The sequence below is a fragment of the Pseudomonas sp. RL_5y_Pfl2_73 genome (assembly GCF_963970515.1).
Taxonomy (GTDB): domain Bacteria; phylum Pseudomonadota; class Gammaproteobacteria; order Pseudomonadales; family Pseudomonadaceae; genus Aquipseudomonas.
Map to the genome: position 1 here is coordinate 56,599 of NZ_CAXAPD010000020.1, position 57,671 is coordinate 114,269.

53 protein-coding genes (2 of these 53 only partly in view) are annotated in these 57,671 nt (G+C 59.9%); 25 read left to right on the plus strand and 28 right to left on the minus strand.

Features of this window, described 5'->3' with window-relative positions; all coding sequences use genetic code 11:
- From clpB to rluD, 3 genes are all read right to left on the minus strand, one after another.
- A protein-coding gene (clpB, locus tag AACY42_RS19310; RefSeq protein ID WP_339481655.1) for an ATP-dependent chaperone ClpB crosses the window boundary here: on the minus strand, positions 1-2,390 show its 5' portion. 175 nt of this gene lie to the left of the window's left edge; the window shows 2,390 of its 2,565 coding nt (coding positions 1-2,390); the start codon lies at positions 2,388-2,390; its stop codon lies beyond the left edge, outside the window.
- 130 nt (positions 2,391-2,520) lie between these two features.
- Complete coding sequence (gene pgeF / locus AACY42_RS19315) at positions 2,521-3,246, minus strand: peptidoglycan editing factor PgeF (RefSeq protein ID WP_339481657.1); 726 nt, start codon at positions 3,244-3,246, stop codon at positions 2,521-2,523.
- Entirely contained in the window at positions 3,243-4,205 is a 963-nt protein-coding gene (gene rluD, locus AACY42_RS19320) for a 23S rRNA pseudouridine(1911/1915/1917) synthase RluD (RefSeq protein WP_339481658.1), read from the minus strand. The genes pgeF and rluD overlap by 4 nt, the downstream gene beginning before the upstream one ends.
- 150 nt (positions 4,206-4,355) lie before the next feature.
- Between rluD and AACY42_RS19325 the strand changes: the two genes are divergently transcribed.
- The 4 genes from AACY42_RS19325 to AACY42_RS19340 all read left to right on the plus strand — a co-directional run bounded on the left by AACY42_RS19325 (position 4,356) and on the right by AACY42_RS19340 (position 8,656).
- The gene (locus AACY42_RS19325) at positions 4,356-5,372 is read left to right on the plus strand and encodes an outer membrane protein assembly factor BamD (protein ID WP_339481660.1); all 1,017 of its coding nucleotides are present in this window, start codon (positions 4,356-4,358) and stop codon (positions 5,370-5,372) included.
- A gap of 125 nt (positions 5,373-5,497) precedes the next feature.
- Positions 5,498-5,734 (plus strand): PP0621 family protein, encoded by a 237-nt coding sequence (locus AACY42_RS19330; protein ID WP_339481661.1) that lies wholly within the window; start codon positions 5,498-5,500, stop codon positions 5,732-5,734.
- A complete protein-coding gene (locus AACY42_RS19335; protein WP_339481662.1) occupies positions 5,724-7,313 on the plus strand; it encodes a two-component system sensor histidine kinase NtrB in 1,590 nt (529 codons plus the stop codon). Before AACY42_RS19330 ends, AACY42_RS19335 begins: the two co-directional genes overlap by 11 nt.
- A complete protein-coding gene (locus AACY42_RS19340; protein WP_339481664.1) occupies positions 7,310-8,656 on the plus strand; it encodes a sigma-54-dependent transcriptional regulator in 1,347 nt (448 codons plus the stop codon). Before AACY42_RS19335 ends, AACY42_RS19340 begins: the two co-directional genes overlap by 4 nt.
- 81 nt (positions 8,657-8,737) lie before the next feature.
- Here the strand turns inward: AACY42_RS19340 and AACY42_RS19345 are convergent, their stop codons facing one another.
- A complete protein-coding gene (locus AACY42_RS19345; protein WP_039014157.1) occupies positions 8,738-9,103 on the minus strand; it encodes a DUF6124 family protein in 366 nt (121 codons plus the stop codon).
- Positions 9,104-9,571: 468 nt separating this feature from the next.
- Here AACY42_RS19345 and AACY42_RS19350 point away from each other — a divergent pair, with 468 nt between their 5' ends.
- Positions 9,572-9,736, plus strand: coding sequence for a hypothetical protein (locus AACY42_RS19350; RefSeq protein ID WP_339481728.1), 165 nt, complete (start codon positions 9,572-9,574; stop codon positions 9,734-9,736).
- Positions 9,737-10,120: 384 nt separating this feature from the next.
- Here the strand turns inward: AACY42_RS19350 and AACY42_RS19355 are convergent, their stop codons facing one another.
- From AACY42_RS19355 to AACY42_RS19390, 8 genes are all read right to left on the minus strand, one after another.
- On the minus strand, positions 10,121-10,285 hold the full coding sequence (locus AACY42_RS19355; protein WP_185047044.1) for a hypothetical protein: 165 nt from the start codon (positions 10,283-10,285) through the stop codon (positions 10,121-10,123).
- A gap of 182 nt (positions 10,286-10,467) precedes the next feature.
- Entirely contained in the window at positions 10,468-11,568 is a 1,101-nt protein-coding gene (gene thiO / locus AACY42_RS19360) for a glycine oxidase ThiO (protein ID WP_339481665.1), read from the minus strand.
- A gap of 57 nt (positions 11,569-11,625) precedes the next feature.
- A complete protein-coding gene (locus AACY42_RS19365) occupies positions 11,626-12,027 on the minus strand; it encodes a type IV pilin protein (protein WP_339481666.1) in 402 nt (133 codons plus the stop codon).
- An 11-nt stretch (positions 12,028-12,038) separates the two neighbouring features.
- Positions 12,039-15,143, minus strand: a complete 3,105-nt coding sequence (locus AACY42_RS19370; protein ID WP_339481667.1) for a pilus assembly protein — start codon at positions 15,141-15,143, stop codon at positions 12,039-12,041.
- Positions 15,130-15,600 (minus strand): pilus assembly PilX family protein, encoded by a 471-nt coding sequence (locus AACY42_RS19375; RefSeq protein ID WP_339481669.1) that lies wholly within the window; start codon positions 15,598-15,600, stop codon positions 15,130-15,132. The genes AACY42_RS19370 and AACY42_RS19375 overlap by 14 nt, the downstream gene beginning before the upstream one ends.
- A gap of 11 nt (positions 15,601-15,611) precedes the next feature.
- Positions 15,612-16,328: a PilW family protein gene (locus tag AACY42_RS19380; RefSeq protein WP_339481671.1), complete on the minus strand. Its 717-nt coding sequence runs from the start codon at positions 16,326-16,328 to the stop codon at positions 15,612-15,614.
- Positions 16,325-16,786: a type IV pilus modification protein PilV gene (gene pilV / locus AACY42_RS19385; RefSeq protein WP_339481673.1), complete on the minus strand. Its 462-nt coding sequence runs from the start codon at positions 16,784-16,786 to the stop codon at positions 16,325-16,327. The genes AACY42_RS19380 and pilV overlap by 4 nt, the downstream gene beginning before the upstream one ends.
- Entirely contained in the window at positions 16,783-17,256 is a 474-nt protein-coding gene (locus tag AACY42_RS19390; RefSeq protein WP_339481675.1) for a GspH/FimT family pseudopilin, read from the minus strand. Before AACY42_RS19390 ends, pilV begins: the two co-directional genes overlap by 4 nt.
- 120 nt (positions 17,257-17,376) lie before the next feature.
- Between AACY42_RS19390 and AACY42_RS19395 the strand changes: the two genes are divergently transcribed.
- Positions 17,377-17,916, plus strand: coding sequence for a GspH/FimT family pseudopilin (locus AACY42_RS19395; protein ID WP_339481677.1), 540 nt, complete (start codon positions 17,377-17,379; stop codon positions 17,914-17,916).
- Here the strand turns inward: AACY42_RS19395 and ispH are convergent.
- The 6 genes from ispH to murJ form a co-directional block, all read right to left on the minus strand.
- Positions 17,870-18,817 (minus strand): 4-hydroxy-3-methylbut-2-enyl diphosphate reductase, encoded by a 948-nt coding sequence (gene ispH / locus AACY42_RS19400; RefSeq protein ID WP_339481678.1) that lies wholly within the window; start codon positions 18,815-18,817, stop codon positions 17,870-17,872. The genes AACY42_RS19395 and ispH overlap by 47 nt on opposite strands.
- A gap of 135 nt (positions 18,818-18,952) precedes the next feature.
- Positions 18,953-19,390 (minus strand): FKBP-type peptidyl-prolyl cis-trans isomerase, encoded by a 438-nt coding sequence (gene fkpB, locus AACY42_RS19405; RefSeq protein WP_339481679.1) that lies wholly within the window; start codon positions 19,388-19,390, stop codon positions 18,953-18,955.
- Positions 19,383-19,895 (minus strand): signal peptidase II, encoded by a 513-nt coding sequence (gene lspA, locus AACY42_RS19410; protein WP_339481680.1) that lies wholly within the window; start codon positions 19,893-19,895, stop codon positions 19,383-19,385. Before lspA ends, fkpB begins: the two co-directional genes overlap by 8 nt.
- Entirely contained in the window at positions 19,888-22,719 is a 2,832-nt protein-coding gene (gene ileS / locus AACY42_RS19415) for an isoleucine--tRNA ligase (protein ID WP_339481681.1), read from the minus strand. The genes lspA and ileS overlap by 8 nt, the downstream gene beginning before the upstream one ends.
- A gap of 13 nt (positions 22,720-22,732) precedes the next feature.
- Positions 22,733-23,671, minus strand: coding sequence for a bifunctional riboflavin kinase/FAD synthetase (gene ribF, locus AACY42_RS19420; protein ID WP_339481683.1), 939 nt, complete (start codon positions 23,669-23,671; stop codon positions 22,733-22,735).
- Positions 23,672-23,800: 129 nt separating this feature from the next.
- The gene (gene murJ, locus AACY42_RS19425; RefSeq protein ID WP_339481685.1) at positions 23,801-25,339 is read right to left on the minus strand and encodes a murein biosynthesis integral membrane protein MurJ; all 1,539 of its coding nucleotides are present in this window, start codon (positions 25,337-25,339) and stop codon (positions 23,801-23,803) included.
- Positions 25,340-25,593: 254 nt separating this feature from the next.
- Between murJ and rpsT the strand changes: the two genes are divergently transcribed.
- Complete coding sequence (gene rpsT / locus AACY42_RS19430; protein ID WP_003185593.1) at positions 25,594-25,872, plus strand: 30S ribosomal protein S20; 279 nt, start codon at positions 25,594-25,596, stop codon at positions 25,870-25,872.
- Between the two features lie 580 nt (positions 25,873-26,452).
- On the opposite strand, the gene AACY42_RS19435 is transcribed toward rpsT, so the two are convergent.
- The 5 genes from AACY42_RS19435 to rplU form a co-directional block, all read right to left on the minus strand.
- Positions 26,453-26,908, minus strand: coding sequence for a CreA family protein (locus AACY42_RS19435; protein ID WP_339481687.1), 456 nt, complete (start codon positions 26,906-26,908; stop codon positions 26,453-26,455).
- A 9-nt stretch (positions 26,909-26,917) separates the two neighbouring features.
- Complete coding sequence (gene proB / locus AACY42_RS19440) at positions 26,918-28,036, minus strand: glutamate 5-kinase (RefSeq protein WP_339481724.1); 1,119 nt, start codon at positions 28,034-28,036, stop codon at positions 26,918-26,920.
- Between the two features lie 325 nt (positions 28,037-28,361).
- Positions 28,362-29,585 (minus strand): Obg family GTPase CgtA, encoded by a 1,224-nt coding sequence (gene cgtA, locus AACY42_RS19445; protein ID WP_339481689.1) that lies wholly within the window; start codon positions 29,583-29,585, stop codon positions 28,362-28,364.
- Positions 29,586-29,775: 190 nt separating this feature from the next.
- Complete coding sequence (rpmA, locus tag AACY42_RS19450) at positions 29,776-30,033, minus strand: 50S ribosomal protein L27 (RefSeq protein ID WP_003176049.1); 258 nt, start codon at positions 30,031-30,033, stop codon at positions 29,776-29,778.
- A 35-nt stretch (positions 30,034-30,068) separates the two neighbouring features.
- Complete coding sequence (rplU, locus tag AACY42_RS19455) at positions 30,069-30,383, minus strand: 50S ribosomal protein L21 (protein ID WP_003176051.1); 315 nt, start codon at positions 30,381-30,383, stop codon at positions 30,069-30,071.
- A gap of 239 nt (positions 30,384-30,622) precedes the next feature.
- Here rplU and AACY42_RS19460 point away from each other — a divergent pair, with 239 nt between their 5' ends.
- The 3 genes from AACY42_RS19460 to AACY42_RS19470 all read left to right on the plus strand — a co-directional run bounded on the left by AACY42_RS19460 (position 30,623) and on the right by AACY42_RS19470 (position 32,605).
- Complete coding sequence (locus tag AACY42_RS19460) at positions 30,623-31,591, plus strand: polyprenyl synthetase family protein (protein ID WP_339481691.1); 969 nt, start codon at positions 30,623-30,625, stop codon at positions 31,589-31,591.
- Between the two features lie 205 nt (positions 31,592-31,796).
- Positions 31,797-32,141, plus strand: a complete 345-nt coding sequence (locus AACY42_RS19465) for a zinc ribbon domain-containing protein YjdM (RefSeq protein ID WP_339481693.1) — start codon at positions 31,797-31,799, stop codon at positions 32,139-32,141.
- Positions 32,142-32,347: 206 nt separating this feature from the next.
- Positions 32,348-32,605: a PA4570 family protein gene (locus AACY42_RS19470; RefSeq protein ID WP_339481694.1), complete on the plus strand. Its 258-nt coding sequence runs from the start codon at positions 32,348-32,350 to the stop codon at positions 32,603-32,605.
- Between the two features lie 133 nt (positions 32,606-32,738).
- On the opposite strand, the gene AACY42_RS19475 is transcribed toward AACY42_RS19470, so the two are convergent.
- The 4 genes from AACY42_RS19475 to AACY42_RS19490 all read right to left on the minus strand — a co-directional run bounded on the left by AACY42_RS19475 (position 32,739) and on the right by AACY42_RS19490 (position 37,319).
- Entirely contained in the window at positions 32,739-33,356 is a 618-nt protein-coding gene (locus tag AACY42_RS19475) for an FKBP-type peptidyl-prolyl cis-trans isomerase (RefSeq protein WP_003205746.1), read from the minus strand.
- A 203-nt stretch (positions 33,357-33,559) separates the two neighbouring features.
- The gene (locus AACY42_RS19480; protein WP_339481696.1) at positions 33,560-34,048 is read right to left on the minus strand and encodes a TIGR00645 family protein; all 489 of its coding nucleotides are present in this window, start codon (positions 34,046-34,048) and stop codon (positions 33,560-33,562) included.
- 132 nt (positions 34,049-34,180) lie between these two features.
- On the minus strand, positions 34,181-34,522 hold the full coding sequence (locus AACY42_RS19485) for a PA4575 family protein (protein WP_339481697.1): 342 nt from the start codon (positions 34,520-34,522) through the stop codon (positions 34,181-34,183).
- A 358-nt stretch (positions 34,523-34,880) separates the two neighbouring features.
- Positions 34,881-37,319, minus strand: coding sequence for a Lon protease family protein (locus AACY42_RS19490; RefSeq protein ID WP_339481699.1), 2,439 nt, complete (start codon positions 37,317-37,319; stop codon positions 34,881-34,883).
- A gap of 273 nt (positions 37,320-37,592) precedes the next feature.
- Between AACY42_RS19490 and AACY42_RS19495 the strand changes: the two genes are divergently transcribed.
- The 9 genes from AACY42_RS19495 (at position 37,593) to lanM (ending at position 46,834) form a co-directional block, all read left to right on the plus strand.
- Positions 37,593-38,081 (plus strand): DUF3015 domain-containing protein, encoded by a 489-nt coding sequence (locus AACY42_RS19495; protein WP_003185616.1) that lies wholly within the window; start codon positions 37,593-37,595, stop codon positions 38,079-38,081.
- Positions 38,082-38,169: 88 nt separating this feature from the next.
- Entirely contained in the window at positions 38,170-40,023 is a 1,854-nt protein-coding gene (locus AACY42_RS19500) for an Lnb N-terminal periplasmic domain-containing protein (RefSeq protein ID WP_339481700.1), read from the plus strand.
- A gap of 132 nt (positions 40,024-40,155) precedes the next feature.
- Positions 40,156-41,418, plus strand: a complete 1,263-nt coding sequence (locus AACY42_RS19505; RefSeq protein ID WP_339481701.1) for an AAA family ATPase — start codon at positions 40,156-40,158, stop codon at positions 41,416-41,418.
- On the plus strand, positions 41,415-41,984 hold the full coding sequence (locus tag AACY42_RS19510) for a hypothetical protein (RefSeq protein ID WP_339481703.1): 570 nt from the start codon (positions 41,415-41,417) through the stop codon (positions 41,982-41,984). The genes AACY42_RS19505 and AACY42_RS19510 overlap by 4 nt, the downstream gene beginning before the upstream one ends.
- Before the next feature lie 115 nt (positions 41,985-42,099).
- Positions 42,100-42,456 (plus strand): hypothetical protein, encoded by a 357-nt coding sequence (locus AACY42_RS19515; RefSeq protein ID WP_339481704.1) that lies wholly within the window; start codon positions 42,100-42,102, stop codon positions 42,454-42,456.
- A gap of 68 nt (positions 42,457-42,524) precedes the next feature.
- On the plus strand, positions 42,525-43,016 hold the full coding sequence (locus AACY42_RS19520) for a GreA/GreB family elongation factor (protein ID WP_339481705.1): 492 nt from the start codon (positions 42,525-42,527) through the stop codon (positions 43,014-43,016).
- A gap of 203 nt (positions 43,017-43,219) precedes the next feature.
- Complete coding sequence (locus tag AACY42_RS19525) at positions 43,220-43,363, plus strand: hypothetical protein (RefSeq protein WP_339481706.1); 144 nt, start codon at positions 43,220-43,222, stop codon at positions 43,361-43,363.
- 146 nt (positions 43,364-43,509) lie between these two features.
- Positions 43,510-43,665, plus strand: coding sequence for a hypothetical protein (locus AACY42_RS19530; protein WP_339481708.1), 156 nt, complete (start codon positions 43,510-43,512; stop codon positions 43,663-43,665).
- An 85-nt stretch (positions 43,666-43,750) separates the two neighbouring features.
- On the plus strand, positions 43,751-46,834 hold the full coding sequence (lanM, locus tag AACY42_RS19535; RefSeq protein WP_339481709.1) for a type 2 lanthipeptide synthetase LanM: 3,084 nt from the start codon (positions 43,751-43,753) through the stop codon (positions 46,832-46,834).
- Positions 46,835-46,921: 87 nt separating this feature from the next.
- Here lanM and ettA read toward each other — a convergent pair whose 3' ends face one another.
- The gene (gene ettA, locus AACY42_RS19540; protein ID WP_339481710.1) at positions 46,922-48,586 is read right to left on the minus strand and encodes an energy-dependent translational throttle protein EttA; all 1,665 of its coding nucleotides are present in this window, start codon (positions 48,584-48,586) and stop codon (positions 46,922-46,924) included.
- Between the two features lie 271 nt (positions 48,587-48,857).
- Here ettA and AACY42_RS19545 point away from each other — a divergent pair, with 271 nt between their 5' ends.
- The 6 genes from AACY42_RS19545 to AACY42_RS19570 form a co-directional block, all read left to right on the plus strand.
- On the plus strand, positions 48,858-52,706 hold the full coding sequence (locus AACY42_RS19545) for a sensor domain-containing protein (protein WP_339481712.1): 3,849 nt from the start codon (positions 48,858-48,860) through the stop codon (positions 52,704-52,706).
- Between the two features lie 193 nt (positions 52,707-52,899).
- The gene (gene glyA, locus AACY42_RS19550; protein ID WP_072347783.1) at positions 52,900-54,153 is read left to right on the plus strand and encodes a serine hydroxymethyltransferase; all 1,254 of its coding nucleotides are present in this window, start codon (positions 52,900-52,902) and stop codon (positions 54,151-54,153) included.
- 208 nt (positions 54,154-54,361) lie between these two features.
- A complete protein-coding gene (locus AACY42_RS19555; protein ID WP_339481713.1) occupies positions 54,362-54,892 on the plus strand; it encodes a hypothetical protein in 531 nt (176 codons plus the stop codon).
- A 478-nt stretch (positions 54,893-55,370) separates the two neighbouring features.
- Entirely contained in the window at positions 55,371-56,684 is a 1,314-nt protein-coding gene (locus tag AACY42_RS19560) for a C4-dicarboxylate transporter DctA (protein ID WP_339481714.1), read from the plus strand.
- A gap of 59 nt (positions 56,685-56,743) precedes the next feature.
- Positions 56,744-57,448: a FadR/GntR family transcriptional regulator gene (locus tag AACY42_RS19565; protein WP_339481715.1), complete on the plus strand. Its 705-nt coding sequence runs from the start codon at positions 56,744-56,746 to the stop codon at positions 57,446-57,448.
- A 22-nt stretch (positions 57,449-57,470) separates the two neighbouring features.
- A protein-coding gene (locus tag AACY42_RS19570) for a GntR family transcriptional regulator (RefSeq protein WP_339481716.1) crosses the window boundary here: on the plus strand, positions 57,471-57,671 show its beginning. The gene runs 513 nt beyond the window's last position; the window shows 201 of its 714 coding nt (coding positions 1-201); its start codon is at positions 57,471-57,473; its stop codon lies beyond the right edge, outside the window.

Here is a 57,671-nt window from a genome sequence, read left to right on the forward strand (position 1 = left end):
GCCTCGTCGCTCAATTGCAGTTTCAGCTCACGCTCGGTGAGGCGACTGCGCAGGCGACCCAACTGGATCTCGGTAATGCCGGCAATCTGATCACGGGCCAACGGCTCGAAGATCACCACTTCGTCGACCCGGTTGATGAACTCCGGCCGGAAGTGCGTAGAGATCGCGTCCATCACCGCCGCGCGCTGCGCCTCGCGGTCGCCCACCAGTTCCTGGATCTGCGTCGAACCGAGGTTGGAGGTCATCACGATCACCGTGTTGCGGAAGTCCACCGTGCGCCCGTGGCTGTCGGTCAGGCGACCATCCTCCAGCACTTGCAGCAGAATATTGAACACGTCCGGGTGCGCCTTCTCGACCTCATCGAGCAGGATCACCGAGTACGGCTTGCGACGCACAGCCTCGGTCAGGTAACCGCCCTCTTCATAACCGACATAACCCGGTGGCGCACCGATGAGCCGTGCCACGGAATGTTTCTCCATGAACTCGGACATGTCGATGCGCACCATGGCCTCTTCGGTGTCGAAGAGGAACTCGGCCAGCGCCTTGCACAGCTCGGTTTTACCGACCCCGGTCGGGCCGAGGAACATGAACGAACCGCTCGGCCGATTAGGGTCCGACAGCCCGGCACGGGAGCGGCGCACGGCATTGGACACCGCCACCACCGCCTCTTCCTGACCGATCACGCGCTGGTGCAGCAGGCTTTCCATCTTCAGCAGCTTGTCACGCTCGCCTTCGAGCATCTTCGACACCGGAATGCCGGTCCACTTGGAGACCACTTCGGCGATTTCTTCCTCGGTGACCTTGCTGCGCAGCAACTGGTTTTCGCTCTTGCCATGCTGGTCGACCATTTGCAGGCTGCGCTCCAGGTCCGGGATCACCCCGTATTGCAGCTCGGCCATGCGGTTGAGGTCGCCTTTACGGCGGGCCGCTTCCAGTTCCTGACGGGACTGTTCGATCTTCTGCTGGATCTGCGCCGAGCCCTGGACTTCGGCTTTCTCCGAGTTCCAGATTTCCTCGAGGTCGGAATACTCACGCTCGTGACGAACGATCTCTTCCTGCAACCTTTCCAGACGCTTCTTCGCCGCGTCGTCGCTTTCTTTCTTCAGAGCCTGAGACTCGACCTTGAGTTGAATCAGGCGCCGCTCCAACCGATCCAGCACTTCGGGCTTGGAGTCGATTTCCATGCGGATGCGACTGGCCGCCTCGTCGATCAGGTCGATGGCCTTGTCCGGCAACTGACGGTCGGTGATGTAGCGGTGGCTGAGCTTGGCCGCCGCGATAATCGCGCCATCGGTGATCGCCACCTTGTGGTGAACTTCGTAGCGTTCTTTAAGGCCGCGCAAGATGGCGATGGTGTCTTCCTCGCTCGGTTCTTCCACCAGCACTTTCTGGAAGCGCCGCTCGAGGGCTGCGTCCTTCTCTATATATTGGCGGTACTCGTTGAGGGTGGTCGCGCCGACGCAGTGCAACTCGCCACGGGCCAACGCAGGCTTGAGCATGTTGCCCGCGTCCATCGAGCCTTCGCCCTTACCCGCACCGACCATGGTGTGCAGTTCGTCGATGAACAGGATGATCTGCCCTTCCTGCTTGGACAGCTCATTGAGCAGGGACTTGAGGCGCTCTTCGAACTCGCCACGGTATTTGGCACCGGCGATCAAGGCCCCCATGTCCAGGGACAACAGGCGCTTGCCCTTGAGGCCGTCCGGCACTTCGCCGTTGATGATGCGCTGGGCCAGGCCCTCGGCGATGGCGGTTTTACCGACGCCAGGCTCACCGATCAGTACCGGGTTGTTCTTGGTACGGCGTTGCAGCACCTGGATCGTGCGGCGGATTTCATCGTCGCGACCGATCACCGGGTCGAGCTTGCCTTCCTCGGCGCGCTTGGTCAGGTCGACGGTGTATTTGTCCAGCGCCTGGCGCGACTCTTCGTGATTGGCGTCGTTGACCGCTTCGCCGCCACGCAGGTTGTTGATGGCATTTTCCAGGGCTTTCTTGCTCACGCCTTGGCCTAGCAACAATTTTCCGAGTTTGCTGTTCTCGTCCATGGCGGCGAGCAGCACCAGCTCGCTGGATATGAACTGATCGCCCTTCTGCTGAGCCAGGCGATCGGCCTGATTGAGCAGCCGCGCCAGGTCCTGGGACATGTTCACGTCACCGGTGGGGTTCTGGATCTTGGGTAACTGGTCGAGTTCCTTAGCCAGCTCTTTGCGCAGGCTGTTGACGTCAAAGCCGACCTGCATCAGCAAGGGCTTGATGGAACCGCCCTGCTGTTCGAGCATGGCCTGCATCAAATGCGCCGGTTCGATACCGGGATGGTCCAGGCCGACGGCCAGGGACTGGGCATCGGACAGGGCCAACTGTAATTTGCTGGTTAAACGATCAATACGCATGGATCACCTTCCTAATGAGCAGGCCGGACCTTGGAAACATCCTGAATGAAGAAACCTGCCAGATACCGTTATAGATGCGGTCGATTCTGGAAGATTCAAGCCGGGCGCCCTTGATACAGATCAGAGAAGTCTAGCGTTCGATCCAGATCAGCGAAGCAAAGCGACCGGTGCGCGGGTTGCGGCGGAAGGAAAAGAAACGAGGGTCAGTCACGGTGCAGAGACCGCCACCGTAGACGGCCGTGACACCGCGTGCGGCCAGGCGCAGCCGTGCCAACGCGTAAATATCGGCCAAGAACTTGCCGGTGTTGCGGCTCGCGGCAAAGGCTTGTGCCGCCTGGGGCAGTTGCACGATGAAGGCTTCACGGACTTCCGGCCCGACTTCAAACGCCTGCGGACCGATGGCCGGGCCGAGCCAGGCAAGGATTTCATCCGCGGGCACGGCAAAGCTGTCGAGGGTGGCTTCCAGCACGCCGTTCGCCAGCCCGCGCCAGCCGGCATGGGCCGCCGCGACACGGGTGCCGGCACGGTTGCAAAACAGCACAGGCAGGCAGTCCGCCGTCATCGCCGTGCAGGCGATACCCGGCGTGTCGGTCCAACTGGCATCGGCGGTCGCCACCTGGCTCGGATCAGCCTCGACCACGGCAATGCCATGGACTTGCTGCAACCAGGCCGGGGTGATGGCGAATTGATCAGTGAGGCGACGACGGTTTTCGGCGACGGCCGTAGGGTCGTCGCCCACATGGTCACCCAGGTTGAGGCTGTCGAACGGCGCCAGGCTGACCCCACCCGCACGGGTCGTGACGCAGGCCTTGACCCGGGCCGACGCAGGCCAGTCGGGTATCAGCCAGTCATTCATCCGATGAACGCCTCGCGGTCCTGCTTGAGCAACGTCAGCAGCCAGACGAAGTCATCCGGCAACGGCGACTCCCAGCTCATGCGCTTACCGGTCGTCGGGTGATCCAGCTCCAGGAAACGTGCATGCAGCGCCTGGCGCGGGAAATTCTTCAGCGATTCGACCATGGTCTGGCTGGCAGCCGGCGGAATGCGGAAACGACCGCCGTAGGCCGGGTCGCCCACCAACGGGAAGTTGATGTGGGCCATGTGCACACGAATCTGGTGGGTCCGGCCGGTTTCCAGCTTGACCCGTACATGGGTGTGGGAACGGAAACGCTCCAGCACGCGATAATGGCTGACCGCCTGCTTGCCGCCCTCCATCACCGCCATGCGCTGGCGCTGCTGGCCGTGACGACCGATGGGGGCGTTGATCTTGCCACCCGCGGTGACGACCCCGATCACGATGCATTCATAGATGCGGCTGACGCTGCGGCTTTGCAGCTGTGTGACCAACTGTGTCTGCGCCTGGATGGTCTTGGCCACCACCATCAGACCGGTGGTGTCCTTGTCCAGGCGATGGACGATGCCGGCACGCGGCACATTGACAATGTCCGGTACGTGGTGCAGCAAGGCATTGAGCAGGGTGCCGTCGGCGTGGCCGGCGGCCGGGTGGACCACCAGGCCCGCAGGCTTGTTGATCACCAGGATGTCATCGTCTTCGTAGACGATGTCCAGGGCAATGTCCTGGGCGACCCATTCTCCCTGGGCCTCCTGTTCGGCAGTCAGTTCAAGAATGGCGCCGCCGTGGACGATGTCGCGCGGGCGGATCACCACCCCATCCACAGTCAGGCGGCCGTCCTTGATCCAGGCGGAAAGGCGCGAGCGAGAGTGCTCGGCAAAGAGTTGTGCGGCGACTTGATCGAGGCGTTGGCCGCCCAATTCGGACGGCACCTCTGCGCGAAGTTCTATTTTATCGGACATGCTCGGACTGGGCGTCGGCACAGCCTTTGGTTTCGGCTGCGCGCTTGTGGTTAAATACGGCGTCTTTTGCCCCGAGGCTTTCAACGGGGCGCTCATCATAACAGGACGGCCCCGCCCAAGACAGCGGCCGTCATAGGGACGCAAGCCGCCATGCAAGTGAAACACCTGCTGCTGATCGCCATCCTCGCATTGACTGCTGCTTGCTCGTCGAAGGAAGTCGTAGACGAAAACCTGAGCGAAGTCGAACTGTACCAACAGGCGCAGAACGACCTGGATAACAACAGTTATACCAGCGCCACCGCCAAACTGAAGGCGCTGGAGTCGCGGTATCCGTTCGGTCGGTACGCCGATCAGGCCCAATTGGAGTTGATCTACGCCAACTACAAGAACGCCGAACCGGAAGCCGCCAAGTCCGCCGCCGAGCGTTTCATTCGCCTGCATCCGCAGCACCCGAACGTCGATTACGCCTATTACCTCAAGGGCCTGACCTCCTTCGACCAGGACGTCGGCCTGCTGGCACGCTTCCTGCCGCTGGACATGACCAAGCGTGACCCGGGCGCCGCGCGCGACTCCTACAATGAGTTCGCCCAGTTGACCAGCCGCTTCCCCAACAGCCGCTACTCGCCGGACGCCAAGCAGCGCATGATCTACCTGCGCAACCTGTTGGCCTCCTACGAAATCCACGTGGCCGACTACTACCTGACTCGCCAGGCCTTCGTCGCCGCCGCCAACCGCGGCCGCTATGTAGTGGAAAACTTCCAGGAAACCCCTTCGGTGGGTGACGGCCTGGCGGTGATGACCGAAGCCTACCAGCGCCTGCACCTGGACGAACTGGCGGCCACCAGCCTGGAAACCCTCAAGCTGAACTACCCGGATCACCCCTCTCTGGTCGATGGCCAGTTCACCCCAAAGGTCGACGAAGCGGACAACCGTTCGTGGCTGAGCAAGGCGACCCTGGGCCTGATCGAGTCCCGCCCACCCCTGCCGCCAGGAGAGACACGCGCCAACCAGGACGTACAGCGCCAGTTCCAGGATGCCAAGGAAGCCATCCCGAACGAACTCAAGCCCAAGGATGAAAATGGCGACGTGATCGAGGAAGAAGAGCCTGAAAGCGAGTCCAGCGACCGCTCCTGGTTCAGCCACCTGACCTTTGGCCTGTTCGACTAAGACCAAGGTATTCACAAAAGGGAGACCCGATGGTCTCCCTTTTTTTATGCCTGGGTTTTATTGCGCTGTGCGCCGTTCCTGTCCTTGGCTAAACTGCCTGATCTCTAGTCAAAAAGCCGCCCATCATGCTTCGTTTATTGATCTTGTTCGCCGTCGTCGCCTCAGCTATCTGGATCTTTCGCGGGGTGAAGAAGACCAGCGCCCGCGCGTCCCGTCCACCCCAGGAACAGGACGCACCGCCCATGGTCCGTTGCGCCCATTGCGGCGTACACCTGCCCCGTGACCGGGCGCTGGCCCTCGAACAACAGTGGTATTGCAGCCAGGCTCACCTCGAGCAAGGCCCAGGCAGTCGTGAGCGCTGAGGCCTCAAACCCGCGCGAAAAACAGGCACAGCGCCTGCTGCGCCTCTATCACCTGTATCGCCTGAGCATCGGCATCACCCTGGTGCTGCTGATTTCCAGCAAACTGGACAACCGCCTGCTGGAGTTCGCCAATGACGACCTGCTGCGCAGTGGCAGTTGGTTGTATCTGGTGCTGAATATCCTGCTGGTGGTGTTCCTTGAGAACACCCGCCGCCCTGCCCGGCTGTTCGGCCTGGCAGTCACCGACGTGCTGCTGCTCTCGTGGCTGTTCTTCGCCGCGGGCGGTGTGCCCAGTGCCATCGGCAACCTGCTCATTGTCTCGGTGGCCATCGGCAATACGCTGTTGCGAAGCCGGGTCGGCCTGTTGATCGCCGCTGTCGCCACGATCGGTATCGTCGGGTCGACTTTTTTCCTTGGCCTGAGCGACTCAAACCGTCCCAGCAGTTATCTGCAAGCCGGCACCCTGGGGGCATTGTGCTTTGCCGCCGCCCTGCTGGTACAGGGCCTGACCCGGCGACTGGAAGCCAGTGAAACCCTGGCCGAGCAACGGGCCAGCGAGGTGATCGGCCTCGAAGCGCTCAACGCACTGATCCTGCAACGCATGCGCACCGGCATCCTGGTGCTCGACCGCGAGCGGCGCGTGCAATTAGCCAACGAAAGCGCCTTGAACCTGCTGGGCATGCACGACCTGGTCGGCCAGCGGATCGATGACTATTGCACCGCCCTGGTCGAACGCCTGCAATTGTGGCTGAACAACCCCAGCCTGCGCCCCCCCAGCCTGACCGTGACCGGCACAGGCCTGACCCTGCAACCGAGCTTCATCGCCTTGGGGCATTACGACCAGCAGCAGTTCCTGGTATTCCTTGAGGACCTGGCCCAGGTTGCCCAGCAGGCCCAGCAACTGAAACTCGCCTCCCTCGGGCGCCTCACTGCTGGCATTGCCCATGAAATCCGCAACCCCTTGGGCGCCATCAGCCACGCAGCGCAATTACTGCGCGAATCCGAGGAACTGAACGACGCGGATCGGCGTCTGACGCAGATTATTCAAGATCACTCCCAACGAATGAATCGCGTCATTGAAAACGTCCTGCAGCTGTCTCGCCGCCAGCAAACCACCCCTCAACGCCTCGACCTGCGGACCTGGCTCGACCCATTCGTCCGGCAGGCCCGCGAAAGCATGGCCGAGCACCAGCACTTGCACCTGAGCATCGACCCGGGCGACTACACCACGCTGATGGACCCCGACCAGTTGACCCAGGTAGTTGATAACCTGCTGCGCAACGCCTGGCGCCACAGCGCAATGGCCCACGAACAGGCCCAGGCCTGGCTGAAACTGTTCATCGACCCCCACAGCCAGCTGTCCACATTGGACATCATCGACAACGGCCCCGGTGTAACACCCGAGCAGCAGGCGCATTTGTTCGAACCCTTCTTTACCACCAGCAGCCAGGGCACCGGCCTTGGGCTCTATCTGTCCCGTGAGCTGTGCGAAAGCAACCAGGCCCGCCTAGACTTCAAACCACGCCAAGGCGGCGGCTGCTTTCGCATCACCTTTGCTCACGGACGGAAACAGATTTGAACAATCGCTCACGGCAACGAATCCTGATCGTCGATGACGAACCGGACATCCGCGAACTCCTGGACATCACCCTGGGCCGGATGAAACTCGACACCCGCAGCGCCAAGAACCTTGCCGAGGCCCAAGCCCTACTGGCGGGGGATGCCTTCGACCTCTGCCTGACCGACATGCGCCTGCCCGATGGCACCGGCCTGGAACTGGTGCAGCACATCCAGCAACGTTACCCCCAACTGCCCGTGGCGATGATCACCGCCTATGGCAGCCTGGAAACCGCCATCGACGCCCTCAAGGCTGGCGCCTTCGACTTCCTGACCAAACCGGTCGACCTGGGTCGGCTGCGGGAGCTGGTCACCAGTGCCCTGCGCCTGCCGCCGGTTACCACGCCGGGCACCACCCTCGAGCGCAGCCTGCTGGGCAACTCGCCCCCCATGCTCAGCGTGCGCAAGCAGATCGAAAAACTCGCCCGCAGCCAGGCTCCGGTGTACATCAGCGGGGAATCGGGCTGCGGCAAGGAACTGGTCGCCCGGCTGATCCACGAACAAGGCCCTCGTGCCAACCTGGGCTTTGTACCGGTCAACTGTGGGGCGATTCCCACGGAGCTGATGGAAAGCGAGTTTTTCGGCCATCGAAAAGGCAGTTTCAGCGGCGCCATCGAAGACAAGCCGGGGCTGTTCCAGGCCGCCCATGGCGGGACCTTGTTCCTCGATGAAGTGGCCGACCTACCCTTGGCGATGCAGGTCAAGCTGCTGCGAGCCATCCAGGAAAAGGCCGTGCGCGCCGTTGGCGGCCAACAGGAAGAAGTGGTGGATGTACGCATACTCTGTGCGACCCACAAAGACCTAGACGCCGAAGTCGCCGCCGGGCGCTTTCGCCAGGATTTGTATTACCGGCTGAACGTCATCGAACTGCGCGTCCCGCCGTTGCGTGAACGCCGTGAAGACATCGAGCTGCTGGCCAACCACATGCTTCAGCGCCTGGCAGCCAACACCGGTAGTCCACCGGCCAAGTTGCATCCCCAGGCGTTGGACGCTCTCAGGAGTTACCGCTTCCCGGGCAACGTGCGGGAACTGGAGAACATGCTCGAACGGGCCTACACCCTTTGCGAACAGCAGCAGATCGAAGCGGATGACCTGCGCCTGGCGGAGGGCAATAGCGCCAGCGAGGCGGGCACTCCCGATTTGATGAAGGTCGACAATCTGGAGGATTACCTGGAAGACGTCGAGCGTAAGCTCATCCTCCAGGCATTGGAGGAAACCCGCTGGAACCGCACGGCGGCGGCGCAACGGTTGAAGTTGTCGTTTCGGTCGATGCGGTATCGGTTGAAGAAGCTTGGGCTGGATTGAGCCACGGTTTTGAAGCTCACGCTTACCCCTGTGGCGAGGGAGCTTGCTCCCTTGCCACGGGTTTCATGTTTGCCGCCGCGACTATCTTCCGTCCGCAGGCGCCTGCTCGTCCAGAACACGATTGGCCAGTAATTCACTCAGCTCAATCAACTGCAGTACCCCCAAGGCAATATGCCGTCTCGAACCGTCAAGCTCGAAAGCCAGATCGCTGATTGTTGCGTTGGCGGAGGCCAGGGTTTCGCTGAGGTTGGTGAGGAGGCATTCGGTGTCGATGCCGGCCACGACAGTGAATAACTGGTTTGAGGCGGGTTTCTTTTTGGTTTCGGGCTTTGGGCCGAGGTAATAGTCGAGGGCGCGTTTGGCGGCTTCATCGAGCTTTTGGTGATCAGGATCGACGTGGGTTGACGAGGAACCTGTTTCTGGGGGGTTGGGTGTATCTTTAATCATTGTGCATCTCCAAGTTTTTGGAGCTGTCACCGATCGCCGCGACGCGATTGGAGGTGGCAGCTGTACGCAGGTTCGCGGACCGAACTTGGAGCTTCGGCATACCCGAAGGTATCCCACGCACAGCCAACCATGACACAACAACAAATACCGAAGCACCGTCGTCGGCTGGAATTATGCACCAAGTTAACGGGCCGCGACGCCCGGACGCTGAATTGGCAGCGACGGGAAAAGGTTAGCCAGAGTTCTTCCCACCCGGCAACCGCCAGAACTCGTCGGAAAATTCGGCTCGAATCAGAATCTTGTCCGACCATTCCCACAAAGCTTGGTCGGCTGTGAGGGCGGTGTGTATATCCGTTTCTGCGGTAACGGCTACTTAGGGTTCCGCCCTGACGGCGGGTCACTTTCGAAAAGCGCGAAAGTAACCAAAGCGCTTTTGCCCCACCACTTGGCACCTCGCCTAGGCTCGGTGTGCCCTCACTCCGGCATTGCTCCGTGGGCCGCCGCGAAGGGCCATCCATGGCCCAGCGCGGCTATCCCGGCATCCATGCCGGGATGCCCACTCCACAATGCCTGCGTTCGGCCAGCGTGGTTAACGGGGCGCCCGAGATCAACGTCCACCGCGAGGCGGCCTAACAGCCGACCTGATTTAGGGTGATCGCGTTTCTCCTGTGGGAGCGGGCTTGCTCGCGAAGGGGCCGGAGCATTCAACATATTCATCGCCTGTGCCGCCGTCTTCGCGAGCGAGCTCGCTCCCACACTGGGTCGGCGACGATCTACAGATTTTTGGCCACTGCAAATCCCTGTGGGAGCGAGCTTGCTCGCGATAGCAGTGGATCAGCTTGCATCAGCCTTGGATGTACCGCCGTCTTCGCGAGCAGGCTCGCTCCCACAATGGGATCGGAGTACGACCGGGAGAACCAGGCCGGCTGTCAGGCCGCCTCGCGAGCAAGCTTTGCTCCCACAGGTCCTGCTCAAACAGATTTGACGGGTGTACGACCGGGAGAGCCAGGTCGGCTACTAGGCCGCCTCGGGGCGGACGTTGATCTCGGGCGCCCCGTTAACCACGATGGCCGAACGCAGGCATTGATCCGTGGGCATCCCGGCATGGATGCCGGGATAGCCGCGCTGGGCCATGGATGGCCCTTCGCGGCGGCCCACGGAGCAATGCCGGAGTGAGGGCATGCCGAGCCTAGGCGAGGCACCGAGTGGTGGGGCAAAGCGCTTTTGCTTACTTTTGGCGCTCTTCCAAAAGTGAGCCGCCGTAAGGGCGGAACCCTAGGCAGCCGTTACCGCAGCAAGGGATATGTACTCGATCAACACACCGCCATCGCAAGCAAACTCGCTCCCACAGGAAAAACCGAACCTTACAACCGCCCCGCCGGCGCATACGGCGCAGGATCAATCACCGGCTCACGCCCCAACATCAAATCCGTAAACAACTGACACGACGCCGGCGCCAACACCAGCCCATTGCGATAATGCCCGCAATTCAACCACAGCCCCGCAACCCCCGGCACCTCGCCGATATAAGGAATGCCTTCAGGCGACCCAGGCCGCAACCCAGCCCAATGCCCGACCACCTCGGCACCGCCCAACGCTGGAATCAACTGCTGTGCCGAAGCCTTCAGGCTCTCCAGCGCCGTATCCGTCGGGGTCTTATCAAAGCCTTCACGCTCCAGCGTACTGCCAACCAGAATATGCCCATCACGACGCGGAATCGCATAACGCCCCTTGGCCAGGACCATGCTCGACAGAAAATCCGACGCGCACTTGTACAGAATCATCTGGCCCTTGACCGGCTCAACCGGCAACTTCAAGCCCAAGGTCTTGAGCAACTCGCCACTCCAGGCACCGGCGGCCAGCACCACCTCATCGCCACGAATTTCGCCAGCAGAACTGTGCACGCCCACTACACGCCCACCGTCGCGAATGAACCCACTGACTTCGCACTGCTCATGAAGCGTGACGTTCGGCAGCGCCAGCAAGGCAGCCTTGAGGGACTTCACCAACCGGGGATTGCGCACGTTGGCCACGTCGGCCATGTAGATCGCCCGGGAAAAACCCGCGCCCAGCACCGGCACGGCGTCGTGGACAGCCGTAATATCCACAGCCCGCATCGGGCGCCCTTGCCGCTCGGCCCAGGCCAGCGCTTCGTCCTGATCGTCCAGGTCCAGCCAATACAGACCGGTGACATGCACTTGCGGATCGATCCCGGTAGTGGCGAACAAGCGCTCGCCCAGCTGTGGATAAAAATCCTGCGACCAATGGGCCAGCGCCGTGACCGCCGGGCTGTAGCGCCAGGGGTACAACGGCGACACGATACCGCCGCCGGCCCAGGACGATTCCTGACCGACACTGGAACGGTCCAGCAGCAGCACACGCTGCCCTTCGGACGCCAGATTGAACGCCGTCAGCAGGCCGATGACTCCGCCGCCGACAATCACCACTTGCTGTTGCCTGGTCATGTTCTGATTCGACTCACTAAAACAAAGAGCGCAAAAACGCGCCCGGATAAAAGAAACTCAGCGGCCCCAACAATCCTTGGGGGTCACCCCGGCGGCAGCATTTTCGATGCTTCGTACCCCGGTATTGGTGATCTTGAAGTCACCGCATTTGTCCGTCGCCATGGACGAGCCGCTCTTGCGCACAGCCGTCAGAATGAAGCTCTGGTCCGTTGGTACCAGGTTAATGGTGTAGAAATCGTTGCCGCGGCTCAGGCCAGTCGCTTCGGTGTAGCGGTTGTTCTTCGAGTAGTAGCGCTCGAGAATCTGCGCCTGCTCTGATAACAGCCCGGCAATTTCGGTGCGCCGGCCCTTCTTCATGTATTCGGTCAGGCTCGGATAGCCAATGGTGATCACGATACCGATGATCGCAATCACGATCATGATTTCGATCAAGGTGAAACCCCGGTTGGATCTGCGCATGCCTTGCCTCTTCATTGTATTTGCCGCCACATGATGCGACGACTGCCGCCCACGGATTTTTCCAGCAGCTCGGTGATATTGCCGCTGGAGTCGTTGACGATCATGTTGGTGGCCCCGCTGGCGCTGACCACAGCGCTCAAGGTCGGGATACCACCCGTGAACACCACCCCGCTGGAAATCGTGTCGGAGCTGTTGAGTGTGCCATCACCGTTGGTATCGAGCACCGCATAGTTGAGCATCTTACCGTTGAACGCATCCAATTCGATCAGTTTGCCGGTACCGAAGCTGGCGCACGGGTCGGTGGTGTCCACGGCGGCCGTGGTAAAGACCACGCGCCCTAGCACCAGGTTGGCCGGGTTGATTACCCGCTCCCCGGTCAGCGCATTGTTGTACACCAACGGCAGGTACCAACCCTTTTTCGTCGGATAAGCCACGTCGGTCTGGCTGGTGGTCACGAACTGCCCCGTGTTGCCTGAGAACACACCCGTGATCGACTGGGCCTGCAGGCTCGACACGGTGATTTGCCCGGCACCGCCGGTGGCGTCCCATATCGAGTAGAACCCTTGCAGGTCCTTGTTGAGTTTATCAGCCGTTTCGTTGAACTTGCCGGTGCCGAAAAACACCTGGGTACCGCCCTGCGGGTTGTCCGCCAGCAGCGGTTGAACGGTGATCGGCTGGGTCGAGCCCCCGGGGGCGGTGAACAACGGCTGGCCGGAAAATGCCACGCCCCAGGTGGTCGGAGAGGTGCCGCTGAGGTCGAACTTCCACATCCGCCCTTTCAGGTCGCCACCGTATGCCGCCTGCACCACATTCTGGGAGTTGACCCGCAGCTTGACCGACGACAAGCCATTACCGGTCTCGTTGCTGTTAACAACAATTTTCCTGATCAACGAGCCGTCACGGATATCCACCACGTACAATGCCGCGACACCGCTGTTGCTGCCGTAGCCGTTGGAGATGAACGCCGCCCAGCGCCCATCCGCCAGGCGGGCGACTTCGGGGCGGGCGTAGGCGTAACCCAGGTCATTGAAGGCGTTGGTCGTGTTGGCAACGGCTGGCGCGCTGATTTCCCACAATGCCCGCAACACATTGCCCGCCGTCGCATCGAACAGCTGGACCGCGAAGAATGTCTTGCCCCCGGCACCGGTGCCACCCAAGGCCACCGTCTTCCAGGCACTCCCCGATTGCGTATCGAATACGCCGATCTGTCCGTCCACTAAAAACTTGTGGCTCACACCATTGACGTAGGTAGTGTCGGCAATGCTCTGCAACGATGGCAGCACGCTCGACGGCATATAAGCATAGCGCCGCGTACCGTTTGCACTGTTGATGACGCTGAAAAAACCGTCGTTGGCGTTCACCACCAGGCTGGTGTTCATGTTCGCCGCCTTGGTCGTCAGGTACGTGCTGTAGCTGGTGTCGTTGAGCAAATCCGCAGCGGTCTGTTCATTGGGTGATGCCAGTACCAGCGGCGAATTGATGATGTCCCCCAGCAAGACACTGCGCACCTTCAAACCGGTTTTGTTGACGCCCTTGCTCCACTCCACTAGGTCGTTACCGGTGACCCCCGTCGGTAGGCTCTGGCTGAGGCTGGTTTGCTGAGCCGTCGAAAAGTTGCTGTAGGCCAGGGTCACGGGCACGTTGGTCGCCGTGTTCCAGGATTGGTAAATCGGTGCCGTGGCGCCGGGCACGATGGCGGTGTCGGTGGTCCACTGCACCGCGGCCCTGTTGACCGTACCTGTCGCGGTGAAGCCGAACGCCCGGAGCGTACCGCGCCAGTCCTTGGGGTTATAGGTGGTCTGGTAGTAACTGGAGGTACTGGACAACGTGGCGGCGTTGGTCGTACCAGCGCCCCCGGAACCGGCCTTGGAAGTGATATCGCTCAGGGCGGAGGCCAATGCTGAGTTCAGGCCTTCGCTGTCGCTCGCTTGGTAATACTTGCCTGCGCCATAGCGAGCGGCGTCGGACAACATCGGGTTGCTGGCGGTAAACCCCACGGTGTAGGTATTGAGGTACTGCCGGGGAAAATCCGTGGCATTCCAGCTCTGGCCGGTGGCGTCGGTGCCGGTGGAACGCATATCGATGTCGAAGGCAAACTTGGCGATGTCATCCAGGTAAAGCGTGTCACCCTCGCCATCACCATTGAGATCGGCGCCATCGTTGTTGATGCCATCCCAATTCGGCAGCCGAGCCAAGCCCAGCGGGTCGTTGGTGGGGAACGTCCGATCAAAGGTGGGTAGACCGTCAGTGATCACCACGCCGAAATTTTTCTGGCAACGGTACTGGATCGGGCTGGTGTAGGTGCTCGGCGTGCCGTTGAAGTAAGGCGCCATGCCCCTGAAGTAGCGGGTGACTTCGTAATAGCTCTCGGCCAGCGGCGTATTCGCCACGGCACCCAAACCGTTGATCGCATTGATCAGGGCACTGTAGTTGCTGTTGGCCTGGGCCTGGGTCACGCTGCCGCTGACCGGCGACAGGTCGCTGATGGCACGGGCAATGTAGCCCCCAGGGCCGGAGTTGCTGAAGCTGGGTGGGTTGAAGGTGGCGAGGCCGATGCGTAGGGCGCGGTTATTGGCGACCAGATCGTTGGACACGCTCTGTGCCACGTTGATTCGGTAGTCATCAGGTATTGAGCCGCTGGTGAAGTCCCGGTTCGACCCATTGGACAAGGTCAGCAAATAAGACAGGTATTTGGCTGTGTAACGCGTATTCCCGTTACCCACCGGGTCGGGGAGTCTCAGGCAGACATCTCCAAGATCGCTTCGATAAAAGCCATACCAGTTGCCCGCCTTGGAACAACCGCCTCGGGACAGGCTCGCCAGCAAAACATTGCCATCGTCCATATCCAGTCTGGCAATGCTGTTGCAGTGATTATTCGACTCGCATGTATAAACAGTCGGCCGGGACACATTCGGATCAAACCCCGCCGCCCAGATAATGTTGTTCATGCTCCCCGAATCATCGATCAGCAGCATCACGTTGGGCGTAACGGCGGCCGCACTCAACAAGGGCGAATCCGAAGGCGTGAACGCATAGACCGGGGCCGCCAGGTAAAGGCCCAGCAACGCCCCCCACAACGCCTGCCACCTGCCGCGAAGCACCTTAGTATTTCGCATAGATGCTCTCCACCACGCTGCGCTGGTTATTGCCCACCACCGCCACCGCCGTGATCCGGTACAGCGTCGCTGAGGTATTGACCGGGACGTTGACCGCCGCAAGCGTAGTGCCGATGTTCTGCACACCATAAAACCCGCCGGCAGCGGCAACCCAGGTCACCCCCGAGGATGAATAATGCCCTGCCGCCTTAACGGTCGCCGACTCGGGCGGCGGCGCACATTGGATCGTGGTGGTACAGACGGGCAAGGAATAGGTCTCGACCTGCACCGCACTCTCACCCACCCTCAACGCAGCCTCGGCGATCTGGAAGGACTGGTTGCGTTGCATGACGCTGCTGGTCATTTTTTCCTGAAGCGTGGCGCTCTGCATCGACGACAGGCCAATCAGCGTCAGCAACAACAGGAAAACCAGGCTGACCAGCAGTGCCATGCCCCGCTGGCGATGCTTGAGACTCATCGATCGCCCCCTCATAGAAGCCGGTTGCGCAAAGCGGCAACCACATTGAAGGTCTGCTCGCGCACGGTGTTTCTCGGATCAAAGAGCGTCAGGCTCAGGCGCACGCTGCGGATCAGTGCCGGGTCTGCCGGGTTGCCGGTGTAGCTCGACGCTGCGATGTCCGTGGCGCTGCCGGCCACGCCAAACATCACGTCGAACGCCCGTACGTTGTCCACCAGCACCGACAGGGTCGGCGGATTGCCGGTGCCGCTGCCCAGCAGCAATTGGTTGTTGTTGAAGCTGTAGACCAGTCGGCGGATCGGGAAGGCCAACTGCCCCGCCGCTGGCACCCGTGCTTTCGAGTAGGCCGTCGCCGAGGTACGGCAATCGGAGGCGACGGTCCAGGTCGGCACGCTGCCGCCACTCCCGATGTCCGCTGTTACCAGGGTCAATCTCCGGTTGGTGTTATCCCAGCGGATTGGAGTGGTCTGGCTGGCAGCGAAACTGTTATCCGTTGAAGCGTCGATGATGGTCGCCAGGCAACCGAACATGCCCACCATGCGAATCTCCTGGACCATTTTGCTCAAGGCAAATCGCGCGTCCTCCTGCATCACCGCGGCGGCACTCTGGCTGACATAGGTATTTTTGGCGGCAATGAAAATCTGCACGACACCCAGCACGACGATCAGGCTGAGCACCAGCGCGATCATCAGCTCGATCAGGCCAAAACCACGACTGTGCCTGTTCATGGCTTCGTTCCTAGCGGATCGACAGCGACGCGGCTGGTCAGCACGAAGCTGCGCCGTGCCTCGGCCGCGTTGGTGGTGTTGGCGGCCCGGTCGTCGTCCCAGGAAATGGTGATGGTATAGACCCGCTGGTTCAGCGCAATGGTGCCAGTGGCCGTGGCGCCGCCGAAGGCAATGATATTGGTCTTGAAATCGTACAGGTCCTGGTCCCGGGCCACGTTGAGGTTCGGCGAGCTGGGCGGTGTGAGGGTGTAGTCGGCACCGGAGTTGGCGCGAATGCGGTCCAGCAGGTCGTAGGCAATGAAGCTGGCCTGGCTGGTCATGCGCGAACTGTCGGTGTACTTGAGCGCATTGAGCTGGATCATCGCCGCCCCCAGCAAACCGACGCCGAGAATCAGCACCGCCACCAGCACTTCGATCAAGGTCATGCCGGCCTGTGCCCTCTTACTGCAACCCCTCATCCGCAACTTCCACCCAATACGATTCTTCCATTGAGACAAACACTCAGCGTCCTGCTCTGCGCCCCGCGTACATAATTGAAACTCACCGGCGTGGCCGGTGCCGACAACCCGCCGAGGTTGTTGAAATCAATATTGTTCACCTCTGAGGTTAGCGTCAGAGTCGCGCCGCTGCTCATTGCTGGAACAACCCGCAATACAATGGCCTGCGTTCCCGTACTGTCATACACCGTCAGTTCGCCGCTCCAGACACTGTCCTGGGCCGTGGGACGAATGCGTGTAGTGACACCACGGTCGATCGCCTCCATCCGGGCAAAGTTCAACGCCCGGCGCAAGTCGCCGATCTCGGTATCAGCCTTGGTGCTCTGCAGCGAGCCGGTGAATGACGGCACCGCCATGGTGATCAGGATCAGCAACACGCCAAGGGCCACCAGCACCTCGATCAGCGTGAAACCTTTTGTACGAAGATCCATCGATGCCCTCCGTTGCCGTCGGCTATACCTGCTTCTACACGCTAGAACAAACCACCGCCGTATGTGCGGTTGTTTCGGTTTACCGCGCTCGTCGTTTTCGTACTCCAGGGAGGAGACGTCATGTATCAACAGGGCTTCAGCCTGATCGAACTGCTCATGGGACTGGCAATCGCCGCAATTGTTCTGCCGTGGGCCGGCGCGAGCTACAAAGAGCTGATCGAATCCATCGAACGCGAGGACACCGCGCAATTGCTGATCAGCGGGTTACGCATTGCCCGCAGCGAAGCCATCACGCGTAACCATCGAGTTTTGATCCAAGGAATAGATAATGACTGGGGCAAGGGCTGGCGAATCATGCTGGACAACAAGGAGAAAACCTTGCTGATGGAACGCACCGCAAACGCCCGTGTGATCGGCAACCAGCCGATGAGACGCAGGGTGTGGTTCGGCAACCAGGGAGCAGCCCTGTACCCCAGCGGCGCATTCCTGGCCGGCAGGCTGCATGTCTGCGCCAAGCGCGGACCGGTCAGCCACCATCAAGTGATACTGGCGCCCTCCGGCCGCGTCCACCTGGAAAGCGTCGAAGCCGAACAGGCGCTGTGCGAGAAAGGACTTAAAGCAAGGAGCGCACGCGCAGCTCTTTCGGCATCGAGAACGTGATGTTCTCCTCGCGACCGGCCAGTTCATCGGCACCCGTTGCGCCCCAGGCCTGCAACTGCTGAATCACGCCGCGCACCAGGACTTCCGGCGCGGAAGCGCCGGCGGTGATGCCAATGCGCTCGACCCCGTCGAACCAGTTGCGTTGCATGTCCTCGGCACCGTCGATCAGGTAGGCCGGTGTGGCCATGCGCTCGGCCAGCTCACGCAAGCGGTTGGAGTTGGAACTGTTAGGGCTGCCGACGACCAACACCACATCGCATTCGTTAGCCAGTTGCTTGACCGCATCCTGGCGGTTCTGGGTGGCGTAGCAGATATCATCCTTGCGCGGCCCGCCGATGGCCGGAAAGCGCGAGCGCAGGGCATCGATCACACGGCTGGTGTCGTCCATGGACAGGGTCGTCTGGGTAACAAAAGCCAGGCTCTCAGGGTTACGAACCTGCAAGGCCGCCACGTCTTCCTCGTCTTCGACCAGGTAGATCGCACCGCCGTTGCTGGCATCGTACTGGCCCATGGTGCCTTCGACTTCCGGATGGCCTTCATGGCCGATCAGGATGCATTCGCGACCGTCACGGCTGTAGCGCGCCACTTCGATGTGCACCTTGGTCACCAATGGGCACGTCGCGTCGAAGACCTTCAGGCCACGACCGGCGGCTTCGGTGCGTACCGCCTGGGAAACTCCGTGGGCGCTGAAGATCACGATGACGTCGTCCGGCACCTGGTCCAGTTCCTCGACGAAAATGGCGCCGCGGCTGCGTAGGTCTTCAACGACGAATTTGTTGTGGACCACTTCGTGGCGCACGTAGATCGGCGGCCCGAAAACTTCCAGGGCGCGGTTGACGATTTCGATCGCCCGGTCCACACCGGCGCAGAAGCCACGGGGGTTGGCGAGTTTGATTTGCATGCTGTGCCTCGTGTCTGTGGGAGCGAGCCTGCTCGCGATGCGGTGGGTCAGTCAACTCGACGGTGGCTGTAACTCAGCCTTCGCGAGCAGGCTCGCTCCCACAGGTATTGTGGGAGCGCTAATTGCCGTTAACTCTTAAACCGCCTTGACCTCAAGGATTTCAACTTCGAAGGTCAAGGATTTGCCCGCCAGCGGATGGTTGAAGTCCACGGTCACCTGAGCGTCGTCGAAAGCCTTCACTACACCCGGCAGCTCGGTATTGGCCGCGTCGTTGAAGATCACCAGCAAGCCCTGGGACAGTTCCATGTCCTGAAACTGGGAGCGTGGCATGGTCTGCACGTTTTGCGGGTTGGGCTGACCAAAGGCGTTTTCTGGCGGTACGACCACGGTGCGCTTGTCGCCAGCCTTGAAGCCGAAGATCGCCGCTTCGAAGCCTGGCAGCAGGTTGCCATCACCGACCTTGAACACCGCCGGGGCCTTGTCGAAGGTGCTGTCGACGGTGTCACCGTTTTCCAGATGCAGGGCGAAGTGAAGCTTCACTTCAGTGTTTTGAGCGATACGCTGCTCAGTCATGGATGGCTTCTCCGGTTTTCTTGCTCTTGAACATGTCCAGGGCGAGCATCACGGCACCCACGCTGATGGCGCTGTCGGCAAAGTTGAACGCCGGGAAATACCAGCGGTTCTGCCAATGCACCAGAATGAAATCGATGACGTGGCCCAGGGCGATGCGGTCATAGAGATTGCCCAAGGCGCCACCGAGCACCAAGGCCAGCGCCACCGCCAGCCAGGTCTCATTGCGCCCCAAACGTTTGAGCCAGACCACCAGCACGGCGCTGACCACGACGGCAATCAAGGCGAAGAGCCAGCGCTGCCAGCCCGAACTGTCGGCCAGGAAGCTGAATGCCGCCCCGGTGTTGTAGGCCAAGGTCCAGCTGAAGTAGTCGGGAATGATCACGATCTGCTGGTACATGGTCAGCGAGCTCTCGAAGTAGTGTTTGCTGGCCTGGTCGATGACCAGTACCAGCACACTCAACCAGAGCCAGCCCAGCCGCCCGAAGCGGCCCGCCGCGTTAGGCATAATGACGAACCTCACCGGTGCCGCTGATGTTGTCGACGCAACGACCGCAGATTTCTGGATGCTCCGGGTTCACGCCAACGTCTTCGCGGCAGTGCCAGCAACGGGCGCACTTGGTGTGGTTCGACTTGACGATCTTCAGTTTCAGGCCGCTGACTTCAGTGGTCACTGCATCGGCCGGCGCCTGCACGAAAGGTGCAACGCTGGCGGTGGAGGTGATCAGCACGAAGCGCAGCTCGTTGCTCAGCTTGGCCAGATCGGCACTCAGGGCGTCTTCGGCGTAGAGGGTCACTTCGGCCTGCAGGTTGCCACCGACGGCCTTGGCCGCGCGCTGGATTTCCATCTCCTTGTTGACCGCCGCCTTGACCGCCATCACGCGATCCCAATACGCGCGGTCCAGCTCGAAGCCTTGCGGCAGTTCGGTCAGGCCTTCGTACCAGGTGTTGAGCATCACCGATTCGTTACGCTTGCCCGGCAGATACTGCCACAGCTCGTCGGCGGTGAACGCCAGGATCGGTGCGATCCAGCGCACCAGCGCCTCGCTGATGTGGAACAGCGCGGTCTGGCACGAACGACGGGCCTTGCTGTTGGCGCCAGTGGTGTACTGGCGGTCCTTGATGATGTCGAGGTAGAAACCACCGAGCTCCTGCACGCAGAAGTTGTGGATTTTGGAGTAGACGTTCCAGAAACGGTACTCGCCGTAGTGCTCCTGCAACTCGCGTTGCAGCAACAGGGTACGGTCCACGGCCCAACGGTCCAGCGCAAGCATTTCTTCGGCCGGCAGCAGGTCGGTGGCCGGGTTGAAACCGGTCAGGTTGGAAAGCAGGAAGCGCGCGGTGTTACGGATGCGCCGGTAGGCGTCCGCGCTGCGCTGCAGGATCTGCTCGGAAACGGCCATCTCGCCGGAATAATCGGTGGACGCAACCCACAGGCGCATGATGTCGGCGCCGAGGGTGTCGTTGACCTTCTGCGGTGCGATCACGTTGCCCAGGGACTTGGACATCTTGCGGCCGGACTCGTCGACCGTGAAACCGTGGGTCAGCAACTCGCGATACGGCGCGTGGTTGTCGATGGCGCAACCGGTCAGCAGCGACGAGTGGAACCAGCCGCGGTGCTGGTCCGAGCCTTCCAGGTACAGGTCGGCACGCGGGCCGGTCTCGTGGCCCATTGGGTGCGAACCGCGCAGCACGTGCCAATGGGTGGTGCCAGAGTCGAACCAGACGTCCAGGGTGTCGCTGATCTTGTCGTACAGCGGCGCTTCGTCACCCAGCAACTCGGCGGCATCCATCTTGAACCAGGCGTCGATGCCTTCGGCTTCGACGCGCTTGGCCACGATCTCCATCAGTTCGACGGTGCGCGGGTGCAACTCGCCGCTTTCCTTGTTCAGGAAGAACGGGATCGGCACGCCCCAATTGCGCTGGCGGGAGATGCACCAGTCCGGACGGTTGGCGATCATCGAGTGCAGGCGCGCCTGGCCCCAGGCCGGCACGAACTGGGTTTCTTCGATGGCCTTGAGCGAACGCTGGCGCAGGGTATCGCCGCTGGTGGGCTGCTTGTCCATGCCGATGAACCACTGCGCGGTGGCGCGGTAGATCAGCGGGGTCTTGTGCCGCCAGCAGTGCATGTAGCTGTGTTCAATGACGGTGGTGTGCAGCAGCGCGCCAACTTCGGTCAGCTTGTCGACGATGGCCGGATTGGCTTTCCAGATGAACTGGCCGCCAAAGAACTCCAGCGACGGTGCGTACACGCCATTGCTCTGCACCGGGTTGAGGATGTCGTCGTTGACCATGCCGTATTTCTTGCAAGTCACGAAGTCGTCGACGCCATAGGCCGGCGCGGAGTGAACCACGCCAGTGCCCGCGCCCAGTTCCACGTAGTCGGCCAGGTACACCGGCGACAGGCGGTCATAGAACGGATGACGGAAATTGATCAGCTCCAGCGCCGAACCTGGCGCGGTGGCAACCACCGATCCTTCGAGGTTGTAGCGCGCCAGGCAGGATTCGACCAACTCTTCGGCCAGCACCAACAGCTTGTCGCCGACGTCGACCAGGGCGTAGTTGAATTCCGGGTGGACGTTCAGCGCCTGGTTGGCCGGGATGGTCCACGGGGTGGTGGTCCAGATGACGATCGACGCCGGCTTGGCCAGCTTGCCCAGGCCGAAGGCCGCGGCCAGCTTGTCTTCATCAGCGATCGGGAACGCGACGTCGATGGTCGAGGACTTCTTGTTCTCGTACTCGACTTCCGCCTCGGCCAGGGCCGAACCGCAATCGAAGCACCAGTTCACCGGCTTGAGGCCCTTGAACACGAAGCCACCCTCGACGATTTTCGCCAGGGCACGGATTTCGCCGGCTTCGTTCTTGAAGTCCATGGTTTTGTACGGGTTGGCGAAGTCGCCCAGCACGCCGAGACGGATGAATTCGGACTTCTGCCCTTCGATCTGCTCGGTGGCGTAAGCACGGCACAGTTCGCGGGTCTTGTCCGCGCCCAGGTTCTTGCCGTGAGTCACTTCGACCTTGTGCTCGATCGGCAGGCCGTGGCAGTCCCAGCCTGGGACATACGGCGCATCAAAACCCGACAGGGTCTTGGAGCGGATGATCATGTCCTTGAGAATCTTGTTCAGCGCGTGACCGATGTGGATAGTGCCGTTGGCGTACGGAGGGCCGTCGTGCAGGACGAACTTCGGACGATCCTTGCCAATTTCGCGCAACTTTCCGTACAGGCCAATGCTGTCCCAACGCTGCAGAATCTGTGGTTCGCGCTGAGGCAGGCCGGCCTTCATTGGGAAGGCGGTGTCCGGAAGGTTTAGCGTGGCTTTATAGTCGGTCATTTAAGGCTCTTCATTAGCGATTGGCGCTGGTTGCGGCAAGGGCACGGGCGGCGGCGATATCTGCATGGATCGCCGTCTTGAGCGCCTCCAGAGAGGCAAAACGCTGCTCTTCACGCAGCTTATGGTGGAAAACCACCGTCAAACGCCGGTCATACAGATCGCCGGCAAAATCCAGAACATGTACTTCAAGGTGGGCCTTACCATCGCCCTGGACCGTGGGTCGCACGCCGATGTTGGCGACGCCGGGCCAGGTCTTGCCGTCGATCTCGACACTCACCAGGAACACCCCGGTCAGCGGCACACGACGACGCTTGAGTTGCACGTTGGCCGTCGGCGTGCCCAATTGGCGCGCCAGTTTCTGCCCGTGCAGGATCCGCCCGGCAATCCGGTACGGCCGGCCAAGCAAGCGCTCGGCCAATTCGAAGTCGCCAGCCGCCAGGGCATTGCGGACCTGGGTGCTGCTGACACGCAAGCCATCGATCTCGACCGTCTGCGCCGCTTCGACAGTGAAGCCCTGGGTCATACCGGCCTGTTGCAGGTAATCGAAATCCCCGGAGCGGTCGCAGCCAAAGCGGAAATCATCGCCGACTTCCAGATGCTTCACATCAAGACCGCCCACCAGGATGGTATCGACGAATTCGGCGGCACTGAGCTTGCTCAGGCGCTGGTTGAAGGCCAGGCACAGGACCCGGTCGACGCCTTCGGCGGCCAGCAGTTGCAGCTTGTCCCGCAACCGGGCCAGACGGGCCGGGGCGGTTTCCGGGGCGAAAAACTCCCGCGGCTGCGGCTCGAAGATTACCACGCAGCTCGGCACGCCCAATTCCAGCGCACGCTCGCGCAGCCGCGCCAGGATAGCCTGGTGACCACGGTGAACACCGTCAAAGTTGCCAATAGTGGCGACACAGCCCCGATGTTGGGGGCGCAGGTTGTGGAGGCCTCGAACCAGCTGCATAACGCGCTTCTTGCTCATAAAGTGGCCGATTATAACCACACCCGGCGGTCGACGACAGGCAACACCGCACCCCAAAGTGATCGAACCGACAAAACCACTGCCCGACCCGGGATTATCGAGGGCCGCTCCTCAGCTCAAGGCCTTGCGGTTGAAGTCGCGCAGACGGAACCCCATCAGCAGCAACATGCCGAAATACGCCACCACGCCGGCAACCACCAGAGCCCCCAGGCGCAGGAAACGCTCGAGCATCTGCCCTTCGCCCCAAGCCGGCATGAAATGCATCGCCCCCAGCAAAACCGCCGACATCACCGCCACGGCGACCAGCAGCTTGAGGCCGAACTTGCCCCAGCCCGGCTGCGGTTGATACATCTTCTGCTTGCGCAACTGGTAAAACAGCAACCCGGCGTTGAGACACGCGCCGGCGCTGATCGCCAGGGCCAGGCCGGCGTGGGCCAACGGGCCGATAAGCAACAGGTTGAACAATTGGGTCATCGCCAGGGTGAAAATGGCGATTTTCACTGGTGTGCGAATGTTCTGCTGGGCATAGAACCCCGGCGCCAGCACCTTGATCACGATGATCCCGAGCAAGCCCACCGAGTATGCGATCAACGCACGCTGGGTCATCAAGGCGTCGAACGCATTGAATTGACCATATTGGAACAGCGAAACCGTCAGCGGCTCAGCCAGGATTCCCAGGGCCAGGGAACAGGGCAAGACCAGCACGAAACACAGGCGCAGGCCCCAGTCGAGGATGCGCGAGTATTCCTGGCGGTCCTGACTGGCGTAGGTCTTGGCCAGGGTTGGCAGCAGGATCGTACCCAGGGCCACACCCAGCACGCCGGACGGCAACTCCATCAAACGGTCGGCGTAATACATCCACGACACCGAGCCGGCCACCAGGAAGGAGGCAAAGATGGTGTTGATGATCAGGGAAATCTGGCTCACCGACACCCCGAGGATCGCCGGCAACATCTGCTTCATCACCCGCCACACGCCGCTGTCGCGCAGGTTCAGCCGTGGCAGCACCAACATGCCGATCTTTTTCAGGTGCGGCAGTTGATAGAGTAATTGCGCCAGGCCGCCCACCAGCACTGCCCAGCCCAGGGCCATCACCGGAGGATCGAAATACGGCGTCAGGAATACTGCGAACACGATCATGCTGACATTGAGCAAGGTCGGCACGAAGGCCGGTACGGAAAAGCGGTTCCAGGTATTGAGGATCGCCCCCGCCAGGGACGACAGGGAAATCAGCAATATATAAGGAAAGGTCACCCGCAGCAGGTCCGAGGTGAGCTGGAACTTTTCCGGGGTGTCAGTGAAACCCGGGGCCGTGGCCCAGATCACCCAGGGCGCGGCGAGCATACCGGCAGCCGTGACCAGCGCCAGCACCAACGTCAGCAGACCGGTGACGTAGGCAATGAATGTGCGGGTCGCTTCGTCGCCCTTTTGGCTTTTATATTCCGCCAGGATCGGCACGAAGGCCTGGGAGAACGCCCCCTCAGCGAAGATCCGCCGCAGCAGGTTGGGCAATTTGAAGGCGATGAAGAAGGCGTCGGTGGCCATCCCGGCACCAAATATCCGCGCAATCAACGTATCGCGAACGAACCCCAGGACGCGGGAAAGCATCGTGATAGAGCTGACGGCAGCCAACGATTTGAGCAGATTCATGAAAAGAGTTTTTGCCTGTCGATAAACAGCAGGCGAACAACGCGCCCACTTGTGCGATACTCCGCGCCGCTAAACAGTGCAGAGCCAAAGCCCGCGAGTTTACAGGTCGCACGCCGGAAAGAAATCCTTCGGTGCGCAGCACCTGCCATTCAGCGGAACGCGTCACCCGCCCTTGACAAGACTTCAACTCATCGGCATGATTCGCGGCCTATTTTGTTTGCTATTTCCCAAAAAGTCTTTCGAGGAGCTCGACGGTGGCCAACACACCTTCCGCCAAAAAACGTGCAAAACAGGCTGAGAAGCGTCGCAGCCACAACGCCAGCCTGCGTTCCATGGTCCGTACCTACATCAAGAACGTAGTTAAGGCCATCGACGCAAAAGACGCTGAAAAAGCTCAAGCTGCTTACGTTCTGGCTGTGCCAGTTATCGACCGTATGGCCGATAAAGGCATCATCCACAAGAACAAGGCTGCTCGTCATAAGAGCCGCCTGAATGGCCACGTAAAGGCCCTGAACGTTGCCGCTGCTGCCTAAGCGACACGCTCATTAAAAAACCGACCTCAGGGTCGGTTTTTTATTGCCTGCGGTTTAATACCCCTCCTTGCGGGAGCGATGGATCCGCTTGTCCCAATACTGAGCGCACAGGCTCACCCCTACATTGGTTCTCGGACGCTGTATATCCACTGCTCACCACAGGCCCCTTATGGGAGCGAGCCCGCTCGCGATGGCGCCAGTGAAAACAGACACCTGCACTAACGCCCCGCACTACCCCCCAAAACTGAAAACCACCGGCTTGGGCGAAGGACTGAACCGGTCACCAATCTGGACACCCGTTACAATTTCCCTCGCCCCGAGGCGGCACGCACTCATAAGTCAGCGCGAACCAGCGCCCTTCGCACCACTGGAAAGTCTTTTTTGCAGGTGTCGCGCCAAGGACCCTCTGGCGACTACCCCACCGAAGCCGGAACGCCGCCAACGCCGAAGCCCCGACAAAAACCGAACACCCCAATGCAAACAACAACAAAAACACACGCACACGAATCCCTTCGCGCCAAAAGCACAACAAATCCATGAAAAAAAAAGCGAGCCGATCGGCTCGCCCGCTATTCGCGACTTAACGCCAAGGCAAGATCGGAATAGCCGTCACCGCGTTCTGCGGGCTGCCCTCGATCACGCGATCACTGTAGACCAGGTACACCAGCGTATTGCGCTTCTTGTCGAGGAATCGCACCACTTGCATGGTTTTGAACACCAGCGAAGTGCGCTCGCGGAATACCTCTTCGCCATCCTTGAGCTCACCCTTGAAGCTGATAGGCCCCACCTGACGGCAGGCGATGGACGCCTCGGCGCGATCCTCGGCCAGGCCCAGACCGCCTTTCACGCCGCCGGTCTTGGCCCGCGACAGGTAACAGGTCACGCCGTCCACCTTGGGATCGTCGAACGCCTCGACCACGATCCGATCGTTCGGCCCGACAAACTTGAACACCGTCGACACCCGACCAATTTCTTCGGCCGAAGCCAGCAGCGGTACTGCCAACAGCAAGCCGATCAACCCTTTTGCCAAACTCATGATTTTTCCTTAGACGAGGATCAAGTTGTCACGGTGAACCAGCTCGGGCTCCGCCATGTAACCCAACAGACCGACAATCGCATCAGACGACTGACCGATGATTTTCTGCGCTTCCAGCGCGCTGTAGTTGGCCAGGCCCCGAGCGATCTCGCGACCGTCCGGGGCCACACACACCACCATTTCGCCCCGACGGAAACTGCCCTGGACCAGCTTCACACCGACCGGCAACAGGCTTTTGTTGCCCTGGGACAGAGCCGACACCGCGCCAGCGTCCAGCACCAAGGTGCCACGGGTCTGCAGATGCCCAGCCAGCCACTGCTTGCGTGCCGCCAACATGCCGCGCTCCGGGGAGAGTAAGGTGCCGATGCGCTCGCCGGCTTTCAGACGATCCAGCACCCGCTCCAAGCGTCCACCAACAATGATGGTGTGAGCCCCGGACCGCGCCGCCAGACGCGCAGCGCGCAGCTTGGTCTGCATGCCGCCACGGCCCAGCGCACCACCAGTGCTGCCCGCCACCGCGTCCAGCGCCGGATCGTCGGCACGGGCTTCGTAGATCAGTTTGGCATCGGGATTGTTGCGCGGATCGGCGTCGAACATGCCGTCGCGATCCGTGAGAATCACCAGCAGGTCCGCTTCCACCAGGTTCGCCACCAGCGCGGCCAGGGTGTCGTTATCGCCGAAACGGATCTCGTCGGTAACCACCGTGTCGTTCTCGTTGATCACCGGGATGACTTTCAGCTCCACCAGCGCCCGCAAGGTACTGCGGGCATTGAGGTAGCGCTTGCGGTCGGACAGGTCGTCGTGGGTCAGCAGGATCTGCGCCGTATGGCGACCGTGCTCGGCGAAACTTGATTCCCAAGCCTGCACCAAGCCCATCTGGCCAATGGCGGCGGCAGCCTGCAGCTCATGCATCGCGCTGGGTCGCGACGCCCAGCCCAAACGACTCATACCGGCTGCCACAGCCCCCGAAGAGACCAATACCAGCTCGACGCCAGCCTCATGCAAGGCCACCATCTGCTCGACCCACACCGTCATCGCCTGACGATCCAAGCCCTTGCCATCCGCTGTCAGCAGTGCGCTGCCGATCTTCACGACCCAGCGCCGCGCCCCCGTCACCTTGCTCCGCATCATCTTCAACCTTTGCCAGCGAACGGCGCGACCCAGCGCCGCCCATAGGATTATTCGTATTTGCGTCTTACAGACACCAAAACGCCGCTCGAATGAGCGGCGCCTTGGAAACCGGCTGGTTGCGATGATAACACCGCACCGAAACACTTGAACCTGCCCCCGAGAATCCTTGGAGGGATGAGCCTGCAGGAGCAAAACCTTCTCGCGATGACGTCATCACACCCAACATCTTTGCCGGCCGTAAAATCGCTATCGCGAGCAAGCTTTGCTCCCACAGGTTCGCCCACATGGGCCTTAGCCCCAACTGGGCGGCATCAGCACAAGATCAGTCACGAACGTAGATGATTTCCGGACCGTCTTCGTCATCCACATCTTCTTCGTCCCAATCGTCGTCACCAATGTCATGGACCGACTTGACGCCACTGCGACGCAGGGCACGCTGGTCGTCCAGCGCCTGCAACTGGGCACGAGCCTCATCTTCGATGCGCTGATCGAGTTCGGCCAGCTCTTCCTTGTAGGCCGGATCGTTGGCCAGGCGGTCAGCGCGATCTTCCAGGTAACGCATGATGTCGTGGCACAGGCGCTCGGTGCCCTCTTTGGCGATGGCCGAGATCACGTAGACCGGACCTTCCCACTCTAAGCGATCAACGATTTCCTTGACCCGCGCCTCATGCTCTTCTTCAAGGATCTGGTCGCACTTGTTCAACACCAACCAACGGTCGCGCTCGGCCAGGGCCGGGCTGAACTTGGTCAGTTCGTTGACGATGACCTCGGCAGCATCGGCGGCATTGGTCTCATCCAACGGCGCCATGTCCACGAGGTGCAGCAACAGACGGGTACGGGACAAATGCTTGAGGAAACGAATCCCCAGGCCCGCGCCCTCGGAAGCGCCTTCGATCAACCCCGGGATGTCCGCGACCACGAAACTCTTCCAGCGATCGACGCTGACCACGCCCAGGTTCGGCACCAGAGTGGTGAACGGGTAATCGGCCACTTTCGGCTTGGCCGCCGACACCGAGCGAATGAAGGTACTTTTACCGGCGTTCGGCAGACCCAGCAGACCCACGTCGGCCAACACTTTCATTTCCAGTTTCAGGTCACGCTGCTCGCCCGGCTTGCCCGGCGTGGTCTGGCGTGGCGCACGGTTGGTACTGGATTTGAAGCGGGTATTGCCCAGGCCGTGCCAGCCGCCATGGACGACCAGCAAACGCTGGCCTGCCTTGGTCAGATCGCCAATCACTTCCTGGGTCGCGGAATCGATCACCGTGGTGCCGACCGGCACGCGCAGGACCAGGTCTTCGCCCTTCTTGCCGGTGCAGTCGGTGCTGCCGCCGTTGGAGCCACGCTCAGCATCGAAGTGCCGGGTGTAACGATAGTCAACCAGGGTGTTGAGGTTTTCGTCGGCGAGCATGTAGATCGAGCCGCCGTCACCTCCGTCACCACCGTTAGGACCACCGTTTTCAATGAATTTTTCCCGACGGAAACTCATGCAACCATTGCCGCCGTCGCCAGCCTTTACTCGAATCGATACTTCATCAACAAACTTCATGACACACGCCTCTCGCCATACGGACGAGCCAAAAAAACAAGACATAAGACTCTTGCAAAAATGAGCGCAGCGACCTGATAACACGCCCCAACCGCAGCGCCGACAGCCCATACAAACAGTTTTGCAAGAGACTCACCCCACAAACGAAAAAGCCCCGTCGCAAGACAGGGCTTTTCCAGCGATCTCGCAATTAAGCTGCGACAACGCTCACGTAACGGCGGTTGAACGCGCCCTTTACTTCAAACTTGATCACGCCTTCGATTTTCGCGAAGAGGGTGTGATCTTTACCCATGCCAACACCGTAACCGGCGTGGAATTGGGTGCCGCGCTGACGCACGATGATGTTGCCCGGAATGATTTTCTGGCCACCATACATCTTCACGCCAAGGCGTTTGGCTTCTGAGTCGCGACCGTTACGGGTACTACCACCAGCTTTTTTGTGTGCCATGAGTTCAATTCTCCTAGTGAGGAATTAGGCTGAAATTAAGCCTGAATACCGGTGATTTTGATCTCGGTGTACCACTGGCGGTGGCCCATACGCTTCATGTGGTGCTTACGGCGACGGAACTTGATGATGCGGACTTTATCGTGACGACCCTGGGAGATCACTTCAGCCACAACGGTAGCGCCAGCAACGACTGGAGCGCCGATATTCACGTCATCGCCATTGGCGACCAACAGAACGCGATCAAAAGTCACGGATTCGCCGGTAGCGATTTCCAGTTTTTCGATCTTCAGGTATTCACCTGGGGCGACCTTGTATTGCTTGCCACCAGTAACAATTACTGCGTACGACATGGTATTTCTCCGATAATCCTGCTCACCCAGCGCTTTATAAGAAGAGGTATTGGCTGGCATGGCTGCATGGGCTGGAAGGCCCTAATGCAATTGCGTAAGGCAGGTGCTGCCCAGGAAGTTCAGGGTGCGCGATTGTACGCAAGGCGCAACAGCCTTGCAAGTAGCCGTCCATCGCGCCTTGACAGGCCTGGGTGGGGGTCCTAGCATGCCGCGCAACCCTTCTGGAGCACCTGTCGCTGATGCAACCCCAAGCTTTCTACCGCACGGTGGCGGACGATTTTAGCGCCGTCGACGGCATCATCAAGAAGCAGCTGACTTCCCGAGTGCCGCTGGTATCGAAAATCGGCGACTACATCACATCGGCCGGCGGTAAACGCCTGCGGCCTTTATTGGTGTTGTTGTGCGGCAAGGCCCTGGGTCGCGAAGGCGACGACATGCGCCTGCTGGCCGCCACCATCGAATTCCTGCACACCGCGACCCTGCTGCACGATGACGTGGTCGACATGTCCGGCATGCGGCGCGGCCGTTCGACCGCCAACGCCATGTGGGGCAATGCTCCCAGCGTGCTGGTGGGCGACTTCCTGTATTCGCGCTCGTTCGAAATGATGGTCGAACTGGGCTCGATGCCGGTGATGAAAATCCTGTCCCAGGCCACACGCATCATCGCCGAAGGCGAAGTGCTGCAATTGTCCAAGGTGCGCGATGCCAGCACCACGGAAGAAACCTACATGGAAGTCATCCGCGGCAAGACCGCGATGCTCTTCGAAGCCTCGACCCACAGCGCCGCCGCCCTGGCCGGTGCCAGCGCCGAGCAGAGCGAAGCACTGCGCACCTTCGGCGACCACTTGGGCGTGGCCTTCCAGTTGGTGGACGACCTGCTCGACTACAAGGGCGATGCCGAGACCCTGGGCAAGAACGTCGGTGACGACCTGGCCGAAGGCAAGCCGACCCTACCGCTGATCTACACCATGCGCGAAGGCACACCAGAACAGGCCGCTCTGGTCCGCCAGGCGATCCAGAAAGGCGGGATCGAAGACCTGGAAAGCATCCGTGTCGCAGTTGAAGCGTCCGGCTCGCTGGACTACACCGCCAAACTGGCCCGGGACTACATTGCCCGCGCGATCAAATGCCTCGACGCCCTGCCGGCCAGCGAATACCGCGATGCGCTGGTGGAACTGAGCGAGTTTGCGGTGGCGCGTACCCACTGATCCACAAGGGGCTTTTCGTGGGCGCAAGGCTTGCCCGCGATGGCGACGATGCGGTCCTTCAGACACCGAGTCGCCTGTATCGCGGGCAGCCTTGCTCCCACAAGTCCCCTCGCCACAGGGCTTCGAACGCAGCACCGCCCCTCCTCTGCAACAAAACCCTATATAATGTGCGCCCTTTTGCCCTCCTGATACCCAAGGAACCTTAGTGAGCACGTTGCCTCCCTGCCCGAAATGCAATTCCGAATACACCTACGAAGACGGTACTCAACTGGTCTGCCCGGAGTGTGCCCACGAATGGTCCGCCAGCGGCGAAGCTGAAACAGTGTCCGACGATACCGTGATGAAGAAAGATTCGGTCGGCAACGTCCTGCAGGACGGCGATACCATCACCGTGATCAAGGACCTCAAGGTCAAGGGCACGTCGCTGGTGGTCAAGGTCGGCACCAAGGTCAAGAACATCCGCCTGTGCGATGGCGACCATGACATCGACTGCAAGATCGACGGCATCGGCCCGATGAAACTCAAATCCGAGTTCGTCAGAAAAGTCTGATCCTGCTGTATTCCATCCCACACCCCACATGTGGGATGGAACTTCGCCCTCTCCGCTTCGACCCCATTTCTCGGGCGCTATCCAAGCGCCAGCCGTTCTGAGCCGCCATAACCCATCGTCAGAAAAACAATCGCAACGCCAATAGAGACTTGCTATTTAGCGAATAAGAATTATTCTCATCGAACCCCATCAAGGAGATGAGAACCATGACTTATTTGATCGATGCCTGGCTGGACCGCCCACACCCCTACCTCAGGATCCTGCATCGGGAAACCGGGGAAGTCTGTGCGGTGCTTGAAGAAGAAGCCTTGAACGAGCTGCAGGACCAGGGGGATCTGGACCTCAACAGTCTCAACTCCAGTGAGCCGATGGTGCTCAAGGAACTGGTGCGCAACCTGTTCCTGTTCTGCTACGCCCGGGCGTTGCGCCCCACGGGTGATTTCAGCGGCAGGTTCCACGGATGAGCACAAAGAACCTGTGGGAGCGAGCTTGCTCGCGATGGCGGTCGGTCAGTCGACATTTTCGTTACTGACACACCGCCATCGCGAGCAAGCTCGCTCCCACAGTTTTTATCCGGCGGTAAAACCGGACAGGGCCTTACAGTACGTCCAACAGCTCGACGTCAAACACCAGCACGCTGTGCGGTGGAATGCTGCCAACGCCTTGAGCGCCGTAAGCCAGTTCGCTTGGCACGTACAGGCGCCATTTGCTGCCAGCATTCATCAGTTGCAGTGCTTCGGTCCAGCCTGGGATCACGCCGCCTACCGGGAATTCGGCTGGCTGGCCACGATCGTAGGAACTGTCGAACACAGTGCCGTCGATCAGGGTGCCGTGGTAATGGGTACGCACCTGGTCTTCACGGGTCGGCTTGGCGCCTTCACCCTGGGTCAGCACTTCGAATTGCAGGCCGGAAGCCAGAGTGGTGATGCCTTCACGCTTGGCGTTTTCGGCCAGGAACGCACGGCCTTCGCCAGCGGCGGCTTCAGCCTTCGCAGCGGCTTCGGCTTGCATGATTTCACGAATGACCTTGAAGCTGGCGGACATCTCGTCCTGGCCCACGCGGCTTGGCTTGCCGGCGAACGCGTCGGTCAGGCCGGCCAGGATCGCATCCAGGCTCACGCCCGGTGGCGGGTTGTCGCGCAGTTGGTCGCCCAACTGACGGCCAATGCCGTAGCTGACGCGGGTTTCGTCGGTGGACAGGTTAACTTCGGACATGATGCTGCTCCGCTGTGCGGACGGCTCGAGAGTTGCCGTGTGCCACGGCGTCTCCCGGAGCGCCCGGAACCAAAAGGGCGAGCAGACTAGCACAGATGCCACTGCTGGTGACGAGCCCCCCGGCGTCAAAGCGACCTGCCAGAAACGACAACGCCCGCCTGCAATTTGCCAGGCGGGCGTTGCGCCAGCGCGGTGAACGGGCCTCAGTGCTTGGTCAGTTTGTCCAGGTACCCCATGGCAAATGCCGAGACCACGAAAGTCATGTGGATGATCACGTACCACATCAGGTGCTCGGGATCGACGTTCTTGGCGTCCATGAAAATGCGCAGCAGGTGGATGGAGGAAATAGCCACGATCGAGGCGGCGACTTTCATCTTCAGCGATGAAGAGTCCATGGTGCCCAGCCAGTTGAGCTTTTCCTTGTCCTCGGCGATGTCCAGTTGCGAGACGAAGTTCTCGTAGCCGGAAATCATCACCATCACCAGTAGGCCACCCACCAGTGCCATGTCGATCAGCGACAGCAGCACCAGGATCAGGTCGGACTCAGCCATGGAAAACACGTTGGGGATGACGTGAAAGACCTCCTGGAAGAATTTCAGCGCCAAGGCTAGCAAGCCCAGGGACAGCCCGAAGTAGATCGGCGCTAGCAGCCAACGGGAGGTGTACATTGCGTTTTCGATAAAGCGTTCCATTGAATCTCACACCTGGGCTGAAAAATCGCGGCGAGTATATCAGCCACGATCGGCCCCACAAACGTCGGGACCCTCCCTGATCCCTGCCCTTGTGTCAAAATTTTACTGCCGGTGCCCGTGCAGTGCTGGCCTTTAATGCAGCGGACGAAACTCGAAGCCACCGACGTTGCGACAACGGCCTCCATTGATTTCACGCAGCTGGGCTTGCATGTGCAGGGACCATATCTGCGGGTCGTCGGCCAGCTCGTAGCCGTGCAATGTCAGGTTCTGCACAATGGTGTCGAGGATGGATTCGGCGGCAGTCGGGCCGGGGAATGGCCCTTGGGCCTTGATGGCGGAGGGTTGTTCGCCAGCCATTCCGGCGGCGAAGAGCAAGGTCCACATCCCGGTATCCCCCGCCAGGGGGCGAATGGCGCATTCGATACGGGTGACAAGGCCCAGGCATTGACGAGTGAGGCAAAGGTTGCGCGACATGGCGGCGCCCCTCGGTAGATCCGGTATTCAGCCCCAGGAGGAGGCTGTTTCGATCCGATCGATGACTCTCGTTATCCTTGAGCTGAGGATAGAAGAAAAGTTCTGGTCGCAAGGACTTTCGAGACCAGAATGCGCCGAGCGGTCACAGTGTGAATATTGACGCCAAAGTGGTGGCGTTTTAGAGGGAATCCACCAAACAGAGCGAGCGCTTGTGGGAGCAAAGCTTGCTCGCGATGGGGTGGTCACATGCAACACTTCTGTTGACTGGACAAACGCTATCGCGAGCAAGCTTTGCTCCCACAGGCTGTTCTCCCACACGCTCGCTCCCACAGGGGGTCTTGCTGCGGTCAGGAAAGCCTCAAGCCGGCTTGGCCTCCGTCAATGCCTGCTGTGCCAGTTCCTTTTCCGCTTCCTTGATGTCGTCTTCGCTGATCATCTCCGCGATCACCCGCAGCCGTTCCACCACGCGGGCGTTGACGCTGCCCTCCGGGAATTCACCGTTTTCATCCGGCTCGCCAGCAGGCTCGCCCACCAACAGGCTCAGGGCTTCGTCGGCCTGACGCACGGCATAAACGTGGAATTGCCCGGCGCGCACGGCGGCCAGTACTTTCTCATCGAGCATCAGGGTCGCGACGTTGGCCTGGGGAATGATCGCCCCCTGCTCACCGGTCAACCCGCGGGCTTCGCAGAGGCGGAAGAAGCCTTCGATCTTTTCATTGACCCCGCCCACCGCCTGCACTTCGCCGAACTGGTTGATCGAACCGGTGATGGCGAAGCACTGCTTCAGCGGCGTCTTCGACAAAGCTGAAATCAGCGTGCAAGCCTCGCCCAGGGACGCGCTGTCGCCGTCCACGTAACCGTAAGACTGCTCCAGTGCGATGCTGGCCGAGATCGCCAGCGGGAATTCCTGGGCATAACGGCTACCCAGGTAACCGGTAAGGATCATCACACCCTTGGAGTGGATCGGCTGGCCAAGGTTGACCTCCCGCTCGATGTCGACAATGCCGCTGCCGCCCGGGTACACCGTGGCGGAAATCCGCGCCGGCACACCAAACGCAGAGTCGCCGACCTCAAGCACTGTCAGCCCGTTGCATTTGCCCACAGCCGCGCCAGCGGTGTCGATCAGGATGATCCCGGCCAGCATGTCGTCGAGGATCCGTGCCGAGACGCGCCCGGTGCGGGTGGCCTTGGCCTTGAGGGCACGTTCGATGTGGCCGGCGTCAGTCATCTCGTCACCGGCCAGTTGGCGAATGAAATCCGCCTCGCTGACCAGTTGGAACAGGTCCCCGATGCGCGCCGACAAGCGTCCCTGGTGTTCGGCCAGGCGCGCACTGTAGGTCGCCAGGCGCGCCACCGCATCGGCAGTCAGCGGCGCCATGCCCTCTTCCGAAGTGCGGGTCTTGAGCAACTGGGCAAACTGCTCCAGGCTCTCGTCGCCCATCGGGATGTCTTCGTCGAAATCCACCAGCACGCGAAACATTTCCTGGAAGTCCGGGTCCAGGTCCTGCAAGGCGTAGTAGAGCTGGCGAGCGCCAATGATCACGACCTTGACCTGCAACGGGATGTGCTGTGGCGTCAGGGTCACCGTGGCCAGCCGGCCCAGCTCACCCAGCGGCGACTCCATCTTCAGCTTGCGCGATTGCAGGGCGCGCTTGAGCGCATCCCACACAAACGGTTCGCTGAGCATTTTTTCCGCTTCCAGAATCAGGAAACCGCCGTTGGCCCGGTGCAAGGCGCCCGGGCGCAACTGCCGGTACGTGGTGTAGAGCGCACCCTGGTCGGTGCTGTATTCGATCCGACCGAACAGGTTGTCGTAGGTCGGGTGCGGCTCGAACACCACTGGCGCACCACCGCTGAACGGATGCCCGACCACCAGGCTCGGCGCGTACTGCTCCTCCAGCAGTTTGCGGGCGATGGCGTCGGTCTTGCTGTCGTCCACCAATTGCTCGACCACGGTCTTGAGCAGATAGACCTGCATGGCCTGCAAGTAGCCGCAGACCGCAGCGTTCTCCGCGTACGTTTCCGACAGCGGTGCCAGCAACGGTTGCAGGGCCAGGGTGATGGTTTCTTCGTTGAGGTGGCGCAATTGGTTGCTGGACTCGCGCTTCCATTGCGGCAAGCTGGCGAGTTCTTCGTTCAAGCGCTCTTCCAGGCCCGAGATGTCCTCATGGAAACGCTCGCGCTCGGCTTCCGGCAACTGGGCGAATTCCGCTTCATCCAGGGCCTTGCCTTCGCTCATTGGCGTGAAGGCGATGTTGCTGCTGTCACGGTACAGCGCGACATCCTTCTCCAGCGCCAGGCGTTCGATCACATCCAGGGCCCGGTCGTAGCGCTGGTTGAAGGCGCGGTCAATGGCGCTTTTCTTCTGCTGGTAGGACGGGTGCTCGAACACCGCCGGGAAAGTCGCCAGCAGGTTGTCGATCAGGCCGTTGATGTCGGCGATGAAAGCACCGGCCGTGCCCGACGGCAGTTCCAGGGCACGGGGTTCGCGGGGCTCATCGAAATTGTTGACGTAGACCCAGTCCGCCGGGGTCTGCAGGCGCTTGCCTTCGGCCTTGAGGTAGCGTTTGACAAACGAAAACCGGCCAGTGCCGGGCTCGCCCATGACGAATACGTTGTAACCGGGGCGCGGCATGGCCACGCCGAACTGCAAGGCTTCGACCGCACGTTCCTGGCCAAGCACACCGCGGAAGGGCTCCAGATCATTGGTGGTAGAGAAGCTGAACTGTTCAGCGGAAAACGGACGGGTCAGCGCTTCGGGCGCTAGACGCAAGCTGGCAGCAACAGGATCAGGCATCGGGCTTCCTTACATCAGGCGGGGCAGATAGCGGCATTCTGGCGCCGCCTGTACCTGACTGGCAAGGAGCGCCTCAGCCCAAAGCATAGTCAACGGGAAAACCTCGGGCGGGGCCCGGTAGGCAGGTGATCCCCCGTAATGTTTTTGCAAAATGCCACGGAACCCCAGGATCGTGCCTAAACTCCAAACTGCGCGGCTGGAACAATAACCGGCCCACTGGCTGCTGTAGGGCCAAACCCTGTCCATCGGTATGCACATAAAGAGAACATAGCTATGAAACGGATTCTTCTCGGTACTCTCTTCACCGCTGTATCCATCAACGCCATGGCTCAGGCGCCAGGCGGTCCGGATTGCGGCTGGGGCAACATGCTGTTCGAAGGTCAGCGTGGCACTCCGGCACACTTCCTCGCATCCACCACCAACGGCACTTCCGGTAACGCTACCTTCGGCATGACATCCGGCACCAACGGTTGCTCGACCAATGCGGCACTGACCTATGGTGGCAAGTCCTGGCTGGCCATGAATGGCATGATGAACGAGCTGTCCGAGGACATGGCCAAAGGTCAAGGCGAAGCGCTGACCACCTATGCCGTGGTACTGGGCGTAGCGCCGGAAGACCGCGCACATTTCTCTGCCGTCACCCACGAGCACTTCCAACAGATCTTCAGCAAAGCTGACGTGACCGCCGAAGACGTGCATACCAACACTCTGGCCGTGCTGAAAAGCGATCCTCGCCTGGCCAAATACGCCACTCAAGCTTAAGCTCGACACCACTCGCTCCTCTCGGGGAGCGGGTTTTCTTTTTGGGGCCCCTTCGGTCTTTATTTTTCGCCTTTCCAAGTAGCCGACTATGCTCAAACGTCTTGCCTGGCTGGCGCTCTGTGTGTGCGCCCCGCTGTCCGCCGCGCCTCATGTCGACCCTCAACGTTTGCAGCAACTGGCCAATGACCGCTTCTGGATTTCCCTGGGCCACTACGAAACCGCCAAGCTCGGCGGTTGGCGTAGCTATATCAACGACAAGAAGTTTTTCCTCGCGCCCGATGGCAACGAACATCCCGACCGTGAACTGACCGCCACGCTAAAAGCCCTGTACGGCCCGGCCAGCGCCGGCCAGCAGCATGCCCAGTGCGTGTACCCGGCGCGAACGCGCTGGCTCAAGGCCCAGCTCAACCTGACGGACCTGCCGACCGTCAACTGCAACGAGTTCACTCAGTGGTTCAAGGACGTCTCGCCCCACAGCGCGGTGTTGATTTTCCCCGCTGCGTACCTGAACAGCCCGTCCTCGATGTTCGGCCACACCCTGCTACGCATCGACCAGGCCGATGTACAAAGCGACAAGACCGCCCTGCTCAGCTATGCGATCAATTTCGGCGCCTACATCGAAGGCTCGGACAACAGCATTCTCTATGCCTGGAAGGGCCTGATGGGCGGCTATCCTGGCCTGTTCGCGCTGGTGCCGTACCAGGAAAAACTCTCCGAGTATCGTAGCCTGGAGAACCGCGACCTGTGGGAATACCGCCTGAACCTGAGCCAGGCGGAAACAGAACGCATGGTCGAGCACGTCTGGGAACTCAAGCAGATTCAGTTCGACTATTTTTTCTTCGACGAAAATTGTTCTTATCGCCTGCTCGAATTGCTGCAAGTGGCCCGGCCCAGTCTGCGCCTGACCGAACAATTCCCGCTGACGGCAATTCCCACCGACACCGTCAAGGCAGTAAAAGCAGCTGGCCTGGTGGAAAGCATCCAGTATCGACCGTCCCGTGAACGGGAACTGCTCAGCCGCGCCGAACCGCTCAGCGATGACGAACAGCAATGGGTACTGAACGTCAGCGCCGACCAGCAGCAACTGCAAGCCCCCGGTTTCAAGGTGTTGCCGCGCGAACGCCAGGCGCTGATCATCGATGCGGCCTATCGCCTGGAGCGCTATCGCGCCAACGGCCAGGAACGCGATCCACAACGCGCCCAGCGTAGTTTCGAACTGTTGCGGGCGATCAACCAGAACCCCGCGCCGGAACTCGATATCCCGCAACCAGGCCTGCCCGAGGACGGTCACCCATCGCGCACCTGGCAGGTCGGCCTCGGCACGCGGGGCGGTCGGGCGTTCGGCGAGTATGGCTTGCGCATGGCCTATCACGACCTCAACGACAACGCCGAAAGTTTCCCGTTGGGGGCACAGATCGAAATCCTGCAATTGAAACTGCGCCAGTACGAAGGCAATGACTGGCAGGTGCAACAACTGGACCTGGCGACCATTCGCTCCCTGACCCCACGCAACGAGCTGCTGCAACCGCTGTCCTGGCAGGTCACCGGCGGCCTGGAGCGGGTGCCAGGCAAGCACGACGATGAAACCCTGGTCAGCCACATCAACGGCGGCGCCGGCGGCACCTGGGCGCTGGGGGAAGAGCTGCTGGGCTTTGCCCTGGGCACGGTGCGGGTCGAGCACAACAACGACTTCGCCCAATTCATCGCCCCGGCCGCCGGCTTCAATAGCGGTGTGCTGTGGAAAAACCCACTGGGCAACCTGAGCCTGGAAGCCAAGGGTGATTATTTCGTCAACGGCGAAGTGCGTCGCAGCCTGAGCCTCAATCAGCAATGGGAATTGTCCCGCAACCTGGGCCTGCGCCTGAGTGCCCAGCGGGAGTTCAGCCAATTGGCCTCGCCGGAGAACGAGGTGATGCTCGAGGTGAAGTGGTACCACTATTGAATCTGAGCGAGAGAACGGGGAAACGAAGCACAACCTCAAGTCGAATCAGGCGAGGGTCCGGGCTCATTTCGAAGTCAGCCAAAATCAAGTAGATTGGCTTGGATAAACCTTTAGTCGGAATTGAATGCTGCGATGCTTGATTATCTGCACATGAAAAACGTGGGGCCTGCTCCTGAGCTCGAAGTTAACTGGGCGCCACGAATCAATCTGATTACGGGCGACAATGGCCTGGGGAAAAGCTTTTTGCTGGACTTGGCCTGGTGGGCGTTGACGCGCACTTGGGCCAATACGCCAGCGCTTCCCGTAAACCCCGGCAAGTCGTCAATTGAATACGTTGTAAAAGGTAAATCCGGCGTCGCTCAGCCTGTCGTATCGACCTATAAACGCGAAGACAGCTCCTGGCCCTTGAAACAAAGCCGTCCCACCATGCCCGGCATCGTGGTTTACGTACGCATCGACGGCGGCTTTTCCGTATGGGATCCGGCCCGCAATTACTGGCGCTCCGATAAGGATCGGCCCGCCGCGTATCACTTCTCCGCCGACGCTGTGTGGGATGGCCTCGATGTCAACGGGCAAAGAGTCTGTGAAGGGTTGGAGCGTGACTGGGTCAACTGGCAAAACGGCCGCAAACCCCAATTCAAAGCGCTGGAAAACGCCTTGCGCGACCTCTCCCCCGCCACTGAACCGCTATGCGTCGGAGCGCCCAGACGCGTCTACCTGGGTGAGGGTCGAGAACGACCGACACTCACCATCGGCAATCAGAACGTGCCTGTCACGCTGGCCTCGGCAGGCGTAAGACGAATATTGGGACTGGCTTACTTTCTTGTGTGGGCCTGGTATGAACACCAGGCAGCTGCCGAGCTGCTCGACAAAAAACCCGAGCGTCGGTTTGTCATCCTGTTCGACGAGCCCGAGACTCATTTACATCCAAGGTGGCAACGCACGCTGATGCCCAGCCTCTTGCAAGCTATCAAGACCTTGCGCGGGAGCCACGGCGCCGCGCCCCCCCAACTCCTGGTTGCTACGCACTCGCCGCTTGTCGCCGCCTCCCTTGAGCCGGTATTCGATGAAGAGCAGGACGATCAGATTCAATTGTCGATCCAGGACCATAAAGTCACGCTGACACAAGGCCACTGGGCGGCCCAGGGTGACGCCAGCAGTTGGTTGGTCTCTGACACGTTTGGACTGGAACAGGCGCGCTCCCTGGAGGCAGAAAAAGCCATCGAGGCGGCCGAAGCGTTCATGCGTGGCGAGAAGCAACTACCTGAAGGACTCAAGACCCGTGCGTCCATCCACAGGGCGCTACAAAAACTGCTTCCTGCCCACGATGAGTTCTGGCCACGCTGGCTGATCGAGAGCGGCCTCCTGAAGTTCAATGGCGAGGGTAATCAATGATCCCGGTGACCCGACCAAAGGAACCCGTCGATTTTGATAAAAATGTCAGGACACCCGGAACACAATGGCTCAAGGATAATCCGGGCGCTCCTCGTCCCTCACCGCTCTGGAACAAATGCTCGCAAGTACTGGCCGATCATTACGCCAACCTATGTGCCTATGCGGCCATGCTTGACCCTACTGGCGGAACGGTCGACCACTACCTCAGTTACAAAAATCATCCGGGACTGACCTATGAGTGGAACAATTACCGCTTCGCCTCCAGCACTCTGAATTCGAGCAAGAAGACGGCTGATGACACGGTGCTTGACCCTTATGAGGTCGGTAAAGACTGGTTCGAAATCATCTTGCCATCACTTCAAATGCGCACCACAGATGCGATTCCTCCGGCTTACCGTGAAAAAGCCGAGTACACGCTCAAGCGACTTAAATTGCGCGACGGTGAGCGCGTCATTCGCTGGCGCCAGAGTTGGTACAACATGTACAAACAAAACAAGCTGACCCTCGAAGGACTCCGTGAAGTTGCGCCGTTGATTGCGGATGCCGTCGAAAAAGCGGCCCTATGAAGACAGGCTCATTGGCCTACAACAACAGACTTTTTTGATCGTTTTTTCACCACTCGCCAACAACTTCACCTCTAGACTCTCCTTGTAAGGCCGCCAATGCGGCAGGGAGACAGGCATGTGGCGCGCGGTAACGATATTGAGTGTGATGTTGCTGGTCAGCGGCTGTGAAACCACCCACGAAGACCTGATCGCCCGGGGTTATCCACCGGCGTTCGCCGACGGCTACGACGACGGTTGCAGCAGTGGCCGGCAAGCGGCCGGGGTGATCACCGGCCAATTCAGGAAAGACGTGCCGCGTTACCTCAAGGACCCTCGCTATGCCGAGGGCTGGAGCGATGGTTTGCGCCAGTGCCAGGCCATGCGCGAGAGCGAAGAGCGCAATGCCTATCGCGAGCGCCATTGGGACGAACGCGAACGGGCCTGGCAGCAACAGAAAGACCAGGACGCCGCCCGGGCTTATCGTTCGCCGTAAGTCGCGTGCAGACATCCGTCGAAACTAAAACCCTGCGACTATCAAACTCCAATAGAGGAGCAAATGCCATGAGTCGCGCCTTCGTCAACGAAGACAACGCCGCAGCCCAGGCCGACCAGCCGGTCGAACGCCAAGTCAGTGCGCAACCCAATTACGTCACGCCCACCGGGCTTACCCAGCTACAGGCCCGGGTCGCCGAGTTGCAGGCGTTGCATGGCCAGCAGGCGACAAGAGGGGAGCTGGCGGACAAGCAACGGATCGCCGACCTTGAACGGGATCTGCGCTATTTCACGCAGCGCCTGCAAAGCGCCCAGGTTGTTGCACCGACTTCGTCCGATCAAGTGCGGATCGGACACTGGGTGACCTTTGTCGATGAGCATGATCATGAGCAGCGGGTGCAATTGGTCGGGGAAGACCAGGCCGATGCGGCCAATGGGCTGATCAACTGGGGCTCGCCGCTGGGGCGGGCGTTGCTGGGGGCCAAGCCAGGGGATGAGGTGACTTGGGAGCGGCCAGCCGGGAATCTCATCATTGAAGTCATTGCTATCGGCCTTGAGTGATCCTGGACGACAGAGTTTTGTCGGTGCGGTGACAAGAACGCGCACCAGCTCCGTCGAACTGCAACTAGAGAACACTGACTTACACACCTGCAGCAACATGTAACCGCAACATAAAGTTATAACGACAAATTTGTGTTAAACCAACAGCGTGCTACTGTTTTCCCGCACTTCAACCCGTGCACAACAAAAAAGGGAAACACATAATGAGCGAACGAATATTGGCAATGCCTGGTGACTTCGACAGCGACCTAAAGTCCTACCAACAGGTGAACAACCTCGGTATCGAATCAGCGGCGCTGACCATTATCAAATGCGGCACCATAGAGTGCACCGCGATTTTTTGTTAAACCCTGTAATAACCTGCAGCGCAGGTATTTGATACCTCCTAATCCCCCTAAACAACTTCATTACATCCTACAGCTCGGGGGCTTTCCGGCACCTGATTGACCGCTGGTCACTGTATTAGATTGTATAACCTGATGAGGAACTACCTATGAGCGAAAAAATCCTGAACATGTCCGGTGACTTCGACTTCGAATTCAACGCCTATCAAGCGCCCGCCAACACTGGCGAGATCCTGGCAACGACGATGGAATGCAACACCTTCGGAACCTGCACCAACATTGGGTGTTCGACACTTGGGTGTTAATAACGCCTGACTGACCATCGAAACTTGCAACAAACGTTAATATAGAGCAGGCAGCGCCTGCTCTATCCATGTCAGGAGCTACGGCATGCTTGTCAATGCTTTAAAGTTGAATCAGCGAGGGAAGTACGGATTTTCTTCCGAAGGTTGCGTTGCCCTTTTTGAAAACAACCTGAACCGTCTACATACTGATGATCAGGCCTTGCTGGATCACTTTGGAGTGGGCAGGGAACAACTGTTTTCTCATATCAATGCCCCCGCCAACAACGAGCACCTGCCTGTCGACGGTGAAACCGTCCTGAACACCCTGAAGGGAAAGCTTGCTCGGCTTGACAGTATTAATATACATACAACAACAAGCTCGAGCGACAAAGATAATTTCTATTGGTTTAGCTATCGTTTTTTTCTTTATTTCATCGATACTTTCCAAGCGGACGGGCGCTATCCCCATGCGTCAACACACATTAACGAGCACGCTTTTTTTACAAGCCTGGAAGCCTATGTCCTGGCTCGGGTTGGCCGCACGTCAGAACAAAGCCTGGTCCATTATTTGAACACGCGAATCGCCCGCGGCGATGACATTGACTTGAGCACGTTCCATGAACAGCTGCGCACATTGCCGCTGCTGAAGTTCTTCGAAGCCTACCCGGTGCTGGCGACGTTGTTGTTTGATCTGCTGGAAGACACCCTCAACTATCTTTATGCGGTCATTCTCGACTTCGCTGCCGATATCGAGTCGCTGGAAGCTGAGTTTTCTGTTCCGTCTCGACAAATCGACGCTATTGAACTCGGCCTGGGGGACCCCCACGGCCGTGGTGAAACGGTCTGTCAGGTTAAAATCTGCGCGATTTCATTGGTCTACAAACCGAGGGCAAGCCGAGAGGCGCTTTTCTTCAACCGCCTTCTCGGCCAACTGCATGAATGGACAGAAGCGGATTGTTTTTCCATCCGCGCACCAAGGATTCTCAGCCGTGAGCGGCGTAGCTGGGTGGAAAAAATCGACAACGTGCCCTGCGACAACGCAGCGGACGTTGAACTGTTCTATAAGAAAATGGGCGCGCAGATAGCTGTCATTCATGCATTGAACGGCATCGACTTTCACTACGAGAATATTATTGCGTGCGGCAGCAGTCCGGTCATGATTGACCTTGAGTGCTTATTCACCGCTTCCACCAGCGACCTGCTGAGCGACCTGCCCGCTGACAGTGCATTGTCCAACAGCTTTAAATCGGTCCAGCAGTCAGTATGCTCCAGCGGCTTTCTCCCCTTTTCACAGCACCCCAATAACGACCAGAGCGGGCTGAGTCGGCAAGAGCTATTCATCGCCACCCGCCATTCGCTGGTTTTCGAGGATGGCTTTTATCATTTGCGTAAAACCTCATTCGAGCATCAGCTGATACAAAAACACCTGCCGCTTTTGCAGGGTGAGCGCAAGGGACTGGAAGCCTATAAAACCGAACTATTCCAAGGCTTTGAATATGCCTATAAGGAATTGATGCTTCATCGATACAAGATCATGCGGATGCTGGAACAATCCGCAGGTGAACTGACCACCCGCGTATTGCTCAAAAATTCTCAGCGCTATGCCGATTTTATCGGGTTGATCCGTCATCCACGCTTTACACAAAACATGCTCGACAGAGAACTTCTGCTCGCAACCCTGTGGAAAGACCTGAAAGAACCCTATCGGAAAATGGGCATTCCCCGCTATGAAATAGCCGACCTGCAGAGATCCAGCATTCCGTGTTTCACCCTGCCTCTGAGCGCCAACCATTTTACGAGCGCACAGGGTGAAACAATAGAGATGGCAACCGTGGAGCCACCGATAAAAAGCTGTCTACAAAAGATCGCCAACCTGTCCCGAAAAGACTGGGCTTTACAACGCACATTGCTCGAAATCTGTTTGTTTCCAGAGCCGCTTGGACATCCGTCATCCCGTGTCGCGCAGGTGCCTGGGGACGTAAAAAAGACGCTCAAGGCGGACCGACTCAACGCCATCTCGAGCATCACTTCCCGCCTTGAGGCACTCGCGGTAGTGGGAACAACAACGGACGTAAGCTGGTTGTATTTTCATACGCATCCCACGACGCGCAGAAAATACCCGTCGCCCATGGATCACGGGCTTTACTCCGGTATCGCCGGGATTGGGTTGTTTTACCTGAGCCTGTTTAAAGTGAGTGGTCAACCCGTCTTTCTGTCGCGCCTGGATCAAGTCCTGTACTCACTGGAACAACGCTTCGGCTTTTTCAAAACCGATTTGACGGTCAGTGCTTATCACGGCCTGGGGGCTTACATTTATCTGCTCATCAATCGTCGCCAGGTCACGGGAGATGCCTGGCACGATGAAAAAATTGCTGATCTGTTGGCCCAACTGATCGAAGTGCCTCCTGAAAATTATGAGTTCGACTTCCTGGGAGGTTGTTGTGGAACGGTGACGCTGCTGGCCAATATCCATGCGTTGTCTACACAGCAGGATGTGCTGCCGGCCATTCGACGCATGGTCGACTACATCAAGGATCAAATCCTGATTGAAGACGGCCAACTGCTACGACGCAGCGATCGCTCCGTCATTTTGACGGGCCTGTCCCATGGACTCTCCGGCGTCATCCATGCATTGTGCAAAGCCTATGACGTGACCGGCGACCCGGCTTTGGTGCCCTTGGCCATCCAGGTGCTTGAGGGTGAAAACCGCTTGAGTCGGGATGGTTTCTGGCTGGACCTGCGAAACCTCGGGCCGGTGGACCATACGTCCAAATGGTGCCACGGTGACGGAGGTATCCTCATCGCCAGGCGACAGCTCATGGAGTCAATGGGGGATGCCCTGAACGAAGCGACCCGGCAGACAGTGCTCGACGATATACGACGATGCGAGAACAATCTCTGGGCGCATGGGTTTGGCGAGGGCTATAACCTTTGTCATGGTGATTTCGGCAATCTGATCTGTCTGTATGACTTGTATCGGCATTCAGATAATCCTGAAGGCATGGGCAGAGTCAGAGAGGCACTTGACGAAGTCGCCCGGCAGTTTTTCGAAGGGCCTTATCTCGATAGCGACCGGGTGCCCGATGTCAGTCTGCTGACGGGAATTACAGGCGCAGGCTACGCATTGCTGTATGAGATCGACCCGACGATCCCCAACGTTCTCTCGCTCGATTTCGCGGTGCTCGGGTAGCCCTGCCAATTAAGCTCTAACAATGGATTTGCTTACATAAAAAAACGGAGCCTTTCGAAGGCTCCGTTTTTTATGCAACCGACCGAATCAGGCCAATTTCTTGTGCCGTACGCGATGCGGCTGGGCAGCAGCTTCGCCGAGGCGTTTCTTGCGATCGGCTTCGTACTCGGTGTAGTTGCCTTCGAAGAACACCGCTTGCGAGTCGTCTTCGTATGCCAGGATGTGGGTCGCCACGCGGTCGAGGAACCACCGATCGTGGGAGATCACAATGGCGGCGCCCGGGAAGTCCAGCAATGCCTCTTCCAGGGAACGCAGGGTTTCGACGTCGAGGTCGTTGGACGGTTCATCGAGCAGCAGGACGTTGCCGCCCTCCTTCAAGGTCAACGCCAGGTGCAAGCGACCGCGCTCACCACCGGACAAGTCCTTGACGAACTTCTGCTGGTCGCCGCCCTTGAAGTTGAAGCGACCCACATACGTGCGCGACGGGATTTCATAGTTGCCGATGCGGATCTGGTCGGAACCGTCGGAGATCTGCTGGAACACGGTCTTGCTGCCTTCCAGGTCTTCGCGGCTCTGGTCGACGCAGGCCAGTTGCACGGTCTCACCGATTTCGATGCTGCCCGAATCCGGCGTTTCCTTGCCCATCAGCATGCGGAACAGCGTGGATTTACCCGCGCCGTTACCCCCGATCACACCCACGATGGCGCCTTTAGGCATGGCGAACGACAGGTTGTCGATCAGCACGCGGTCGCCATAACCCTTGGTGACGTTCTTGAACTCGATGACCTTGTCACCCAGGCGCGGACCGGCCGGGATGTAGATCTCGTTAGTTTCGCTGCGCTTCTGGAATTCCTGGGATTGCATTTCCTCGAAGCGTTGCAGGCGAGCCTTGGATTTGGACTGGCGGGCCTTGGCGCCTTTGCGCACCCATTCCAGTTCTTCCTTCATGGCTTTTTCATGGGCCGACTGCTGCTTGGATTCCTGGGCCAGACGATCGGACTTGGCTTCCAGCCAGCCCGAATAGTTGCCCTCGTACGGAATGCCTGCGCCGCGGTCGAGTTCCAGGATCCAGCCGGCGACGTTGTCCAGGAAGTAACGGTCGTGCGTGATCGCAACCACAGTGCCTGGGAAGTCGTGCAGGAAGTGCTCGAGCCAGGCGACGGAATCGGCGTCCAGGTGGTTGGTCGGTTCGTCGAGCAGCAGCATGTCCGGGGCCGACAGCAGCAGGCGGCACAGGGCCACGCGACGCTTCTCACCACCGGACAGGTGTTCGACCTTCGCGTCCCAGGCCGGCAGGCGCAGCGCATCGGCGGCGACTTCCAGCTGGCGGTCCAGGTTGTGGCCGTCGCTGGCCTGCAGGATCGCTTCGAGCTTGGCCTGTTCGGCGGCCAGCTTGTCGAAGTCGGCATCCGGATCGGCGTAGGCGGCATAGACTTCATCGAGGCGCGCCTGGGCGTCCTTGATCACGCTGACCGCTTCCTCGACCACTTCACGGACGGTCTTGCTCGGGTCCAGCTGCGGCTCCTGGGGCAGGTAGCCGATGTTCAGGTCCGGCATCGGGCGGGCTTCGCCGTCGAATTCGTTATCGACACCGGCCATGATCTTCAGCAGCGTGGATTTACCCGAACCGTTGAGGCCCAGTACGCCGATCTTGGCGCCGGGGAAGAAGGACAGTGAAATATTTTTCAGGATTTCCCGCTTCGGCGGAACAACTTTGCTCAGCCGATGCATGGTGAAGACGTATTGAGCCATGGTGAACCTAGCGTCAGTGACAAGTGAAAAGAACGAGCCAGGCCATGCGCGGCACCGGCACTTGACGGTCATCAATGCCTGCGCGTGGATAGAGCCTGGGAATCTGGAGCTGGAACGCTCTTGTTTGACCGGCAAAGCTACCTCAACCGTCGGTCAAGGTCTAGCCGCCAGGGACTGGCACTTCGCCACAAGTCAAGGCATGCTAGCCGCCCTTCGGGCGTCCGGCTTATAGTGCACGTCGCGCCAGTCCAGCAAACTGCAGGATTACAGCTTGTCCAACGTCACTCCGCCCCTGCCCCCTCGCGCACCCGCTGTCGTGCCCGGCTCGCCCCTGCGCGGGACATTGAAGAGTGCGCTGGCCACGCTGGTGTTGCTGTTGCTCGGCTTGCTGTTCTGGCAATTGCTCGACCAACTGCACGAAACCCAACAGCAACAGCGCCAATACACCATCGACTACACCGCCGATCTCGCCGCGCAGGTCAGCCTGAACATGGCCCTGAACGCGCAAATCGCCCTCAACCTGCTACCGATCGTCGAACAACCTCAAACGGCCGACGAACAGCAAGCCCTGGTTCGCAAGCTCCAGCAATCGCTCCCCGAATTGCGCAGCCTGGCCCTGCTGAGCCCCTCCGGCCGAGTGCTCAGTGACAGCGACGCCGACAGCCACGACGCCGATTACCTGGGCGAACTGGTGCGGCGCAGCCGGGCCCAGGCCCATTATTTCAGCAATGCCGAAGACGGCTCCGTCGTGCATCTATTGTTGCACCAGGCCAGCGGTAGCAGCCGTGGCTACTGGGCCCTGCGACTGAACCCGAACTTTTTCGCCACCCTGACCAAGCAGACCGATATGGGGCTGCGCCCGCTGTGGCTGGTGGAAAACCGTCTCAACCAGCAGATCATCAGCCGCGACGAAAGCCTGCCCTCGAGCAGCCCTACCCATCTATCCCCGGATGACCTGAAAAACACCGTACTGACAGTGCCCCTGAGCAGCAGCGACTGGCAACTGCGTGGGCTGTTCGACCGTCGCCAGGTGATCGAACAACTGCTACCGGCCTTCATCGGCAAATGCCTGCTGGGCCTGGCATTTTCGTTGTTACCGGTGATTGCGCTCTTGAACATGCGCCGACGTCAGCGCCAGTTGCATGAAGGTCGGCGGCGCTACCAGGATATTTTCGAAGGCACTGGCGTGGCCCTGTGCGTGCTCGACCTGTCGGGGCTCAAGGCCTTTTTTGAGCGGGTCGGCCTGCACACTGGTGATCAATTGCGCGCCTGGACAAAAACCTCCCATCAACTCGAGCAATTGCGCCAGGAAGTCCGCGTTACCGAAGTCAACCAGATGGCGTTGAAACTGCTCAACGTCGACTCCTGCGATCAGGCCTGGCAACTGCTGGTCGGCAAGGGGGCACAGGACAACAACCCCGTTGGCTCGACGCTGCTCGAAGCGCTGCTCGATCAACACAAGCAACTGGAACTGGAAATCAAGCTCCAGGACGCCCATGGCCGCGACCAGCACCTGTGGCTGGTGCTGCGTCTGCCGGAAAAACAGCAAGACCATAACGCGGTCATTCTGAGCATCAGCGACATCACCAGCCGCAAGCTGATCGAGCTCTCGTTGCTCGAACGCGAGGGGTTCTGGTCCGACGTGGTGCGCACCGTGCCGGATCATCTCTATGTGCAGGACGTCATTAGCCAGCGGATGATCTTCAGCAACCACCACCTGGGCCAGACCCTGGGGTACGACCGCACCGAACTGCACCAGATGGGCGAATACTTCTGGGAAATTCTGCTGCACAGCGACGATGCCGATCACTACCACAGCCTGCGCCAGGCACAACGGCGGGGCGGGTACACGCAATTGTTGCAATGCCAACTACGCTTTCGCCATCGCAATGGCAAATGGCGCTGCTTCGACATCCGCGAACAGGCCCTGGCCCGAGACCGGGACAACCAGGTGACACGAATCATCGGCGTGGCCAAGGACGTCACCGAGCAGATCGAGGCCAGCGAATCGCTGCGTGACAGCGAGCAACGCTACCGAATGCTCGCCGAAAGCATCAGCGACGTGATTTTCTCCACCGACAACACGCTTTCGCTCAACTACGTCAGCCCGTCGGTGCAAGCCGTGCTGGGCTATACCGCCGACTGGATCTTCCAGAACGGCTGGCAATCGATCATCGCCAATCCGCAACAACTGACCGGCATCTACAACCTGATGGACCGGGTCAGCAAGGCCCTCGACAAGCCCGAACAACTGGCCGAGCTGCGCAACCAGATGCAGACCCAGTTGTTCCTGTTCGACTGCCTGCGTGCCGACGGGCGCAAGATTCCCATCGAGCTGCGGCTGGTACTGGTGTGGGATGAACGCGGCGCGTTCGAAGGCGTGCTCGGCGTCGGTCGCGACATCAGCCAGCAGCGTCGCGCCGAAAAAGACCTGCGCATGGCCGCGACGGTCTTCGAGCACTCGACCTCGGCGATCCTGATCACCGACCCGGCCGGCTACATTGTCCAGGCCAACGAAGCCTTCAGTCGCGTCAGCGGTTATGCCGTGTCGCAAGTGCTGGACCAGTTGCCCAACATGCTGACCGTGGACGAACAGCAGGAAGCCCACTTGCGCTACGTGCTCAAGCAGTTGCAACAGTACAGCACCTGGGAAGGCGAAGTCTGGCTCAAGCGCCGCAATGGCGAACATTACCCGGCCTGGGTCGGCATCACGGCCGTGCTGGATGACGAAGGCGACCTGGCCAGCTATGTATGCTTCTTTAGCGACATCAGCGAGCGCAAGGCCAGCGAGCAGCGCATTCATCGCCTGGCCTATTACGACGCCCTGACTCACCTGCCCAACCGCACGCTGTTCCAGGATCGCCTGCACACCGCGCTGCAATCGGCCGACCGGCAGAAGACCTGGGTCGTGCTGATGTTCCTCGACCTGGACCGCTTCAAGCCGATCAACGACTCCCTGGGGCATGCCGCCGGCGACCGGATGCTCAAGGAAATGGCCACGCGCCTGCTCGGCTGCGTCGCCGACGACGACACCGTGGCACGCATGGGTGGCGATGAATTCACCCTGCTGCTGCAACCGCGCGCCAACCGCGAAATGGCGCTGAACCGGGCCATCAACGTTGCCGAGCAGATCCTCGCCAGCCTGGTCCGGCCATTCGTGCTCGAGGGCCGGGAATTCTTCGTCACCGCCAGTATCGGTATCGCCCTGAGCCCCCAGGACGGCAACGAACTGAGCCAGTTGATGAAGAACGCCGACACGGCCATGTATCACGCCAAGGAGCGCGGCAAAAACAACTTCCAGTTCTATCAGGCCGACATGAACGCCAGCGCCCTGGAGCGCCTGGAGCTGGAAAGCGACCTGCGCCACGCCCTGGAACAGAACGAGTTCGTGCTGTATTACCAGCCGCAGTTCAGCGGTGATGGCAAGCGTTTGACCGGTGCCGAGGCCCTGCTGCGCTGGCGCCATCCGCGACGCGGCTTGGTGCCGCCAGGGGACTTCATCCCGGTGCTCGAAGAACTCGGCCTGGTGGTGGACGTCGGCGACTGGGTCATCACCGAAGCCTGTCGGCAGCTCAGGACCTGGCACTTGGCCAAGGTCCGGGTGCCGAAGGTCTCGGTCAACATTTCGGCCCGGCAGTTCTCCGACGGCCAGTTGGGCACGCGCATCGCCAATATCCTGCGCAGCACCGGCCTGCCCCCAGCCTGCCTGGAGCTGGAACTGACGGAAAGTATCCTGATGCGCGAAGTCAGCGAGGCGATGCAGATCCTGGCCGGGCTGAAAAACCTGGGCCTGAGCATTGCCGTCGATGACTTCGGCACCGGCTATTCATCGCTCAACTACCTCAAGCAATTCCCCATCGACGTGCTCAAGATCGACCGCTCCTTCGTCGACGGCCTGCCGTCCGGCGAGCAAGATGCGCAGATCGCCCGGGCGATCATCGCCATGGCCCATAGCCTCAACCTGGCGGTCATCGCCGAAGGTGTCGAGACCCACGAGCAACTGGACTTTTTGCGCGAACACGGCTGCGACGAAGTCCAGGGCTACCTGTTCGGCCGCCCGATGCCGGCCACCCGGTTTGAAGCGCAGTTCAGCAATGATGCGTTGTTCATGCTCGACTGAAGCCTTGTACTATCTGGGCCGGCCTCTCGCGGGCTTCTGTGGGAGCAAGGCTTGCCCGCGATGAGGCCAGTACAGGCAACGCCCCTCTTGCTTGAAACCCATTCGTCCGCGACATGACGCCCTTTCATATGCCTTCCAAAACCGGTTGATGTAGAATGCTCCCCTTTTCTGCCCCCGATCCTTGAGGACCGCCATGTTCAGCCGTGATTTGACTATTGCCAAGTACGACGCCGATCTCTTTGCCGCCATGGAGCAAGAAGCTCAGCGCCAGGAAGAGCATATTGAGCTGATCGCTTCGGAAAACTACACCAGCCCAGCGGTGATGGAAGCTCAAGGCTCGGTACTGACCAACAAGTACGCCGAAGGCTACCCGGGCAAGCGTTACTACGGTGGTTGCGAGTACGTCGACGTGGTCGAGCAACTGGCCATCGACCGCGCCAAGCAACTGTTCGGTGCCGACTATGCCAACGTCCAGCCGCACGCAGGCTCCCAAGCCAACTCCGCCGTGTACCTGGCGCTGCTGTCGGCCGGTGACACCATCCTGGGCATGAGCCTGGCCCACGGCGGTCACCTGACCCACGGCGCCAGCGTTTCCTCCTCCGGCAAGCTGTACAACGCCGTCCAGTACGGCATCGACGGCAACGGCCTGATCGACTACGACGAAGTCGAGCGCCTGGCCCTCGAGCACAAGCCGAAAATGATCGTGGCCGGTTTCTCCGCCTATTCCCAGGTCCTCGACTTCCCGCGTTTCCGCGAGATCGCCGACAAGGTCGGTGCCTACCTGTTCGTCGACATGGCCCACGTTGCCGGCCTGGTCGCCGCTGGCGTCTACCCGAACCCGGTGCCATTCGCCGACGTGGTCACCACCACCACCCACAAGACCCTGCGCGGTCCACGTGGCGGCCTGATCCTGGCGCGCGCCAATGCCGACATCGAGAAAAAGCTGAACTCCGCCGTCTTCCCGGGCGCCCAGGGTGGCCCGCTGGAGCACGTGATCGCAGCCAAGGCGATCTGCTTCAAGGAAGCCCTGCAACCTGAGTTCAAGGCTTACCAGCAACAAGTGGTGAAGAATGCCAAGGCCATGGCCGGCGTGTTCATCGAACGCGGCTTCGACGTGGTGTCCGGCGGTACTGAAAATCACCTGTTCCTGCTCTCGCTGATCAAGCAAGAGATTTCCGGCAAAGACGCCGACGCGGCGCTGGGCAAGGCGTTCATCACCGTCAACAAGAACTCGGTGCCAAACGACCCACGCTCTCCGTTCGTCACCTCGGGCCTGCGCTTCGGCACCCCGGCCGTGACCACTCGCGGCTTCAAGGAAGCCGAGTGCAAGGAACTGGCTGGCTGGATCTGCGACATCCTGGCGGACCTGAACAACGAAGCGGTCATCGACGCCGTACGTGAGAAGGTCAAGGCTATCTGCAAGAAGCTGCCGGTCTACGGCGCTTAATTCGCCCGCTAGAACGCAGTTAAATAAGGTCCGCATCGAAAGATGCGGGCCTTTTTTTATTGGCGCGATAAACATACGATCAAACAACTAATACCACCCTGCCTTTAACGTCCTGCAATACAGACAGCCCCACAAACGACTAATAACTCAATAAGATCCAGCTCGTTCCACTTTAACTTTACCAATCAACTCAGGAGTCAATATTCACATGGACAGTGAACATTCCTTTCATGCAACCCTTGATATGTTCAGCGCTCACGTCAATCTACTGGAAAGGCTGCACGGCAAACCCGCGTTGGCGACCGTCAGCGCTTTCAGCGGTGGTTTTTTTACCGGCAAACCCCAGACCCAAGATCACTCACACCTGCTTGGCATGCGCGCCGAAGAGCCTAGAACACGCGGCGAGCCCTTGCGACTGCATTTCCGGCACACGGAGGGTGGCTACCTCCTGACCATAAAAAACACCGGCGAGCACTACAACAAATTGCTCAGTAAAAGCTGGTTTGAAGTACTTGGTGCAAAGGATGCAGATACAAAAAAACCGACGTTTTTTACCCTTATCGACTTTCAACAGAATGTCATTACGCCGAAAAACATCAAGTCCGGCCACACACTCATTTCGCTCATGACCGCCAATAAAAAACATGTAGGGGGATTAAGGTTGCGAGGTTCTCCTTATCTCTATCTTGCCGAGACGAAAGAACAGTCAAAAGCGACGTTCATTCTGAGCATCCCTTAAAAAAGAACGCGTAGAACACTCTTACACTTGGCGAGGGAACTGGGTTGCCCTGTAGGAGCTGCCGAAGGCTGCGATCCTTTGATCTTGATCTTGATCTTGATCTTGATCTTGATCTTGATCTTTCGCTCGCGACTTAATTGTCTGGGACAAGATCGCAGCCTCGTTACACTCGACAGCTCCTACGCAGCGCCTACCGGCCGAGCGGGAGCGCGCTTTCGCCACAATCTGGTGTGATCTCCTCACTATTGGCTCAGGCATCTGGCGGCAAATTTTTTTCAGCCGAGAAAAGGCTCAAGCACAAGCCTTTCACCTCAACTGGTCAGACCGGTAAAGCCAAATCATCACAATCAAGCTTGCATCCCCGTAAAAACAGCACCTAGACTGCGCCTGCACTGGACAAACCGGTAAGACCACAATAATGAAGTCCCGACGCCAGCCCTCCCTGGCGAACAAGGACACCGAACCAGGAATCCCTCCCATGCTCAAATGGTGCTCGCGGTCGATCTTCCTTCAAGTTGTCCTCGGACTGGTGCTCGGCATCGTCTGCGGGCTTACCCTTCCCGAATACTCAGCACAGCTCAAACCCCTCGGCGACGGCTTCATCAAGCTGATCAAGATGCTCATCGGCCTGATCGTGTTCTGCGTGGTGGTCAGCGGTATCTCCGGCGCCGGTGATCTCAAGAAGGTCGGGCGCATCGGCCTCAAGTCGGTCATCTACTTCGAAATACTCACCTCCATCGCCCTGGTCATCGGCTTGGTCCTTGCTTTCAGTACAGGCATTGGCAGCGGCGCGAATATCCACCTGGAGCAGCTCTCCAGCGCGGACGTGAACGATATCGCCCAACGCGGCCAGCACATGGTCACCACCACCCAGTTCCTGATGAACCTGATCCCGACCTCGGTGATTGGAGCGTTCGCGGAAAACAACATCCTGCAGGTGTTGCTGTTTGCCGTGCTGTTTGGCAGCGCGCTGAATCTCGTCGGTGATGCCGCTTGCGGTATCTCACGCCTGATCAACGAACTCAGCCACGTGATCTTCCGCATCATGGGCATGATCGTGCGCCTGGCCCCGATCGGCGTCTTCGGGGCCATTGCCTTCACCACCAGCAAATATGGCCTGGAGTCGCTACAGCACCTGGGCAGCCTCGTCGGTCTGTTCTACCTGACCTGCATCGCTTTTGTCGCGGTGATCCTGGGTGTGGTGATGCGCGTGTCGGGCCTGCCGATGCTGCCGTTCCTCAAATACCTGCGCGAAGAGCTGTTGATCGTGCTCGGCACCGCGTCGTCCGATGCCGTGCTGCCACAGATCATGCGCAAGCTTGAACACCTGGGGATCGGCAGCTCCACCGTGGGCCTAGTCATTCCAACCGGCTACTCGTTCAACCTGGATGGTTTCTCGATCTACTTGACCCTGGCCATTGTTTTCATCGCCAACGCGACCGGCACGCCCCTGGCCATGAGCGATCTGTTGACCATCCTGCTGGTCTCGCTGATCACCTCCAAGGGCGCCCATGGCATTCCCGGCTCGGCGCTGGTGATCCTGGCGGCTACGCTGACCGCGATCCCGGCGATCCCGGTGGTCGGCCTGGTACTGGTGTTGGCCGTGGACTGGTTCATGGGCATCGGTCGCGCCCTGACCAACCTGATTGGCAACTGCGTGGCCACCGTGGCGATTGCCCGCTGGGAAAAAGACATCGACATCCCTCGGGCGCGCAAGGTGCTGTCCGGCCAACAAGGCTATACCTTCCAACCCAGGAAACCGGTGGGCAGTGCCCATCACCAGCAATTCTGAAAGACGTCGATGCCGGCCCGCGGGCCGGCATCGCCTGATTGATTTCCAAGGAGTTACATGTGATCAGCTCATCGACCGTCGTCAATTCCGTGGTGGAGAAACTCCGCGCCGCCCTCGCCCGGGGCCAGTGGCGCTCGGGCGACATGCTGCCCGGCCAGCGCGAGCTGGCCGAGCAACTGGGCATCAGCCGACCCAGCCTGCGTGAAGCGGTGATTGTGCTGGAGACCCTCGGCCTGGTGCGCTCGATGCCCGGCAAAGGCGTCGTGGTGCTGGAGGCCAATCTCAACGATAACGCCAGTGAAGGCAGCGCCATGGCCGGCGCGAGCCTGGAAGACCTGCTGCAGCTGCGCTACACCCTGGAACCGTTCATCGTTGGCCTTGTGGCCCAGTCCATCAGCAGCCAGGAGGTCGGCCAGTTGCGCCTGACCCTCATGGACATGCGCGAAGCCCTGGAGGCCAACGACAGCGATGCCTGCGCCAACGCCTACATCGCCTTCCATGAAGAATTGTTTGCCCTGACGTCCAACCCGATCTTCCAGAACGTGGTCCAGCAGACCAGCAACGCCCTCAAGCAAAGCGCCGATGTGTTGCGCAATTCGCCCGAGCACCTGGCCGAACGCCTGGAAGAAAACGAAGCCGTGGTCCGTGCCATCCGGGGCAAGAACAGCGCCCAGGCCAGCGCCGAAATGCGTCGGCACATTCTCCGGGAAGGCCAGCGCATGGGCATCGAATTGAACATTCCGGACGACAACCTCGGCACCTGAGCCATTGCCTGCGGAGACCGCCATGAACAACCTCATGCCCCATCACCCCCAGCACAACCGTAGCGTGCTCGCCACCCTGCCCGGCCGGGTCGGCAAACCGTCAGTGGACGATATCTACCCGCGGATCTTCGACGCCATCCTCGAACAACGCATTGCCCCGGCCAGCCGCTTCACCGAGGAAAGCCTGGGGGATGTGTTCGGCGTCAGTCGCAGCATCATTCGT

Excerpts from the sequence above, each read along its gene's own strand:
- AACY42_RS19355 (WP_185047044.1), bottom strand. The coding sequence starts at position 10,285 with ATGCCCTCACTCCGGCATTGCTCCGTGGGCCGCCGCGAAGGGCCATCC.
- thiO (WP_339481665.1), bottom strand. The coding sequence starts at position 11,568 with ATGACCAGGCAACAGCAAGTGGTGATTGTCGGCGGCGGAGTCATCGGC.
- AACY42_RS19370 (WP_339481667.1), bottom strand. The coding sequence starts at position 15,143 with ATGCGAAATACTAAGGTGCTTCGCGGCAGGTGGCAGGCGTTGTGGGGG.
- cgtA (WP_339481689.1), bottom strand. The coding sequence starts at position 29,585 with ATGAAGTTTGTTGATGAAGTATCGATTCGAGTAAAGGCTGGCGACGGC.
- AACY42_RS19460 (WP_339481691.1), top strand. The coding sequence starts at position 30,623 with ATGCAACCCCAAGCTTTCTACCGCACGGTGGCGGACGATTTTAGCGCC.
- ispH (WP_339481678.1), bottom strand. The coding sequence starts at position 18,817 with ATGCAAATCAAACTCGCCAACCCCCGTGGCTTCTGCGCCGGTGTGGAC.
- AACY42_RS19555 (WP_339481713.1), top strand. The coding sequence starts at position 54,362 with ATGGACAGTGAACATTCCTTTCATGCAACCCTTGATATGTTCAGCGCT.
- rluD (WP_339481658.1), bottom strand. The coding sequence starts at position 4,205 with ATGTCCGATAAAATAGAACTTCGCGCAGAGGTGCCGTCCGAATTGGGC.
- AACY42_RS19510 (WP_339481703.1), top strand. The coding sequence starts at position 41,415 with ATGATCCCGGTGACCCGACCAAAGGAACCCGTCGATTTTGATAAAAAT.
- AACY42_RS19330 (WP_339481661.1), top strand. The coding sequence starts at position 5,498 with ATGCTTCGTTTATTGATCTTGTTCGCCGTCGTCGCCTCAGCTATCTGG.
- AACY42_RS19520 (WP_339481705.1), top strand. The coding sequence starts at position 42,525 with ATGAGTCGCGCCTTCGTCAACGAAGACAACGCCGCAGCCCAGGCCGAC.
- AACY42_RS19325 (WP_339481660.1), top strand. The coding sequence starts at position 4,356 with ATGCAAGTGAAACACCTGCTGCTGATCGCCATCCTCGCATTGACTGCT.
- AACY42_RS19380 (WP_339481671.1), bottom strand. The coding sequence starts at position 16,328 with ATGAACAGGCACAGTCGTGGTTTTGGCCTGATCGAGCTGATGATCGCG.
- AACY42_RS19490 (WP_339481699.1), bottom strand. The coding sequence starts at position 37,319 with ATGCCTGATCCTGTTGCTGCCAGCTTGCGTCTAGCGCCCGAAGCGCTG.
- rplU (WP_003176051.1), bottom strand. The coding sequence starts at position 30,383 with ATGTCGTACGCAGTAATTGTTACTGGTGGCAAGCAATACAAGGTCGCC.
- fkpB (WP_339481679.1), bottom strand. The coding sequence starts at position 19,390 with ATGACTGAGCAGCGTATCGCTCAAAACACTGAAGTGAAGCTTCACTTC.
- AACY42_RS19500 (WP_339481700.1), top strand. The coding sequence starts at position 38,170 with ATGCTCAAACGTCTTGCCTGGCTGGCGCTCTGTGTGTGCGCCCCGCTG.
- AACY42_RS19515 (WP_339481704.1), top strand. The coding sequence starts at position 42,100 with ATGTGGCGCGCGGTAACGATATTGAGTGTGATGTTGCTGGTCAGCGGC.
- AACY42_RS19495 (WP_003185616.1), top strand. The coding sequence starts at position 37,593 with ATGAAACGGATTCTTCTCGGTACTCTCTTCACCGCTGTATCCATCAAC.
- proB (WP_339481724.1), bottom strand. The coding sequence starts at position 28,036 with ATGCGGAGCAAGGTGACGGGGGCGCGGCGCTGGGTCGTGAAGATCGGC.
- ettA (WP_339481710.1), bottom strand. The coding sequence starts at position 48,586 with ATGGCTCAATACGTCTTCACCATGCATCGGCTGAGCAAAGTTGTTCCG.
- AACY42_RS19395 (WP_339481677.1), top strand. The coding sequence starts at position 17,377 with ATGTATCAACAGGGCTTCAGCCTGATCGAACTGCTCATGGGACTGGCA.
- murJ (WP_339481685.1), bottom strand. The coding sequence starts at position 25,339 with ATGAATCTGCTCAAATCGTTGGCTGCCGTCAGCTCTATCACGATGCTT.
- AACY42_RS19480 (WP_339481696.1), bottom strand. The coding sequence starts at position 34,048 with ATGGAACGCTTTATCGAAAACGCAATGTACACCTCCCGTTGGCTGCTA.
- AACY42_RS19530 (WP_339481708.1), top strand. The coding sequence starts at position 43,510 with ATGAGCGAAAAAATCCTGAACATGTCCGGTGACTTCGACTTCGAATTC.
- AACY42_RS19435 (WP_339481687.1), bottom strand. The coding sequence starts at position 26,908 with ATGAGTTTGGCAAAAGGGTTGATCGGCTTGCTGTTGGCAGTACCGCTG.
- AACY42_RS19505 (WP_339481701.1), top strand. The coding sequence starts at position 40,156 with ATGCTTGATTATCTGCACATGAAAAACGTGGGGCCTGCTCCTGAGCTC.
- ileS (WP_339481681.1), bottom strand. The coding sequence starts at position 22,719 with ATGACCGACTATAAAGCCACGCTAAACCTTCCGGACACCGCCTTCCCA.
- AACY42_RS19470 (WP_339481694.1), top strand. The coding sequence starts at position 32,348 with ATGACTTATTTGATCGATGCCTGGCTGGACCGCCCACACCCCTACCTC.
- AACY42_RS19475 (WP_003205746.1), bottom strand. The coding sequence starts at position 33,356 with ATGTCCGAAGTTAACCTGTCCACCGACGAAACCCGCGTCAGCTACGGC.
- AACY42_RS19390 (WP_339481675.1), bottom strand. The coding sequence starts at position 17,256 with ATGGATCTTCGTACAAAAGGTTTCACGCTGATCGAGGTGCTGGTGGCC.
- ribF (WP_339481683.1), bottom strand. The coding sequence starts at position 23,671 with ATGCAGCTGGTTCGAGGCCTCCACAACCTGCGCCCCCAACATCGGGGC.
- AACY42_RS19560 (WP_339481714.1), top strand. The coding sequence starts at position 55,371 with ATGCTCAAATGGTGCTCGCGGTCGATCTTCCTTCAAGTTGTCCTCGGA.
- AACY42_RS19485 (WP_339481697.1), bottom strand. The coding sequence starts at position 34,522 with ATGTCGCGCAACCTTTGCCTCACTCGTCAATGCCTGGGCCTTGTCACC.
- AACY42_RS19375 (WP_339481669.1), bottom strand. The coding sequence starts at position 15,600 with ATGAGTCTCAAGCATCGCCAGCGGGGCATGGCACTGCTGGTCAGCCTG.
- AACY42_RS19365 (WP_339481666.1), bottom strand. The coding sequence starts at position 12,027 with ATGCGCAGATCCAACCGGGGTTTCACCTTGATCGAAATCATGATCGTG.
- lspA (WP_339481680.1), bottom strand. The coding sequence starts at position 19,895 with ATGCCTAACGCGGCGGGCCGCTTCGGGCGGCTGGGCTGGCTCTGGTTG.
- pgeF (WP_339481657.1), bottom strand. The coding sequence starts at position 3,246 with ATGAATGACTGGCTGATACCCGACTGGCCTGCGTCGGCCCGGGTCAAG.
- pilV (WP_339481673.1), bottom strand. The coding sequence starts at position 16,786 with ATGAGGGGTTGCAGTAAGAGGGCACAGGCCGGCATGACCTTGATCGAA.
- AACY42_RS19345 (WP_039014157.1), bottom strand. The coding sequence starts at position 9,103 with ATGATTAAAGATACACCCAACCCCCCAGAAACAGGTTCCTCGTCAACC.
- rpmA (WP_003176049.1), bottom strand. The coding sequence starts at position 30,033 with ATGGCACACAAAAAAGCTGGTGGTAGTACCCGTAACGGTCGCGACTCA.
- lanM (WP_339481709.1), top strand. The coding sequence starts at position 43,751 with ATGCTTGTCAATGCTTTAAAGTTGAATCAGCGAGGGAAGTACGGATTT.
- glyA (WP_072347783.1), top strand. The coding sequence starts at position 52,900 with ATGTTCAGCCGTGATTTGACTATTGCCAAGTACGACGCCGATCTCTTT.
- AACY42_RS19525 (WP_339481706.1), top strand. The coding sequence starts at position 43,220 with ATGAGCGAACGAATATTGGCAATGCCTGGTGACTTCGACAGCGACCTA.